The 56,118-nt window shown below is 71.6% G+C and carries 53 protein-coding genes; 8 read left to right on the forward strand and 45 right to left on the reverse strand.

Annotation, left to right across the window (positions count from 1 at the left end):
* Positions 1-397: 397 nt before the first annotated feature.
* Positions 398-1,225, reverse strand: coding sequence for a DUF4184 family protein (locus V6R91_RS34025; protein WP_336398991.1), 828 nt, complete (start codon positions 1,223-1,225; stop codon positions 398-400).
* Positions 1,226-1,271: 46 nt separating this feature from the next.
* A complete protein-coding gene (tyrS, locus tag V6R91_RS34030; protein WP_336398992.1) occupies positions 1,272-2,573 on the reverse strand; it encodes a tyrosine--tRNA ligase in 1,302 nt (433 codons plus the stop codon).
* A gap of 239 nt (positions 2,574-2,812) precedes the next feature.
* Between tyrS and V6R91_RS34035 the strand changes: the two genes are divergently transcribed.
* Both V6R91_RS34035 and V6R91_RS34040 read left to right on the forward strand, forming a co-directional pair.
* A complete protein-coding gene (locus V6R91_RS34035) occupies positions 2,813-3,430 on the forward strand; it encodes a DNA-binding protein (RefSeq protein WP_336398993.1) in 618 nt (205 codons plus the stop codon).
* Between the two features lie 80 nt (positions 3,431-3,510).
* Positions 3,511-4,107, forward strand: coding sequence for a hypothetical protein (locus tag V6R91_RS34040; RefSeq protein ID WP_336398994.1), 597 nt, complete (start codon positions 3,511-3,513; stop codon positions 4,105-4,107).
* A gap of 21 nt (positions 4,108-4,128) precedes the next feature.
* On the opposite strand, the gene argH is transcribed toward V6R91_RS34040, so the two are convergent.
* From argH to V6R91_RS34085, 9 genes are all read right to left on the reverse strand, one after another.
* Complete coding sequence (gene argH / locus V6R91_RS34045; protein WP_336398995.1) at positions 4,129-5,559, reverse strand: argininosuccinate lyase; 1,431 nt, start codon at positions 5,557-5,559, stop codon at positions 4,129-4,131.
* Positions 5,560-5,611: 52 nt separating this feature from the next.
* Positions 5,612-6,718 (reverse strand): heparan-alpha-glucosaminide N-acetyltransferase domain-containing protein, encoded by a 1,107-nt coding sequence (locus tag V6R91_RS34050; protein WP_336398996.1) that lies wholly within the window; start codon positions 6,716-6,718, stop codon positions 5,612-5,614.
* Between the two features lie 28 nt (positions 6,719-6,746).
* Positions 6,747-7,670 carry an ornithine carbamoyltransferase gene (argF, locus tag V6R91_RS34055; protein WP_336398997.1) on the reverse strand — a complete coding sequence of 308 codons (924 nt, stop codon included), beginning with the start codon at positions 7,668-7,670 and terminating at the stop codon, positions 6,747-6,749.
* Positions 7,667-8,899, reverse strand: coding sequence for an acetylornithine transaminase (locus V6R91_RS34060; protein ID WP_336398998.1), 1,233 nt, complete (start codon positions 8,897-8,899; stop codon positions 7,667-7,669). The genes argF and V6R91_RS34060 overlap by 4 nt, the downstream gene beginning before the upstream one ends.
* Entirely contained in the window at positions 8,896-9,795 is a 900-nt protein-coding gene (gene argB, locus V6R91_RS34065) for an acetylglutamate kinase (RefSeq protein ID WP_336398999.1), read from the reverse strand. Before argB ends, V6R91_RS34060 begins: the two co-directional genes overlap by 4 nt.
* The gene (gene argJ / locus V6R91_RS34070) at positions 9,792-10,949 is read right to left on the reverse strand and encodes a bifunctional glutamate N-acetyltransferase/amino-acid acetyltransferase ArgJ (protein WP_336399000.1); all 1,158 of its coding nucleotides are present in this window, start codon (positions 10,947-10,949) and stop codon (positions 9,792-9,794) included. The genes argB and argJ overlap by 4 nt, the downstream gene beginning before the upstream one ends.
* Positions 10,946-12,025 (reverse strand): N-acetyl-gamma-glutamyl-phosphate reductase, encoded by a 1,080-nt coding sequence (gene argC, locus V6R91_RS34075; RefSeq protein ID WP_336399001.1) that lies wholly within the window; start codon positions 12,023-12,025, stop codon positions 10,946-10,948. The genes argJ and argC overlap by 4 nt, the downstream gene beginning before the upstream one ends.
* A gap of 235 nt (positions 12,026-12,260) precedes the next feature.
* Positions 12,261-13,241, reverse strand: a complete 981-nt coding sequence (locus tag V6R91_RS34080) for an NAD-dependent epimerase/dehydratase family protein (RefSeq protein ID WP_336399002.1) — start codon at positions 13,239-13,241, stop codon at positions 12,261-12,263.
* A gap of 22 nt (positions 13,242-13,263) precedes the next feature.
* A complete protein-coding gene (locus tag V6R91_RS34085; protein ID WP_336399003.1) occupies positions 13,264-13,854 on the reverse strand; it encodes a dihydrofolate reductase family protein in 591 nt (196 codons plus the stop codon).
* An 82-nt stretch (positions 13,855-13,936) separates the two neighbouring features.
* On the opposite strand from V6R91_RS34085, the gene pdxR reads away from it, so the two are divergent.
* On the forward strand, positions 13,937-15,361 hold the full coding sequence (gene pdxR, locus V6R91_RS34090) for a MocR-like pyridoxine biosynthesis transcription factor PdxR (RefSeq protein WP_336399004.1): 1,425 nt from the start codon (positions 13,937-13,939) through the stop codon (positions 15,359-15,361).
* A gap of 25 nt (positions 15,362-15,386) precedes the next feature.
* Here pdxR and pheT read toward each other — a convergent pair whose 3' ends face one another.
* From pheT to infC, 10 genes are all read right to left on the reverse strand, one after another.
* Positions 15,387-17,924, reverse strand: coding sequence for a phenylalanine--tRNA ligase subunit beta (gene pheT, locus V6R91_RS34095; RefSeq protein ID WP_336399005.1), 2,538 nt, complete (start codon positions 17,922-17,924; stop codon positions 15,387-15,389).
* Positions 17,924-18,964 carry a phenylalanine--tRNA ligase subunit alpha gene (pheS, locus tag V6R91_RS34100; RefSeq protein ID WP_336399006.1) on the reverse strand — a complete coding sequence of 347 codons (1,041 nt, stop codon included), beginning with the start codon at positions 18,962-18,964 and terminating at the stop codon, positions 17,924-17,926. The genes pheT and pheS overlap by 1 nt, the downstream gene beginning before the upstream one ends.
* A gap of 95 nt (positions 18,965-19,059) precedes the next feature.
* Complete coding sequence (locus V6R91_RS34105) at positions 19,060-20,010, reverse strand: amino acid ABC transporter permease (protein WP_336399007.1); 951 nt, start codon at positions 20,008-20,010, stop codon at positions 19,060-19,062.
* Positions 20,007-20,654: an amino acid ABC transporter permease gene (locus V6R91_RS34110; protein WP_336399008.1), complete on the reverse strand. Its 648-nt coding sequence runs from the start codon at positions 20,652-20,654 to the stop codon at positions 20,007-20,009. The genes V6R91_RS34105 and V6R91_RS34110 overlap by 4 nt, the downstream gene beginning before the upstream one ends.
* An 81-nt stretch (positions 20,655-20,735) precedes the next feature.
* On the reverse strand, positions 20,736-21,608 hold the full coding sequence (locus V6R91_RS34115) for a glutamate ABC transporter substrate-binding protein (RefSeq protein WP_336399009.1): 873 nt from the start codon (positions 21,606-21,608) through the stop codon (positions 20,736-20,738).
* A 76-nt stretch (positions 21,609-21,684) separates the two neighbouring features.
* Positions 21,685-22,482 carry an amino acid ABC transporter ATP-binding protein gene (locus tag V6R91_RS34120; protein WP_336399010.1) on the reverse strand — a complete coding sequence of 266 codons (798 nt, stop codon included), beginning with the start codon at positions 22,480-22,482 and terminating at the stop codon, positions 21,685-21,687.
* Positions 22,483-22,572: 90 nt separating this feature from the next.
* Positions 22,573-23,373 (reverse strand): TrmH family RNA methyltransferase, encoded by an 801-nt coding sequence (locus V6R91_RS34125; protein ID WP_336399011.1) that lies wholly within the window; start codon positions 23,371-23,373, stop codon positions 22,573-22,575.
* A gap of 115 nt (positions 23,374-23,488) precedes the next feature.
* Positions 23,489-23,872 (reverse strand): 50S ribosomal protein L20, encoded by a 384-nt coding sequence (gene rplT, locus V6R91_RS34130; RefSeq protein ID WP_192636104.1) that lies wholly within the window; start codon positions 23,870-23,872, stop codon positions 23,489-23,491.
* A gap of 32 nt (positions 23,873-23,904) precedes the next feature.
* Positions 23,905-24,099, reverse strand: coding sequence for a 50S ribosomal protein L35 (gene rpmI, locus V6R91_RS34135; RefSeq protein ID WP_159844935.1), 195 nt, complete (start codon positions 24,097-24,099; stop codon positions 23,905-23,907).
* A gap of 70 nt (positions 24,100-24,169) precedes the next feature.
* Entirely contained in the window at positions 24,170-24,790 is a 621-nt protein-coding gene (gene infC / locus V6R91_RS34140; RefSeq protein WP_378884867.1) for a translation initiation factor IF-3, read from the reverse strand.
* Positions 24,791-25,111: 321 nt separating this feature from the next.
* On the opposite strand from infC, the gene V6R91_RS34145 reads away from it, so the two are divergent.
* The gene (locus V6R91_RS34145) at positions 25,112-25,528 is read left to right on the forward strand and encodes a DUF1844 domain-containing protein (protein ID WP_194398005.1); all 417 of its coding nucleotides are present in this window, start codon (positions 25,112-25,114) and stop codon (positions 25,526-25,528) included.
* Positions 25,529-25,555: 27 nt separating this feature from the next.
* Here V6R91_RS34145 and V6R91_RS34150 read toward each other — a convergent pair whose 3' ends face one another.
* The 7 genes from V6R91_RS34150 to V6R91_RS34180 form a co-directional block, all read right to left on the reverse strand.
* Complete coding sequence (locus tag V6R91_RS34150) at positions 25,556-26,950, reverse strand: pyridoxal phosphate-dependent decarboxylase family protein (RefSeq protein WP_336399012.1); 1,395 nt, start codon at positions 26,948-26,950, stop codon at positions 25,556-25,558.
* Positions 26,951-27,050: 100 nt separating this feature from the next.
* On the reverse strand, positions 27,051-27,863 hold the full coding sequence (locus V6R91_RS34155; RefSeq protein WP_336399013.1) for an SseB family protein: 813 nt from the start codon (positions 27,861-27,863) through the stop codon (positions 27,051-27,053).
* A complete protein-coding gene (gene priA / locus V6R91_RS34160) occupies positions 27,847-28,593 on the reverse strand; it encodes a bifunctional 1-(5-phosphoribosyl)-5-((5-phosphoribosylamino)methylideneamino)imidazole-4-carboxamide isomerase/phosphoribosylanthranilate isomerase PriA (RefSeq protein WP_336399014.1) in 747 nt (248 codons plus the stop codon). Before priA ends, V6R91_RS34155 begins: the two co-directional genes overlap by 17 nt.
* A gap of 52 nt (positions 28,594-28,645) precedes the next feature.
* Positions 28,646-29,317 carry an imidazole glycerol phosphate synthase subunit HisH gene (gene hisH, locus V6R91_RS34165; protein WP_336399015.1) on the reverse strand — a complete coding sequence of 224 codons (672 nt, stop codon included), beginning with the start codon at positions 29,315-29,317 and terminating at the stop codon, positions 28,646-28,648.
* Positions 29,314-29,922 carry an imidazoleglycerol-phosphate dehydratase HisB gene (gene hisB / locus V6R91_RS34170; RefSeq protein WP_336399016.1) on the reverse strand — a complete coding sequence of 203 codons (609 nt, stop codon included), beginning with the start codon at positions 29,920-29,922 and terminating at the stop codon, positions 29,314-29,316. Before hisB ends, hisH begins: the two co-directional genes overlap by 4 nt.
* Positions 29,919-31,013, reverse strand: coding sequence for a histidinol-phosphate transaminase (locus tag V6R91_RS34175; RefSeq protein WP_336399017.1), 1,095 nt, complete (start codon positions 31,011-31,013; stop codon positions 29,919-29,921). Before V6R91_RS34175 ends, hisB begins: the two co-directional genes overlap by 4 nt.
* 62 nt (positions 31,014-31,075) lie before the next feature.
* Complete coding sequence (locus V6R91_RS34180; protein ID WP_336399018.1) at positions 31,076-31,444, reverse strand: LysM peptidoglycan-binding domain-containing protein; 369 nt, start codon at positions 31,442-31,444, stop codon at positions 31,076-31,078.
* Positions 31,445-31,703: 259 nt separating this feature from the next.
* On the opposite strand from V6R91_RS34180, the gene lexA reads away from it, so the two are divergent.
* Positions 31,704-32,384 (forward strand): transcriptional repressor LexA, encoded by a 681-nt coding sequence (lexA, locus tag V6R91_RS34185; protein ID WP_336399019.1) that lies wholly within the window; start codon positions 31,704-31,706, stop codon positions 32,382-32,384.
* A 69-nt stretch (positions 32,385-32,453) separates the two neighbouring features.
* A complete protein-coding gene (locus tag V6R91_RS34190; RefSeq protein WP_336399020.1) occupies positions 32,454-33,986 on the forward strand; it encodes a hypothetical protein in 1,533 nt (510 codons plus the stop codon).
* On the opposite strand, the gene metE is transcribed toward V6R91_RS34190, so the two are convergent.
* Entirely contained in the window at positions 33,983-36,313 is a 2,331-nt protein-coding gene (gene metE / locus V6R91_RS34195) for a 5-methyltetrahydropteroyltriglutamate--homocysteine S-methyltransferase (protein ID WP_336399021.1), read from the reverse strand. The two genes, V6R91_RS34190 and metE, sit on opposite strands and share 4 nt — an antisense overlap.
* A 94-nt stretch (positions 36,314-36,407) precedes the next feature.
* Entirely contained in the window at positions 36,408-37,370 is a 963-nt protein-coding gene (locus V6R91_RS34200) for a methylenetetrahydrofolate reductase (RefSeq protein ID WP_336399022.1), read from the reverse strand.
* 269 nt (positions 37,371-37,639) lie between these two features.
* Here V6R91_RS34200 and V6R91_RS34205 point away from each other — a divergent pair, with 269 nt between their 5' ends.
* Positions 37,640-39,580, forward strand: a complete 1,941-nt coding sequence (locus tag V6R91_RS34205) for a S9 family peptidase (RefSeq protein WP_336399023.1) — start codon at positions 37,640-37,642, stop codon at positions 39,578-39,580.
* 68 nt (positions 39,581-39,648) lie between these two features.
* Here the strand turns inward: V6R91_RS34205 and hflX are convergent, their stop codons facing one another.
* Positions 39,649-41,166, reverse strand: a complete 1,518-nt coding sequence (hflX, locus tag V6R91_RS34210) for a GTPase HflX (protein WP_336399024.1) — start codon at positions 41,164-41,166, stop codon at positions 39,649-39,651.
* 157 nt (positions 41,167-41,323) lie between these two features.
* Here hflX and V6R91_RS34215 point away from each other — a divergent pair, with 157 nt between their 5' ends.
* A complete protein-coding gene (locus V6R91_RS34215; RefSeq protein ID WP_336399025.1) occupies positions 41,324-41,971 on the forward strand; it encodes a class I SAM-dependent methyltransferase in 648 nt (215 codons plus the stop codon).
* A 58-nt stretch (positions 41,972-42,029) separates the two neighbouring features.
* On the opposite strand, the gene dapF is transcribed toward V6R91_RS34215, so the two are convergent.
* The 14 genes from dapF to dapA form a co-directional block, all read right to left on the reverse strand.
* The gene (gene dapF, locus V6R91_RS34220) at positions 42,030-42,917 is read right to left on the reverse strand and encodes a diaminopimelate epimerase (protein ID WP_336399026.1); all 888 of its coding nucleotides are present in this window, start codon (positions 42,915-42,917) and stop codon (positions 42,030-42,032) included.
* A 39-nt stretch (positions 42,918-42,956) separates the two neighbouring features.
* The gene (locus V6R91_RS34225; RefSeq protein WP_336399027.1) at positions 42,957-43,379 is read right to left on the reverse strand and encodes a GNAT family acetyltransferase; all 423 of its coding nucleotides are present in this window, start codon (positions 43,377-43,379) and stop codon (positions 42,957-42,959) included.
* Positions 43,376-44,338, reverse strand: coding sequence for a tRNA (adenosine(37)-N6)-dimethylallyltransferase MiaA (miaA, locus tag V6R91_RS34230; protein WP_336399101.1), 963 nt, complete (start codon positions 44,336-44,338; stop codon positions 43,376-43,378). Before miaA ends, V6R91_RS34225 begins: the two co-directional genes overlap by 4 nt.
* Positions 44,339-44,347: 9 nt before the next feature.
* A complete protein-coding gene (gene miaB / locus V6R91_RS34235; protein ID WP_336399028.1) occupies positions 44,348-45,898 on the reverse strand; it encodes a tRNA (N6-isopentenyl adenosine(37)-C2)-methylthiotransferase MiaB in 1,551 nt (516 codons plus the stop codon).
* Between the two features lie 63 nt (positions 45,899-45,961).
* Positions 45,962-46,792 carry a regulatory protein RecX gene (locus tag V6R91_RS34240; protein WP_336399029.1) on the reverse strand — a complete coding sequence of 277 codons (831 nt, stop codon included), beginning with the start codon at positions 46,790-46,792 and terminating at the stop codon, positions 45,962-45,964.
* A complete protein-coding gene (recA, locus tag V6R91_RS34245; RefSeq protein ID WP_336399030.1) occupies positions 46,792-47,847 on the reverse strand; it encodes a recombinase RecA in 1,056 nt (351 codons plus the stop codon). The genes V6R91_RS34240 and recA overlap by 1 nt, the downstream gene beginning before the upstream one ends.
* 266 nt (positions 47,848-48,113) lie before the next feature.
* Complete coding sequence (locus V6R91_RS34250) at positions 48,114-48,335, reverse strand: DUF3046 domain-containing protein (protein ID WP_336399031.1); 222 nt, start codon at positions 48,333-48,335, stop codon at positions 48,114-48,116.
* Between the two features lie 41 nt (positions 48,336-48,376).
* A complete protein-coding gene (locus V6R91_RS34255; protein ID WP_191763071.1) occupies positions 48,377-48,685 on the reverse strand; it encodes a helix-turn-helix domain-containing protein in 309 nt (102 codons plus the stop codon).
* 162 nt (positions 48,686-48,847) lie between these two features.
* Positions 48,848-49,351, reverse strand: coding sequence for a CinA family protein (locus tag V6R91_RS34260; RefSeq protein WP_336399032.1), 504 nt, complete (start codon positions 49,349-49,351; stop codon positions 48,848-48,850).
* A complete protein-coding gene (pgsA, locus tag V6R91_RS34265) occupies positions 49,348-49,920 on the reverse strand; it encodes a CDP-diacylglycerol--glycerol-3-phosphate 3-phosphatidyltransferase (protein WP_336399033.1) in 573 nt (190 codons plus the stop codon). The genes V6R91_RS34260 and pgsA overlap by 4 nt, the downstream gene beginning before the upstream one ends.
* Positions 49,921-49,970: 50 nt before the next feature.
* Complete coding sequence (locus V6R91_RS34270) at positions 49,971-52,697, reverse strand: DNA translocase FtsK (RefSeq protein WP_336399034.1); 2,727 nt, start codon at positions 52,695-52,697, stop codon at positions 49,971-49,973.
* A gap of 81 nt (positions 52,698-52,778) precedes the next feature.
* Positions 52,779-53,273, reverse strand: coding sequence for a GNAT family N-acetyltransferase (locus V6R91_RS34275; RefSeq protein WP_336399035.1), 495 nt, complete (start codon positions 53,271-53,273; stop codon positions 52,779-52,781).
* Between the two features lie 70 nt (positions 53,274-53,343).
* Positions 53,344-55,020 carry a ribonuclease J gene (locus V6R91_RS34280; protein WP_336399036.1) on the reverse strand — a complete coding sequence of 559 codons (1,677 nt, stop codon included), beginning with the start codon at positions 55,018-55,020 and terminating at the stop codon, positions 53,344-53,346.
* Between the two features lie 72 nt (positions 55,021-55,092).
* A complete protein-coding gene (gene dapA, locus V6R91_RS34285) occupies positions 55,093-56,070 on the reverse strand; it encodes a 4-hydroxy-tetrahydrodipicolinate synthase (protein WP_336399037.1) in 978 nt (325 codons plus the stop codon).
* Positions 56,071-56,118 lie beyond the last annotated feature (48 nt).

The raw sequence follows: 56,118 nt of genomic DNA on the forward strand, positions 1-56,118 counted from the left end.
AGAAAACTGGTCGACAGAGAAATAAATTTGGCATTTGACAAGTGCACGCTGTTGAGTTCTCAAAGATCGGACGCACCAGCCAGCAGAGAGTCACAGACCCGCTGCCCCGGCTGGGCAACTTCACTATCTTACCTCGCCGTAGCGACTCCGTCAAACCGACCGGCGTCCTTCCAGCGAGTCCCCCACGAGTCCGACGAGCGGAAGACCCGCGAACGGATCTTGGTTTGTGGGAGGTGGTTCGCTGCTTGAGGGGAGCCAGGCCTTCCGGCCTTCCGCTCTACCCTTTGGGGCGAACAAGGAATACTTTACGTGCGATCCCCGATCACGTCGAATCCACCCCGCATCCCGGGCGTGTCGTGCCGGTTCTTCCGCAGAATCACGCGGTTCTCGCGGCTCGTCACCGGACGGCCGAGCGTCTCGGTGCGGAGGCGAGGCGCCGGCGCACCTGGACGGCGACGCAGAGCATGACGGTGGCGGCGCCCCACACCGCGCACGCGGGCGGAAGCACGCGGTAGGCCAGGTGGGCCGCCGTGAACTCGGCGTCGAGGCCGCCATGAACGGAAAGCCCCCACACCCACGCGACAGCAAGGACCACCGGCAACGACATCCACCATCCCCATCGCACCCATCGCGGCAGCACCTGCGAAGGCGCGCCGCCCGGTTCCCGCCGGGCAAGCCACAGGATCATCCAGACGCCGAGGATGGCGAGCCCGATCGCACTGGAGCCGTGCTGCAGCCACTTGTAGCCCGGAAGCGGACCCCAGTCCTCCGCCAGAGCAGGGACCGAGGTGGTGCCCCACCGGCCCTCGTGCGTGAAGAGGTCCCACACGATGTGGCTGACGACGCCGATCGCGAGCGAGACCGCGAGGAGCAGCATCCGCGTGGACCTCGCACCGGCCTCACCCGGAGCGATCGCCAAGGTCTCGCGCAGGGCGGCGCCTGCTCGCGCGTCCCACGACTCCGGCAGACGGGCCGCGAGCCACCGTGGCGCGAGCTCCCGTGCGGCAGGGCGCAGCACGCAGCGCCACACCAGCAGGAGCAGCAGGCCCATCAGGATCGTCGCCGGGAGCCAGCCGAGCGAGTGCGTGACACCGTAGTCCAGCGGCAGCGCCCGCACGAACAGCGGCAGGTCCGGCGTCATCGCGCCGATCGCGATCGCGGCGGGCACGAGCGGTGTGCGCACGAAAGGCAGCGCGACGACGGCATGACTCGGCGTGAACGGCATCCGTCACCCCTCCGTCGTCGCGGCGAACCCGCTCACGATCGTCGTCTCAGCCGACGAACACGCCCGCCAGCGTCTTCTTGCCGCGTCGCAGCACCGACACCCCGCCGGGCAGACCGCCCGACACGACGGCCGCGTCGTCCTCGACCTTCGCGCCGTCGAGGGACACCCCGCCCTGTGCGATCGCGCGGCGGCCCTCCGAGAGGCTCGAGACCAGCCCGGTGTCGACGAGCGCCTGCACCACGTTCGTCCCCGCCGCGACGGAGGCGTTCGGGAGCTCCTCGAGGGCGTGCCGCAGCGTCGTCGCGTCGAGCGCCGCGAGGTCGCCCTGCCCGAAGAGCGCTTCCGAGGCCGCGACGACGGCGGCCGTGGCATCCGTCCCGTGCACGAAGGTCGTCACCTCGAGGGCGAGGCGCTTCTGCGCGGCGCGACGGAACGGCTCGTCGGCGACGAGACGCTCGTACTCCTCGATCTGCGCCCGCGTGAGGAACGTGAAGATCTTCAGGCGCTGGATCACGTCGGCGTCGTCGGTGTTGAGCCAGAACTGGTACATCCGGTACGGGCTGCACATCGCGGCGTCGAGCCAGATCGCATTGCCCTCGCTCTTGCCGAACTTCGTGCCGTCGCTGTTGGTGATGAGCGGGGTGCCGATCGCGTGGACGTGCACGCCCTCCACCCGGTGGATGAGGTCCGTGCCGCTGGTGAGGTTGCCCCACTGGTCGCTGCCGCCGGTCTGCAGGACGCAGCCGTACTGGCGGTACAGCTCGAGGTAGTCCATGCCCTGGAGGATCTGGTAGCTGAACTCTGTGTAGCTGATGCCCGCATCGGAGCTGAGGCGCGCCGCGACGGCGTCCTTCTTCAGCATCGTGCCCACGCGGTAGTGCTTGCCGATCTCGCGCAGGAAGTCGATCGCGCTCATCGGCGCGGTCCAATCGAGGTTGTTGACGATGCGCGCGGCGTTGTCGCCCTCGAAGCTCAGGAAGCGCTCGACCTGCTCCCGCAGGTAGCCGACCCACTCGCCGACGGTCTCCTTGGTGTTGAGCGTGCGCTCGGCGGAAGGGCGCGGGTCGCCGATGAGCCCGGTGGACCCGCCCACGAGGCCGAGCGGCCGGTGGCCGGCGAGCTGGAGGCGGCGCATCGTGAGCAGCTGCACGAGGTTGCCGAGGTGCAGGCTCGGCGCGGTCGGGTCGAAGCCGCAGTAGTACGTGATCGGGTCCCCGCCGAGAAGGGCGCGCAGCGCCTCCTGATCGGTGGACACATGCACGAGCCCACGCCACACGATCTCGTCCCAGACGTTCTCGAACGCCGGGTCGTTGGCGGGCGCGGTCGCGCTCACGACGGTTTCAGACACGCGTTTCAGGCTATCAGCGACGGATGCCTCGCCCCGTGCGTCGCCGAGGGCCGATGCCTCGGCCCGGCTCGAGAAGCTGGAGTGGTACCGGGGTCGAGTCGACCTGCGGCGATCGCCTCATCGTCGTTGCTATAGTTGCGAAGCTTAAGTACTGTCTACTTTAGTCTACAGACTATGTTTGATTCAGCCTGGGGGCTAAACTAACGGGGACTTGATCTCCAGGACTGAAGGAAAACCCGATGTACGTCCTCACCGCCGATCAGCGCGCGAGCCGCGCGAACGCCGACGCTGTTCCGTCCGCTCTCGCCGTCGTCGCGCGCCACGGCGCCGGTGGGCTTGCGCTGCCTCCCGAGCGCACCGCCGGTGACGAGCTCCAGGTCGCGGTCGCCGACGCGTCGGCGGCGCTGTCGATCGTGCTCGAACTGACGAGGACAGGCGAATGGAGCGTCGGGCTGGGGGTGGGCACCGTCGAGTCGCCGCTTCCCCAGAGCGTCCGCGCCGCACGCGGGCAGGCCTTCATCAACGCGAGGGACGCTGTCGATCGCGCCAAGAAGTCATCCACCCGGATGGCCGTCACCGCACCCGTGGGCGGAGCGGATGCCGAGGCGCTCGTCGCCCTTCTCATCGAGCTGCGCGACCGGCGCACACCGGAGGGCTGGGAGGTCTACGACCTGCTCGCCGACGGGCTCACCCAGCGCGACGCCGCCGCACGCCTGGGCGTCTCGGAGGGCGCGATCAGCCTGCGCGCCAAGGCAGCGGCCCTGCGTGTCGAGGAGGCCGCCGTGCCCGCACTGGAGCGCGCGCTCGCACGCCTGGATGAGGAGACGCGCACCGTCTCGCCGCCCGAACGCAGCTGAGCACGACGACGCCGACCGGCTTCACGGCACACGGGATGCCGCACCCGGGCGCCGTCCGGGCCCCATGCCAGACTGACGCCATGGTCCTCCCCGACGTCGTGCTGACCGCCGCGCTCTCGATCTTCCTGTTCGTCGTGCTGTGCGCAGCGCTCGTGCTGGTGGTCGTCAGTCTCCGCAAGCCGACGGATGTCCCGCTCGTCGTCGCAGGCGTCCTCGTCGTGCTGTGCCTGCTCGCGGTGACGGTGTCGCCCGTCAACGTGCCGCTGCTCCTCGGCTTGGGCATCGCACTGCTCGGAACCACCCTGGCGGTCCTGGGCGGCAACCCCATCACGCGGCGCATCCTCGACGTCGCCAGCCACGGCCGCGTGGAAGAAGGCGACAACGGCGGCATCCTCCTGCGTGCCCCGTCCCTGCCGGGAGCGGTCGCCGGCGAGGGCGCCGTCCGCGAGGTGATGCGAGGGGGAACCACCATCGGGTACCTCGAACGCGTCGCAGTGGTGCTCGGCATCATCGCGGGGTTCCCCGAGGCGATCGCCGTCGTGGTGGCCCTCAAGGGCATCGGCCGGTTCACCGAGCTCGCCAGCGCCGAGGCCCGCGAACGGTTCATCATCGGCACCCTCGCGAGCCTGGTGTGGGCGTGCGTCGTCGGCGCGCTCGTGCGGCTCGCGATCTGGTGATCGCGGCGGGTGTCTCGAGCGCTACAGCCCGAGCGCGTGCGCTGCCGCCTGCACCCGCTGGATCAGCTCGGCGCGCTGCTCCTCGACGCGCACCGGAGCGGTCCCGCCGACGCCCGTGCGGCTCGCCACCGAGCCCTCGATGCTGAGCACGTCGCGCACGTCGGGGGCGAGGTGAGGAGAGACCGCGGCCAGCTGCTCGTCCGACACCTCGTGCAGCTCGAGCCCGTTCTCTTCGCAGACCCGCACGAGGTGGCCCGAGATCTCGTGCGCGTCACGGAACGGAACCCCGCGCTTGACGAGCCACTCGGCGACGTCGGTCGCCAGCGAGAAGCCCTGCGGGGCGAGCGACGCCATGCGGTCGGTGTGGAAGCGCATCGTCGCGACCATGCCGGCGAACGCCGGAAGCACGGTCTCAAGGGTGCGCACCGAGTCGAACACCGGCTCCTTGTCTTCCTGCAGGTCGCGGTTGTACGCCAGCGGCAGCGCCTTCAGCGTCGCCAACAGGCCGGTGAGGTTGCCGATCAGACGACCGGCCTTGCCGCGCGCGAGCTCGGCGATGTCGGGGTTCTTCTTCTGCGGCATGATGCTCGACCCGGTCGAGTACCCGTCGTCGAGGGTCACGAAGCCGAACTCGCGGGTGTTCCAGAGGATGATCTCCTCGGCGAAGCGCGACACGTCGATGCCGACCATCGCCGCGATGAACGCGAACTCCGCCACGACGTCGCGCGCCGCCGTCCCGTCGAGCGAGTTCTCGGCCGGCCGGGCGAGGCCGAGCTCGCGCGCGACCAGCTGCGGATCCAGACCCAGCGTCGATCCGGCCAGCGCCCCGCCGCCGTAGGGCGAGACCGAGGCGCGGACCGACCAGTCGCGCAATCGCTCGAGATCGCGCACGAGCGGCCAGGCGTGGGCCTGCAGGTGGTGCGCGAGCAGCACGGGCTGCGCGTGCTGCAGGTGCGTGCGCCCGGGCATGATCGCCTCGGCGTTGGCTTCGGCCTGCGCGACGAGGGCGTCCACCAGCCGCAGGATCTCCCGCGCGATCGTGCGCGAGTGGTCGAGCAGGTACATGCGCACGAGGGTCGCGATCTGGTCGTTGCGGCTGCGTCCGGCGCGCAGCTTGCCGCCGAGCTCGGCGCCCACGACGCCGATCAGCGCCTGTTCGAGTGCACCGTGGACGTCTTCATCGGATGCCGACGGCCGAAGCGTCCCCTCCGTGATGCCCTGCGCCAGCGTGTCGAGGCCGTCGTGCATGGCCTCCTCCTCGTCGGCGGTGAGGTAGCCCGCTGCGGCGAGCGCCTTCGCGTGCGCGTGGGAGCCGGCGATGTCATACAGCGCGAGATCCCAGTCGAAGTGCGTGGACCGGCTGAGCTCGGCCAGTTCGGGGGACGGCCCCGTCGCGAAGCGGGCTCCCCACAGTGCGCCTTCGTTGGTGCCGTCGGCCTTCGATTCACTCACCGTCCCAGCCTACCGACGGCGGCCGGGCGCTCGAGCCCGCCGCGGCCCGGGGTCAGCGGGAGCGGCGGCCCGGCACGACGAAGCGCGAGCCGCGGTCGAGCAGCGTCTCGAGCGGGCCGCGCCCGACCAGCAGCGCCCACGCCGTGCAGAAGAGCACCGTGCCGAGCGTCAGCGGCCAGAACGGCTCCAGCGCGCGGAACCCGGCGAGGTCGCTCACGCGGTCCAGCGTCAGCGCGGCGACGACCGCCCACACCACCAGCTGCAGCGTGTAGGCGGTGAGCGGCATCGCCCCGACCGCGCGCAGCGGCAGGACGACCCACACCAGCACCGTCCGGCACGCGAGGAGGCAGACTCCGAGCGTGAACAGTGCGAAGCCGCCCGACCCGATCACCTCGAGCAGGCCGGTGGAGTGCGGCCGCGCCGTCCACAGCGCGCCGAGGTACGACGTCGCCTCCTCCGCCGACGACGACCCGGTCGTGGCATCCAGCCCGTAGCCGAGCGCCGCGAGCACCATGCCCACGGCCACCAGCAGACCCTGGACCCGCAGTCGCGTGACACCGGCGCGCGCCACGCCGAGCCCCGCGACGACGAAGACGATCCACGTCGTGAACGGATAGTGCCAGCCCAGGGCGACGGACGCCTCGGCGCCGAGGGCGGTGTCCCACACCGGCAGCGCATCGAGGATCACCTGCACGAGCGGCATCGTCACCGCGAGCACCGCGGCCAGCGCGAGCAGCGGGCGCGCCCCGAGGCCGGTGAGCGGGAGCGCGAGGAGGAAGAGCACCGCGTAGGCGGGCAGGATGACGAAGACCGGGACGGTCGTCGCGATCAGCAGCGCGCCGATCACCCAGAGCAGGCACGCGCGCACGGCGATGCGGTATCTCGCCGTGGTCATGGCGGCGGCGGGAAGCGGCATCCGTCCCCCGGTCATCAGGCCGATCGACACGCCCGCGAGCGTCGCGAACAGGATGGAGGATCGGCCTTCCGCCACGGCCACCCACGTGCCGGCGTCCGAGAGGTCGAACTCCTCCGTGATCGACAGGAGATGGGCGGCGAGCATCCCGAGCACGGCGAGTCCCCGGGCGAGGTCCACCCCGGTGATGCGGGGTGCGCGATTGAGACGCGCCCACCGCGAGGCGACCCAGCCGGGGGCGCTCACCGATCGGGGTCCCATCGCGCCGACGGGCTCAGCCCTGCCGCAGGAGCCAGACCAGCAGGGCCTTCTGCGCGTGCAGCCGGTTCTCGGCTTCGTCCCACACGACGCTCTGGGGGCCGTCGATCACCTCGGCGTCGACCTCGTAGCCGCGGTCGGCGGGCAGGCAGTGGATGAAGATCGCATCGTCCTGCGCCAGCGACATCAGGTCCTGCGTCACCTTGTACGCGCCGAGGTCGCGCAGGCGCGCGAGCTTCTCCTCCTCCTTGCCCATCGACACCCAGGTGTCGGTGACCACGACGTCGGCGCCTGCGGCCGCCTCGTTCGGATCAGTGTAGAGGGTGACCGAGCCGCCGGTCTCGGCGGCACGGCGGTCGGCATCGGCGATGACGTCGTCGCGCGGCGCGTACGCCTCGGGTGAGGCGACCCTGACGTGCATGCCCGCCGTGACGCCGGCGAGCACGTACGAGTGCGCCATGTTCGACATGCCGTCGCCGAAGAACGCGAGCGTGAGCCCCTCGAGGTCGCCCTTGTGCTCCTTGATCGTCAGCAGGTCGGCGAGCAGCTGGCAGGGGTGGAAGTCGTCGCTGAGGGCGTTGACCACCGGCACACGCGTGCCGCGCGCCATCTCCTCGAGCCCCGCCTGCGCGTAGGTGCGCCAGACGATCGCGGCGACCTGGCGCTCCAGCACCCGCGCCGTGTCGGAGGGGGTCTCCTTGCCGCCGAGCTGGCTGTTGGCCGTCGAGATGATCAGCGGCGAGCCGCCGAGGTCGGCGATGCCGACGGCGAACGACACGCGGGTGCGCGTGGAGGACTTGTCGAAGATGACCGCGACCGTCTGCGGACCCTCGAGCGGCTTGAGCTTCCAGCGGTCCTTCTTCAGCGCGACCGCGAGCTCGAGGATCTCGTTCTGCTCGGTCTGCGTCAGATCGTCGTCGCGCAGCAGGTGGCGGGTCATGCGGGCACCTCCGTGCTCGTGGCGGCATGGGTCGAGCCTTCGAGCACCAGGGCGTCCTCGACCGTGCGCAGCGACGCCGTGAAGAGCTCGACGAACTCGTCGATCTCGACGTCGCCGATCGTGAGGGCGGGCACGAGGCGGATCGTCTCGTCGTTGGGGGCGTTGATGACGAGACCGTGCTCCTGCGCGGCCGCGACGAGCGCCTTGGCGACGGGATGCCGCAGGCCCACCCCGATGAGGAGGCCGAGGCCGCGGCATCCGTCGATCAGCTCCGAGTCGATGCCCTCGATCGCCTCGCGCAGCTGCGCGCCGCGCTCGGCGGCGTTGCGCACGAGCTCCGCCCGCTCGATCTCGCCGAGGACCGCGCCGGCGACGGCCGTCCCGAGGGCGTTGCCGCCGAACGTCGAGCCGTGCGTTCCGGGGTAGAAGAGCTCGCTCGCCTCACCGAACGTGATGAGCGCGCCGATCGGGAAGCCGCCGCCGATGCCCTTGGCGACCGTGATCGCGTCGGGGATGACGTCCTCGTGCTGGAAGGCGAACCACTCCCCCGTCCGTCCCGCGCCGGTCTGGATCTCGTCCACGATCAGCAGGGCCCCGTGGCGCGCGGTGATCTCCCGCGCGGCCGCGAGGTATCCCTCGGGCAGCGGCAGCACGCCCGCCTCGCCCTTGACGGGCTCGACGAAGAGCGCGGCGACCCGGTCGTCGATCGCGGCCTCGAGCGCCTCCGCGGTCGAGTCGATGAACTCGACCCCGGGCGTCATCGGGAGGAACGGCTCCTGCATGTACGGCTTGCCGGTGAGGGCGAGGGTGCCCATGGTGCGACCGTGGAAGGCGTCGTTCAGCGCGAGGATGCGGGGCCGCTCGGTGCCGCCGTGCAGGCGGGCGAGCTTGAAGGCCGCCTCGTTCGCCTCCGCGCCGGAGTTGCCGAAGTAGACGCGGCCGGCGTCGCCGGTGCCGGCGAGGCGCTTGAGCGTCGCGGCGAGCGCGAGCTGCGGCGGCGTCGCGAAGTAGTTCGACACGTGCGCGAGCGTGGCCGCCTGCGTCGCGATGGCATCCACGAACACCGGGTGGGCGTGGCCCAGCGAGTCCACCGCGATCCCCGCCAGGAAATCCAGGTAGCGCTTGCCGTCGGCGTCCCACAGATAGGAGCCCTCACCGCGCACGAACATCTGCATGCGGGCCCCGAAGCTCTTCACGAGGTCGCGCCCCGCGTCATCCTGCCACGTCATCCGAGCACCACCTCTGTTCCGATTCCCTTGCTGGTGAAGATCTCCACGAGCACCGAGTGCGGCACCCGCCCGTCGATGATCGCGGCGGTCTCGACGCCGCCCTCGACGGCCTCCAGGCACGCCGTCATCTTCGGGATCATGCCCGACTCGAGCTTCGGCAGCATCGCACGCAGCTCCGTCGAGTTCAGGTGCGACACGAGCGAGTCGCGGTTCGGCCAGTCGGCGTAGAGCCCGGCGACGTCGGTGAGCACCACGAGCTTCGCCGCCCCCAGCGCGACGGCGAGAGCGGATGCCGCGGCATCCGCGTTGACGTTCAGCGAGTGTCCCGGGTGGTCGAGGTCGGGGGCGATGCTCGACACGACCGGGATGCGGCCGGCGTCGATCTGGTCGAGCACCGGCTGCGGGTCGACCTGCACGACGTCGCCGACGCGGCCGAGGTCGTGCTCGACGCCCTCGATCACCACGCCACGGCGGCGACCGCCGAACAGGCCGGCGTCCTCACCGCTGAGGCCGGTCGCGACCGGCCCGTGGGCGTTGATCTTCGACACGAGCTGCGGGTTGATCTGCCCGGTCAGCACCATGCGCACCACCGAGATCGCCTCGGTCGAGGTGACGCGGTAGCCGCCCTTGAACTCGCTCGGAATGGCGAGGCGGTCGAGCATCGACGAGATCTGCGGGCCGCCGCCGTGGACGACGACGGGCTTGACGCCGACGTACCGGAGATAGGCGATGTCGGCGGCGAAGGCATCCTGCAGCTCCTCGCTCACCATCGCGTTGCCGCCGTACTTGACCACGACGATCTGGTCGCGGAAGCGCTTGAGCCACGGCAGGGACTCGATGAGGGTGACCGCCCGGGCGCTGGCCTCGGACGGATCGGTGTCTTGCAGATCGGTCATGAGGAGTATGCGCTGTTCTCGTGGACGTAGTCGTGGGTGAGGTCGTTGGTGAGGATCGTCGCCGATGCCGCGCCGACCTTGAGGTCGATGACGAGGTCGGTGGCACGCGGGGTGAGATCGACGGCCTCGCGCGGCGCGTCGGGCCCGCCCTGCGAGCACACGCGCACGCCGTTCATCCAGACGTCGACGTCGTACGGGTCGAAGGCGGCCGTCGTGGTGCCGATGGCGGCGAGCACGCGGCCCCAGTTCGGGTCGTTGCCGAAGATCGCGGCCTTGAAGAGGTTGTTGCGGGCGACCGAGCGCCCGACCTCGACGGCGTCCGCTTCGGACGCGGCGTTGATCACGTCGATCGTGATGTCGTGGCTGGCGCCCTCCGCGTCGCCCTGCAGCTGCCGCGCCAGGTCCTGGCACACGCCGGCGAGGGCGGCCGCGAACGCCTCCCCGTCGGGTGTGACGCCCGAGGCGCCGCTGACCATGAGCGTCACCTGGTCGTTGGTCGACATGCAGCCGTCGGAATCGAGCCGGTCGAAGGTGCGGCTCGTCGCCGCGCGCAGCGCCTCGTCGGCCTGCGCCGCGTCGAGCACCGCGTCGGTCGTGATCACCACGAGCATCGTGGCAAGGCCCGGCGCCAGCATCCCGGCACCCTTGGCCATGCCTCCGATCGTCCAGCCGTCGCCCGTCGCGACGGCCCGCTTGGGCGTGGAGTCGGTGGTCATGATGGCCAGGGATGCCGCTTCCCCGCCGTCGGCGGACAGCTCGGCGATGCCCTGCGCGGTGCCGGCGAGCACCCTCGCGCGGAACGCCTCGTCACCGGTGCCGATGAGCCCCGTCGAGCACACGAGGACGTCGCCGGCGCTCACGCCGAGCAGTGCCGCGGCCCTCTCGGCCGTCTGGTGGGTGGTCTGGAAGCCGAACGGGCCGGTGAAGCAGTTCGCGCCGCCGGAGTTGAGGACGATCGCCTCGACGACCCCGTCGCGGATGACCTCCTCCGACCACAGGATCGGGTTCGCCTTGGCGCGGTTGCTCGTGAAGACCGCCGCCCCCACTTTGAGCGGGCCGCGGTTGACCACGACGGCCACGTCCGGCCGGCCGGTCGACTTGAGGCCGACGGCGACGCCTGCCGCCTCGAATCCCTGGGGGGCGGTGACGCTCACGGGGCGACTCCGTTCACGGTCAGCGCGGTGCCCTCGGAGAGGCCCAGTGCGATGTTCATGGACTGCACGGCGGCTCCGGCCGTGCCCTTGACGAGGTTGTCGACCGCCGTGACGACGACGACGCGGTTCGCGGCCCGGTCGATGGCCAGGCCGATGAGCGCCGTGTTCGCGCCCAGCACGTCGGCCGTGCGCGGGAACTCCCCCGCCGGCAGCAGCTGCACGAAGGTCTCGTCGCCGTACGCCGCCTCCCAGGCGGCGCGGATCTCGTCGTCGGTCGCCCCCGCGGCGATCGGGGCGGTCGACGTCGCGAGGATGCCCCGCGCCATCGGCACCAGCACCGGCGTGAACGAGATGCGGATGCCCTGGTCCGCGGCATCCGCCGCCGTCGCCGTGTGCGCCGACGTGCGCGCGGCGGCGAGCGCCTGGCGGATCTCGGGGATGTGGCGGTGGGTGCCGCCCACGGCGTACGGGTTGGCGGTGCCGAGGATCTCGCCCGCGAGGAGATTGGTCTTGAGGCTCTTGCCCGCGCCCGACGGCCCGACCGCGAGCACCGTCACGATGTCGGACGGATCGATCACACCGGCGGCCACGCCCGGGGCGAGCGACAGTGACACGGTCGAGGCGTTGCATCCGGGGGCGGCGATGCGGGTCGCCCCCACGAGACGCTCGCGCTGCTTGGTGCCGGCGACGGGCAGCTCCGGCACGCCGTACACCCACGGCTCGTGGAAGTCGCCGCCGTAGAAGGCATCCCAGTCCGCGACCGCCTCCAGACGGTGGTCGGCACCGGCGTCGATGACCAGCGCGGTGTCGCCGAGGGCGTCGGTGTACTGACCCGACTGGCCGTGAGGCAGCGCGAGGAAGACGATGTCGTGCCCGGCGAGGGTCTCGGGCGTCGTGTCCTGAAGGGTCAGGTGCGCGAGGGAGCGGAGGTGCGGCTGATGCTGGATGAGCGGCTGTCCCGCGTTGGAGTGCGCGGTCACGGTGCGGATCTCGACGTCGGGATGCGCGGCGAGGATCCGCAGGATCTCGCCGCCCGCATAGCCGGATGCGCCGGAGACGGCGACCGAATATGTCATGGATTCCACCTTAGAGTCTGGGTGCGGGGCCGGGAGACGGCGACGCCCGCTCGCGACGGTCCATGACGGGACGGCGTGCGGGGTCGCCTAGAGTCGGCGCTCGCCCAGACGGCGTCGGCGCGCAGGGACGACGCTCGAAAGCGGCGTCGAGAGTCCCTGGGCGGCCGAAGGCATGGGGCGACGATAGCCGCTGCCGCGAGCTCGTGCCAAATCGGCGATCCGCGGCATCCGCCGATCAGGTCTGCAGATCGTGCAGCAGCGCGATCTCGTCGTCGCGCGAGAGGCCGGCCCGCCGCTCGCGCTCGAGACCGCGTTCCCGCTCGTCCGCGAGGGCGCGCTCCAGCGTCTCGCGCAGCGGGCGCAGGCGTCCGCCCAGCAGCCGGTAGGCGCTGTTGGAGCGGGTCCAGAAGCCCGCCATCCCCGCCGGCAGCCACAGCGGCAGCGACCGCGGCCCCATCCAGTACGCCACGCCGTGCTCCTCGAGCCATGGATCGCCCGCGGGGACGAGGGTCCCGGTGTGCCCGGCGACCTCGCGCGCCTCCGACAGCAGCCGGTCGAGGTCGACGGGGTCGCCGACGGCGTTGGCGACGCCCGTCCATCGCTCCCGCCCGATCGCCTGCACGAAGCCGGCGAGGTCGTCGACGTCGATCACCTGCGCGCCCCGGCCCTCGGTGTCGGGAACCAGCACCTCGCCGTCGCCGGCGAGCGCCAGCCGGCCCACCCAGTACCCGAAGCGATCGGTCGGATCGCCGGGCCCCACGATCAGCCCGGGCCGGACCACCGCCGCGCGGAAGCCGAGCGCGGAGCGGACGGATGCCTCGGCCTCGGCCTTCGCGCGCCCGTAGTCCGGCTCCTCCCCCGCACCGGCGGGTGTCAGCAGCTCAGCGCTCTCGTCCTGGCCGGGGTCGTCGCTCGAGGCGTAGACGGACACGGTCGAGATGTACGTCCAGTGCCCGGCGTGCGCGCCGAGCGCCTCCAGCGCCGCCGAGACGTGCACGGGGTTCGACGAGACGTCGACGATCTCGTCCCACTCCCAGCGCGCGAGCTCGGCGTACGCGCCGGCTTCACCCCGGTCACCGACGGCGAGCGTCGTGCCGTAGGGAGCAGGTCGTCCGCCGCGGGCCAGGCACGTCACCGACGCCCCGGCATCGGCCCATCGCTCGGCGATGCGCCCGCTCAGCCAACCCGTCCCACCCAGCACCAGCACGTCGGTCATGGGTACACCCAACCAGACGCGCTCACGAGGTGGCCAGGGCCCGTCGCTCACCGGCGGGGAGTACCGCATACTCCACGGCGAACACGTCGCGCGCGCGACGCCAGGAGAGAAGCTCCAGCTCACGGGATGCCGGCAGGTCGGCGAACAGGGGGATCCCGCCACCCACCAGCACCGGCACGATGTGCAGGAGCAGCGCGTCCACGAGGCCTGCGCGGAGGAACTGCTGCGCCGTGTGCGGGCTTCCCATGATCACCACCTCGGCGTCGCCGGCGACGGCGGTCGCCTGCTCGAGGATGCTCGACGGCTCTCCCGAGACGTAGGTGAAGAGCGTGCCATTCCTGCCTTCGGGTGCTCGAGCTTCGTGAGTCACCACGAAGACCGGGCTCGAGAAGACGTCATCGTCGCCCCATGGTTCCTGGCCGGCGTCCCAGGTGCGTCGGCCGAAGATGATGGCGCCCGCCCGGCGGAATCGTTCGACCAGCTCCCGCGCGATGTCATCCCCGCCCTGGGGTCCGGCGTCGTCGAGCCAGCGATGCAACCGTGAGAGGTCGTCGCGTGGTGCGGCCGCGTACCCGTCGACGGAGACCGTGACGTAGAGGACAGTCGAACCCATCAGCCGCTCCTTCCGGACGTCGCCGGATTCCCCGGCGTTCTGAGCGTAGGACGCGAGTGGCCCACTGGTATGGTCCAGTCGCATGGCACAGGATTGGACCACTTCGGACCTCGCGCTGGTCCTGGCTCTCCCGGCCGGCCCCCGGCCCGGCGAGCGGCTGCAGGCGGCACTGCGCGACGCGATCCGGCAAGACGTGCTCGGCGACGGTGATGCGCTGCCCGCCACGCGTGAGCTGGCGGCAGAGCTGGGCGTCGCCCGGGGCACCGTCGTGCACGTCTACGAACAGCTCGGCGCCGAGGGCTATCTCGTCGCGCGTGCGGGCGGTCGCACCCGTGTCTCCTCGCGTGCCGTACCACCGCGCGGCAGGGCGCAGCCGCGGCCCGCGGCGGCTCCGCGCGGTGCGGATCTGCGGCCAGGGGTCCCCGATCTCCGCCGGTTCCCGGCCGGCGACTGGGCGTGGGCGTACGCGCGCGCGGTGCGCAGCGCGGGGTCGCACGACCTCGACTACGGCGACGGCCGCGGCCACCCGACGGCGCGCGAGGCGGTGGCCGGCCACCTGCGACGCGTCCGCGCGGCGGCGACCGACGCCGACCATGTCGTCCTCTGCCAGGGGTTCGCGCAGGGTCTCGCCCTCCTGCTGCCGGTGCTCGCCGCGCGCGGGGTCCGGGTGCTGGCGGTGGAGGATCCGGGCGATCGGGCCGTCGACGACGCGGTCCGCGCCGCCGGGATCGAGCTCGCGCCGCTCCCGTTGGACGCGCACGGCCTCCGCACCGAACTGCTCCACGAGTCGGGCGCTCACGCGGTGCTCGTCACACCGGCGCACCAGTCCCCCACCGGCGTCGTGCTGTCGGCGTCGCGGCGCCTGGAGCTCGTGGAGTGGGCCACGCGCAGCGCCGCCTGGATCATCGAGGACGACTACGACTCGGAATTCCGCTACGACCGACAGCCTCTCGGCGCTCTCCAAGGCCTCGCGCCCGACCGCATCGTCCTCGTCGGGTCGGCGAGCAAGGCCCATGCGCCCGGCGTGAGGATCGCGTGGATGGCGGTGCCCGGCGAGCTGGTCGACGATCTCGCCGCGCGAAGGATCGCGGCAGACCGCGGCGGCCCGGTGATCGACCAGCTCGCGTTCGCGGCACTGCTGGAGTCGGGCCGCCATGACAAGCACGTGCGAACCATGCGTGGCGTGTACGCTGCGCGCCGCGCCATCGTCCTCCAGACGCTCGCCCGGGTCTCTCCCGGGCTGACGATGACGGGTCTGGTGGCCGGATTCCACGGTGTGCTGCGGCTTCCGCCTGGCGTCCGGGAAGACGAGGTCGTCGCCGCTGCCGCGGACGCCTCCCTCCGCGTCACCGGCCTCGCGGCATTCACCCGTCACCGACGCGACCTCCCGCCGGCCCTCGTCCTGGGTTTCGGCGACATCGACGACGAGGCCGTCGTCGAGGCGATTCAGCGCCTCGCGTCCGTGATCGCCGCGGCGGGCGGAGGTGTCCTCAGCCGGGAACGGTGAGAGCCATCAGCGACGGCCGCAGTGGCTATTCCCGCAGGGTCGCGCCGAACCGCTCGGTCGCCAGCGCGACGCCGGCGAGCTTCGCCTCCGTCGCCTCGGCGGCTGTCAGCGTTCGATCGGGGGCACGGAAGCGCAGCGAGAACGTGAGGCTCTTCTCACCCTCGGGCACACCCTGGCCCCGGTAGTCGTCGATGAGGCGCAGCGACTCCAGCAGCTCCCCCGCGCCCTCGGTGAGCGCCGAGCGTACGTCGGCGGCCGGCACGTCGGCGCCGACGAGGAGCGAGACGTCCTGCGTCGCCGCGGGGAAGCCCGACAGCGACGCCGCGACGACCTTCTCCCCCGCCAGCGACAGCACGAGGTCGAGGTCGAGCTCGGCGACGATCACACGACCGGAGAGATCGGATGCCTCCGCCACCGCCGGCAGCAGCTCGCCGACGTAGCCCACCTCGGTGCCGGCGACCGAAAGGACGCCGGTGCGCCCGGGGTGCAGCGCTGCGCGCTCCGCCTGCGCGACGTCGATGGCGACGCCCGCCGCGGCGGCGATCGTGCGGACGGCGTCCAGCGCGTCCGCGAGCTCGGCCGCGACCGCGGCGATCCCGGGCTGCTTGGGCACGACGCTGCCCGTCAGCAGCACGGCGACATGGCGGTGCTGCGGCGGGATCGACGCGTCGAGCTCGGCCAGGGTCGCGGCATCCGGTCGCACCGCGAGCGGGGGGACGTGCGTCGTGCCGTACTGCACCCCCGGCTGCGGGAGGAAGACGGCGCCCGTCTCGAAGAGCGCGAGGTCGGTGAGACCGCGCGAGACGTTGCGGTGCGCGACCTGCAGCAGGCCCGGGATCAGCGAACGCCGCAGGAACGGCGCCTGGCCGTCGAGCGGGTTGGCGAGCTTGACGCTCGGGAGGTGCGCCCCCGACGGCGAGCCGTGGAGGTCGTTCTGCTCCTCGGTGGTGAAGCCGAACGACGGCGTCTCGGTGAAGCCGGCGGCGGCCAGCGCGTTGGCGACGCGGCGACGGCCCTGCTGGGCGCTGGTGAGACCGCGGCCCGAGGGCGGCAGCGGCAGCACCGAGGGGATGCGGTCGTACCCCTCGATGCGGGCGACCTCCTCCGCGAGCGTCCACTTGTCGCTGAGATCGGGGCGCCACGACGGCGGGATGACCTGCCACCCGGCGGCGTCGTCCTCGTTGGGCACGACCTCGCAGCCGATGAGCCGCAGCGCGGCCTCGATCTGGCCGTCGGTGTAGTCGACGCCGATGAGGTGCTGGACGAACAGCGGCGGAAGCTCGATGGCGGGCACGGACACCTCGGCGAACAGGGCTCCGCCGTGCTCCTCGTCGCTCGTGCCGCCGGCGTACTCCACCATCAGCTCGGCCACGCGGCGGGCGGCGACGAACGGCACGAGCGGGTCGACGCCGCGCTCGAAGCGGCGCGAGGCCTCGCTGGGCAGCTTGTGGCGGCGCGCCGTGCGCGCGATCGACACGGTGTCGAAGATCGCGGCCTCGATGAGCACGTTGCGCGTCGTGTCGCTCATCTCCGTCGCCCCGCCGCCCATGACGCCGGCGAGGCCGATCGGCCCGGACTCGTCGGTGATGAGGAGGTCCTCGGGATCGAGCGTGCGCACCTTGCCGTCGAGCGTCTCGAGCTTCTCCCCCGGCTGCGCCCGGCGCACGGTGATGCCGCCCTGCAGCTTGTCGAGGTCGTAGCCGTGGATCGGCTGCCCGAGCTCGAGCATGACGTAGTTGGTGATGTCGATGAGGATGCCGAGCGAGCGGATCCCGGCCAGCGACAGGCGTGCGATCATCCACGCGGGCGTCGGCTTGGTGGGATCGACGTCGCGGACCACGCGGGCGACGAACTCGGAGGCCCCGGCGCGTCCACGGATCGGTGCGGTGTCGTCGACGGCGATCGGGAAGCCGGACCCGGGGGCCAGCTCGTCCCACGGACGCTCGGCCGGGTCGCGGAACGCCGCGCCGGTCGAGTGCGAGTACTCGCGCGCCACGCCGCGAATCGACAGCGCGTAGCCGCGGTCGGGCGTCACGTTGATGTCGACGGCGACGTCGTCCAGTCCGAGCAGCGAGATCGCGTCGGTGCCGACCGGCGCGTCGATCCCGAGCTCGACCAGACGGAGGATGCCGCTGTGCTCCTCGCCGAGGCCGAGCTCACGCGCGGAGGCGATCATGCCGTCCGAGACATGGCCGTACGTCTTGCGCGCGGCGATCGGGAACGGGCCTGGCAGCACGGCTCCGGGGAGCGTCACCACGACCTTGTCGCCGGCGAAGAAGTTGCGGGCACCGCACACGACGCCGTGGACGGCGTCGCCGCCGTCGGCCGCGGTCTCGCCGTCGGGCGCGACGCGGACCTGGCACCAGCGGATGGTCTTGCCGTTGGACTGCGGCTCCTCGACGAAGTCGAGCACCTCGCCGACGACGATCGGCCCCTGCAGCTCGAAGCGGTGGATGTCCTCCTCTTCGAACCCGACGCGCACGAGCGCCGCGAGGACGTCCTCGGGCGAGGCATCCGCCGGGACGTCGACGAACTCACGCAGCCACGAAAGCGGGACGCGCATCAGACCACCATTCCGAACTGCTCGCTGAAGCGGACATCGCCCTCGGCCATGTCGCGCATGTCCTGGACGTCGCTGCGGAACATGAGCGTCCGCTCGATCCCCATGCCGAACGCGAAGCCCGAGTACTCCTCGGGGTCGATCCCCGCCGCGCGCAGCACGTTCGGGTTGATCATCCCGCAGCCGCCCCACTCGATCCATCGGGCGCCGCCCTTGAAGGTCGGGTGCCACAGGTCGAGCTCGGCAGACGGCTCAGTGAACGGGAAGTAGTTGGCGCGGAAGCGCGTCTTCGCCTCGGGCCCGAACAGCACGCGGGCGGCATGGTCGAGGGTGCCCTTGAGGTGCGCCATGGTGATGCCCTTGTCGACGACGATGCCCTCGAACTGGGTGAAGACGGGCAGGTGCGTCGCGTCGAACTCGTCGGTGCGGTACACGCGGCCGGGGCACAGCGCGTACAGCGGCAGATCGCGCTCGAGCATGGAGCGCACCTGGACGGGGCTGGTGTGCGTGCGCATCACGAGGTGGCGCTCGACGGGGTCGACGAAGAACGTGTCCTGCATCTGGCGCGCGGGGTGGTCGACGTCGAAGTTGAGCGCGTCGAAGTTGAACCACTCGTGCTCGAGCTCGGGCCCCTCCGCGATCTCCCAGCCCATGCCCACGAAGATGTCGGCGATCTCCTCCTGCAGCAGCGAGATCGGATGCCGCGCCCCGACGCGCGCCCGCGACGGCAGCGCCGTGATGTCGACGCGCTCGGCCTCGAGTCGCGCGGCGGTCTCGGCGGCGGCGAGCTCCTGCTCGCGCGCGGCGAGCGCCTGGTTCACCCGGCCGCGGGCCTGACCGACGAGCTTGCCGAACTCGGCCTTCTTGTCGTTCGGCACGTCCCGCAGCCGCGCGTTGAGCTTCGCCAGCGGCGAGCCCTCTGCGGAGTGCGCGGATCGTGCGGCCTTCAGCGCGGCGGTGTCGGCCGCGGCGGAGATGGCGGCGAGAGCCTCATCGACGGCGGCGTTCACCGCCTCAGGCGAAATCTCGGGAACGTCAGACACGAGAGACGAGTCTACCGACGGTGGATCGTCACCCTGCGCGCGTCAGCGCTGCCGGTTCGCAACCGCAGTCCCTGCCGGCGCCTGTCCGCTCGCCCTCAGACGGCAGTGCCGTCGTTCCGGCCCAGCCCCTTGCCTGCGGCCGTCCGCTCCGCCTCATCGGCGCGCGCCTCAGCCTCGAGCACGGCCGCCGGGTTCAGCGGATCGACCGCCTTGCCACGACGGGTCCCACCGCTCGCGGTGCGGCGGGCGAGCCATCGGGCGAACCACGACAGCGCGAGGTTGATCACGAGGTAGATCGCCAGGGTCACGACGAACAGCGAGAAGAGGTACCGGTTGCCGTAGAAGCTGCCCAGGTTGTTGATGTTGTTCCGGATGATCTCGTTGTAGCCGACGATGTAGCCGAGCGAGGTGTCCTTCAGCAGGACGACCAGCTGGGCGACGATAATCGGCAGCATCTGCCGGAACGCCTGCGGGAACTCCACCAGCATCTTGGACTGGAACTCGCGCATGCCCACGCTCAGCGCGGCCTCGCGCTGCCCCTTGGGCAGGGCGGCGAGGCCCGCGCGGAGGATCTCGCCGATCAGCGTGCCGTTGTAGAGGATCAGCGCGATCACGACGGCCCAGAAGGCGCCGGTCGACGCCACCAGCAAGATGAACAGCATCATCAGCAGGACGGGCATCCCGCGGAAGAACTCGATCACCCACGCCGTCGGGATGCGCACCCACGGGATCAGCGAGCTGCGCAGCAGCGACAGCACGATGCCGAGCGCGATCGCCCCGACCGCCGCGACGGCGGCCGCCTGGAGGGTCGCCACCACGCCGCGGCCGATCGATGCCCACACCTCGGGGTCGAGGAAGATGTCCCAGCGGCTGGGGTCGAACATGCCGGGCAGCGTGATGCCGCCTGAGGTCCGCGGCGCGGCCAGCGTCATGATGACCCACGTCGCGCCGGCGACGATCAGCACCGCCGCGACGATGGACAGGATCAGCGACAGCCTGCGCGCCCGCGGTCCGGGCGCATCGAAGAGGACGCTCGAGCCGCTCATCGCCGCACCACCCACCGCTTCTCGAGCTGCCCGGCGGCGAAGCCGAGCGGGACCGTCACCACGAGGTACAGCACCGCCGCCGTCAGGAGAATCTGGATCACGATGTTCCCGTTGTCGTTGGCCAGCTGTCGCGTCGTCGCGAACAGCTCCACCACGAAGAACCCGCCGGCGACCGACGTGTTCTTGGTGAGGGCGATGAAGACGTTGATGAGGGGCGGGATCGTCATGCGGAACGCCTGCGGCAGCACGACCAGCGACACCGTCTGGCCGAACCCGAGGCCGATGCTGCGGGCGGCCTCGGCCTGCCCCACCGGGACGCCGTTGATCCCGGACCGCAGCGCCTCGGCGACGAACGGCGAGGTGTAGTACGTGAGGGCGATGAAGGCAAGGATCAGGTAGGGCATGCGCGCGCCCAGCATGGGCAGCACGAACGCCGTGAAGATGAAGACGAGCGTCAGCGGGGTGTTGCGCGCGATCTCGGTCCAGAACGCCGCGAAGACGCGCAGCGCGGCAACCGGCGAGATCCGCATCGCGGCGATGAGCGTGCCGAGCACGAGCGCGAACACGCCCGACACCGCGAGCAGGATCAGCGTCACGCGGAAGCCTTCGAGGAAGGTCGGCATCAGCGACCAGAGCTGCTCCATGCGCCTCTTTTCGGGAACGGGATGTCGGAGGCGGATGCCCCGAGCCGACGCGTGCGGCCGGCCCGAGGCATCCGTCGTCGATCAGTAGCGGTCGGGGGTCGGCGGCTCGACGAACGGCAGGACCGTCCCAGCGGTCGAGTTCCACGCCTCCTCGTAGCGGCCGTCCTCGTACGCCTCCTCCAGCACGTCGTTGATCCACATGCGGAACTCGGTGTCCTCCAGCTCGAGGCCGATGCCGTACGGCTCCTCGGTGAAGGGCTCTCCGACGACCTTGAACTCGCCCTCGTTCTGGGCGGCGAGACCGGCGAGGATCACGTTGTCGGTCGACACCGCGACGACCTGCCCGTTGCGCAGCGGCTCGAGGCAGTTCGAGTAGGTGTCGGTAAGCACCGGCTCGGCGCCGATCTCGGCGAGCTTGGCCGCCGGGGTGGAGCCGGTCACCGAGCACACCGGCTGGCCGACGAGGTCGTCTTCGCTCTCGATGTCCTCGTTGTCGGCGAGCACCAGGATCGACTGACCCGCCATGTAGTACGGGCCGGCGAAGGAGACGACCTCCTTGCGCTTGTCGTTGATCGTGTAGGTGGCGATGACGATGTCGACCTCGCCGTTCTGGATGAACGGCTCACGGTTGGCCGACACGGCCTCCTTCCACTCGATGTCCTCCTCGGCGATGCCGAGCTCGGAGGCGATGATCTTCCCGATCTCTACGTCGAAGCCCTCCGGCACGCCCGAGGGTCCCATGAGACCGAACAGCGGCTGGTCGAACTTGGTGCCGATCGTGATCGAGCCCGCCTCGTTGAGCTCGGCCATCGTGGTGCCCTCTTCGAAGGTGACCTCTTCGGGCTCGGGGGCCGCGGTGTCTTCGCCGGCCGGCGTTCCGCCGGAGGCGCACGCCGACAGTGCGAGCGCGCCGGCGGCTGCCAGCGCGATCAGCGGAAGTCGCATTCGCTTCATGTCTTCGTCCTTTGCTGTGCGGGACCGTTCGTGACGGTCCTCTGGGTTCCCGACCGCGGCAGGCGGCCGAGCGGAATCAGTGCTCGAGGATCTTGGACAGGAAGTCCTTGGCCCTCTCGCTCTGCGGGTTGGTGAAGAACTGGTCGGGCGTTGCCTCCTCGACGATCACGCCGCCGTCCATGAAGAGCACGCGGTCGGCGGCCTTGCGGGCGAAGCCCATCTCGTGGGTGACCACGATCATCGTCATCCCCTCCTGCGCGAGACCCACCATGACATCGAGGACCTCGTTGATCATCTCGGGGTCGAGCGCGCTCGTCGGCTCGTCCATGAGGATCAGCTTGGGATTCATCGCGAGGGAGCGCGCGATGGCCACGCGCTGCTGCTGACCGCCCGAGAGCTGGTTGGGCATCTTCTTGGCCTGGTTGGCCACGCCCACGCGGTCGAGAAGCTGCATGGCCTTCTCGTCGGCGTCCTTCTTCTTCATGCCGCGGACGCGGATCGGACCGAGCGTCACGTTCTCGAGGACCGTCTTGTGCGCGAAGAGGTTGAAGGACTGGAAGACCATGCCCACGTCGGCGCGCAGCTTCGCCAGCCCCTTGCCCTCTTCGGGGAGGGGCACGCCGTCGATGGTGATCCTGCCCGAGTCGATCGTCTCGAGGCGGTTGATCGCGCGGCACAGCGTCGACTTGCCCGACCCCGAAGGACCGATCACGACCACGACCTCACCGCGGTTGACCACCGTGTTGATGTCTTTCAGGACGTGCAGCTCGCCGAAGTGCTTGTCGACGTGGTCGATGACCACGAGCGGCTCGCCGCGACGGACGTTGATGTTCGAAGTGCGCGGCGCCGCTGCCGGTGCGTCAGGTGTCGCCATGCCCTTCACCCTAGGGGTGCGCGACGACACTCGGCCAGAGGTACGCCGTGCCTTTACCGTTCCGTAACAGCACCGGAATCCGGCGGGGCGTCAGCGTCCCGCGCGCTGCGCGAAAGCGGTCTCGTAGAGGCACACGCTCGCGGCGGTGGCGAGGTTCAGCGATTCCGCCGCACCGAAGATCGGCAGGCGCAGCGAGAGGTCGGCGAGGGCGAGCGCCTCCTCGTCCAGTCCCCTGGCCTCGTTGCCGAAGAGCCACGCGGTGGGCTCGGCGAGCAGGTCGCGGGAGGCGAGGAAGTCTCCGCCGCCGACGTCCGCGGCGATCACGCGCACGCCCGCGGCGCGGGCCTTCTCGACGGCGGATGCCAGATCGACCCCCACCGCGACGGGGACGTGGAAGAGGGAGCCGGTCGTCGCGCGCACCACCTTGGGGTTGTACGGGTCGACGGTGCGCCCGGTCAGCACGACCGCGTCCGCGCCGGCGGCGTCGGCCGCGCGGATGATGGTGCCGAGGTTGCCCGGGTCGCGCACCTCCTCGCAGATGGCGACGAGGCGGGGCGAGGCCGCGAAGACCTCCCTGACCGACGTCGGCGACTGCCGTGCGACCGCGACGATCCCCTGCGGCGTCACGGTGTCGGCCATCGCGTCGAGCACCGCCTCGGTGGTGTACACGACCTCGAGCCCGGCCGCTTCGGCAGCGTCGCGCACATCGGCGTGCTTCTCGAAGGCGGTGGGCGTGGCGAAGATCTCGACGAGGGTGTCCGGTCGATACGCCAGCGCCTCCCGCGCGGCCTGCGGTCCTTCGAGCAGGAACAGCCCGGTCTCCTGGCGGGCGCTCCTCTTGGTCAGCTTCGCGACGGCGCGGACGCGCGGAGAGCGGGGGTTCTCGAGCACGGCATCAGTCTAGGGTCGCGGTCTGCGCTCCCCGGTACGCACGGAGCCGTCCGGGCACGCGAAAGGAGCGCCCTCCGTGAGGAGGACGCTCCTTTCGTCAGACGGATGCCGTCGGTCAGGCGCTCTTGGGCGCGTTGACGTTCTCGGGCAGCGCGCCCTTGGCAGTCTGGACGAGCGACGCGAAGGTCTTGGGCTCGTTCACCGCGAGCTCGGCGAGCATGCGACGGTCGACCTGCACACCCGCGAGGCCGAGGCCCTGGATGAAGCGGTTGTACGTGATGCCGTTCTGGCGGGCAGCGGCGTTGATGCGCTGGATCCACAGACGGCGGAAGTCGCCCTTGCGCTTGCGACGGTCGCGGTACGCGTAGACGAGCGAGTGGGTGACCTGCTCCTTCGCCTTGCGGTACAGGCGCGACCGCTGGCCCCGGTAACCGGAGGCGCGCTCGAGGATGACGCGACGCTTCTTGTGGGCGTTGACGGCCCGCTTGACTCTAGCCATTTCTTGATGTTCCTAACTTGCGTCGGCGCGCGTCAGCGGCCGAGGAGCTTCTTCGCGACCTTGGCGTCGCCCGGGGCGAGCACCTGCTCCTGCGACAGGCGGCGGGTGCGGCGCGTGGGCTTGCCCTCGAAGTTGTGGCGAAGGTTCGCCTGCTGCTTCATGAGCTTCCCGCTGCCCGTGACCTTGAAGCGCTTCTTGGCGCCCGAGTGGGTCTTCTGCTTCGGCATCTCTTCTTCCTTCGTTTCACTTCCCGCCCAGGCGGGAGTCGGTATCCCGCGGTGCGGGAGTTCGTGGGGCCTATTCGGCGGCGGTCGCCTCGGCCTGCGGGGCCGGCGACTCCGCGTCCGCGGCGTCGGAGTCCGGTGCACCGCCGTTGCGGGCGGACCGGGCGGCCTCCTTGTTGGCAGCACGCTGGGCGTTCTGCTCGGTCTTCACCTCGGACTTGTTCTTGTGCGGCGCGATGACCATCACCATGTTGCGGCCGTCGATCGTGGGGTTCGATTCGACAGTGCCGAACTCCGCGACATCCTCCGCGAACTTGCGGAGCAGACGCACACCCTGCTCGGGACGCGACTGCTCGCGACCACGGAACAGGATCATCGCCTTGACCTTGTCGCCGGACTGGAGGAAGCCCTCGGCGCGCTTGAGCTTGGTGATGTAGTCGTGAGCCTCGATCTTCAGACGGAACCGGACCTCCTTGAGGACGGTGTTCGCCTGATTGCGACGCGCTTCCTTGGCCTTCTGCGCGGCCTCGTACTTGAACTTGCCGTAGTCCATGATCTTGACCACGGGCGGCTTCGAGTTGGGGGCCACCTCGACGAGATCGAGGTCGGCCTCCTGAGCCAGGCGCAGCGCCACCTCGATGCGGACGACGCCGACCTGCTCTCCGTTCGGGCCGACGAGGCGTACCTCGGGCACCCGGATGCGGTCGTTGGTGCGGGGATCGCTGATGCGGAACTCCTTGGGTAAGAGGGTTGGACCTCCGCGACACACTGCCGTGCCGCGGGCGGAACGAGAGCCACTCCACCCGTCAGGACGCTTCAGCGCCGACTTCTGCACCCTGCCCCAGTGACGGAGCCTTCCGCGCCGTATCCGCCGCGGCTACCCCGGCCGCAGGACGGTCGGGGCGGAGTGCGTGACCCGGTAGCCTGGAACGGCAAGCGCGGGTGGGATGTGATCCACTTTCCGATCCGATGCAGAACGCACCGGAGACCGCAGCAGTCTATCAGAGAGAACGGCGTGGACACGATTCGAGACCAGGACGACCCATCGGCGAACGCGGCGGCGGTGGACGCCGAGCGCCAGGCGCGGTGGGAGGAGCAGGAGCGGGCGGCCTCCGCGGCCACCCGCGACATCGCCGACGTGCCGGCCGTCGAGGTCATCACCACCGCTGCCGTGCACCTGATGAGCGCCGCCGCCGTCAAGGTCGGGCTCGCCGACGACCCCGCCACCCAGACCGACCTCGACGAAGCCCGCAAGCTCATCAACGCACTCGCCGGGCTCATCACCGCGGGCGCCCCCGAGATCAGCGACATGCACGCCCGGTCGCTCCGCGACGGCCTGCGCTCGGTGCAGCTGGCCTTCCGCGAGGCATCCGTGATCCCGGACCCGATCGGAAAGGGTCCCGGCGAGAAGTGGACCGGCCCGGTCACCTGACCCGGCCCGGAGCGGCCCCACCCGGGGTCACCCCCCGATGGCGAGAGCCGCGGCGCCCCTGCGCACGGCGTCGACGGTGCGGCGCACGGCGTCCGCGTCGGTGCCGTGGTTGCTGACCGCGAAGCGCAGGACGGTGCGCCCTCGCCACGTGGACGACGAGGCCCAGGCGGTCCCCTCCGCGCGCAGCCACTCTCCCAGCGCTGCCGTCTGCGCGTCGTCGCCCGCCGCGAGGCAGACCTGCGTGAAGACGACGTCGTTGAGCACCTCGAGACCTGCGACGGTGCGGAACCCATCGGCCAGGGCGGCCGCGGCATCCGCCAGTCCGTCCACCAGCCCCACCACTCCCCGTCGGCCGAGGGCGCGCAGCGCCGCCCACACCGAGACTCCGCGGGCGCGGCGGGAGAACTCGGGCACGCGGTCGTACGGGTCGGAGACGCCCGTCACGGCCGGCAGGTACGGCGCGTGCGCGCCGAGGGCAGCCGTCATGGCCGCCTCGTCGGCGACGATCGCGACGCCGCAGTCATAGGGCACGTTGAGAGTCTTGTGGGCGTCGGTCGCCCAGGAGTCCGCATCGGCCATCCCGCGAACGAGGTGCTGCAGTCGGGGGCTCACCGCCGCCCAGAGCCCGAACGCCCCGTCCACGTGCACCCAGGCCCCGGCACGATGGGCGACCTCGACAGCCCCCACGAAGTCGTCGAAGTCGCCGGAATGCACGTCTCCCGCCTGGAGTGCGACCACGGCGGGGCCGGTCGCCTCGGCGAGAGCACGCTCCAGGCCGGCGACGTCGATGCGTCCCTGGTCGTCCGCGCCGACCGTCCGTGGCGCGCCCAGGCCTGCGAGGCGCCCGGCCAGCACCATCGATGTGTGGACGGCGCCGCCGGCGAGGAACCGGACCTCGGGAGCGCGCTGGAGGCCCGCGGCGGGATCGCCGCCGGCCCGGCGCACCACCTCGTCGCGTGCCGCGACGAGGCACGCGAAGTTCGCCATGGTGCCACCGGTGACGAATCCGACGCCGCTGCCGGCCGGAAGACCGAGGAGCTCGAGCAGCCAGGCCGCGGCGACCTCCTCGACGGCGGCGGTCGCGGGCGTCAGCTGACGCGCGCCGTTGTTCTGGTCCCACGCCGAGGCGAGCCAATCCGCAGCCAGTGCGGCCGGGTACGTCCCCCCGATCACCAGCCCGAAGAATCGCGGGGACCCGAGTGCGATCAGACCGGGTTCGGCGGCCTCCGCCAGCTCCTGGACGACCGCCGTCGGCGACGCTCCCGTCTCAGGCAGCGTCCGCTCCAGGCGGGCGAGGATGGCGTCCGCGTCGGCCTCGGGACGGATGGGCCGATCCGGCAGCGAATCCAGCCAGCGCAGCGCTTCGCGGTGCGCGGCCTCGAGCGCCCGCCGGTACTGCTCCGTCGTCGACGCGTCGTCCATGCGACCCCCTTGCCGTGCCGATCCTCCACCGAGCACTCCGGGCTCGCAAGGGCACCGCGCACTCCGCGCCCGGCGGGGCGCCGGCGCGACGGGCCGGCGCTCAGGAGCGGACGAGCTTGACCGTCAGCGAGTCGACGAGCACCGCGATCCGGTCGTCGGCCGCCCAGCGCTTGGCCAGGCGCGCGAGCACGGCGTCGAGCTCGGGCTTCTCGAGGCCGTCCATGAGCTGGAGCTTGACGATGAGCTCGGGGCCCCGCAGCCGGGCGTCCGGGTCGCCCGCGTCGACGACGAGGTCGATGACCGAGAGCTCGCCGCCGATGCTGGCGTGCAGTCCCGCGACGACCTCGGGCGACAGGAAGCTGGGCTCCCACGGCTGTCCCTGGCCGACAGCCCAGACCGCGGGGCGCCGGATGACGAACTCGGTCTCCGACGCCGGGTCGATCACGATGAGGTCGGTGTCGTCGGCGGCGGCGGCCAGAGCCGTGCGCACGCCCGCGACGGGGACCGGCCGGGCGGAGGCATCCCACCGCCTCATGGTGTCCACCGACGTGAACACCGGGAGCACCCGGCGACCGTCCGGCGCCGCGACCGTGACGATCGACAGCTCCTGGGTCTTGTCGACCTCGAGGCCGTGCGCGCCGACGCCGTGGTCGCCCTTCGCCGCGATGAGCGGGATGAGCAGCCGCGCGCGACGGTACGCGTCGACGACCTGCGCCTGCGTGCCGGTGCCGGCGCGGAACGCCGTCAGCGCGGCCAGGAGCGCCGGATCGGCGGATCCGTCGTCGGAGGCGTGCAGGTTGGAGTGGAAGGCGCGTCCCTCCCACGGGACGCCCGCCGAGTCGGCGGCGGGGTCGCCGTGGTGGCTGTGGCCGTGGGGCGCACCGCCGGACGGCGGGTCAGTGTCCGGCGACATCCAGCGCCTCGGCGAGCGTGAAGGCACCGGCGTACAGCGCCTTGCCCACGATCGCGCCCTCGACGCCCAGCGGCACGAGCTCGCGGAGGGCAACGATGTCGTCGAGGCTCGACACGCCACCCGAGGCGACGATCGGCTTCGGCGTGCGCGAGGTGAGCTCGCGCAGCAGGTCGAGGTTCGGGCCCTTGAGCGTGCCGTCCTTCGTGACGTCGGTGACGACGTAGCGGCTGCAGCCGGCCGCCTCGAGGCGATCGAGGACCGTCCACAGGTCACCGCCGTCGCGCGTCCAGCCGCGCGCCGCCAGCGTCGTCCCGCGCACGTCGAGTCCGACGGCGATGACGTCGCCGTACCGGCCGATGACGTCCGCCGCCCACTCGGGATTCTCCAGTGCGGCGGTTCCGAGGTTGATGCGGGCGGCGCCGCTCTCGAGGGCGGCCTCGAGCGTGCGGTCGTCGCGGATCCCGCCCGACAGCTCGACCTGCACGCCGCGGGCCTGCTTGATGACCTTGCGCAGCACGCCGGCGTTGCTTCCGCGGCCGAATGCGGCGTCGAGGTCGACCAGGTGGATCCATTGGGCGCCCTGGCGGGCGAAGTCGAGCGCGGCGTCGACCGGATCGCCGTAGCTCGTCTCGGTGCCTGCCTCGCCCTGGGTCAGACGGACGGCCTTGCCGTCGGCGACGTCGACGGCGGGCAGAAGGACGAGCTCGGGTGTGGACGCGAAATCGTTCATGGCTCCTCGTGCGGGAAGGTCGGGAGCAGACGCTCCCGGAGTTGGCACGGTCTCAGAGGTTATCCCCGCCGAGCCCCTCGATCCAATTCGAGAGCAGGCGGATGCCGGCCTCCCCCGACTTCTCGGGGTGGAACTGCGTCGCCGAGAGGGGTCCGTTCTCGACGGCGGCGAGGAACGGCGTGCCGTACTCGCACCAGGTCAGCACCGGCTCGGGGAACGGCGGCTGCACATCGAGCAGCCACTTCTGCGCACCGAACGAGTGGACGAAGTAGAACCGCTCCTGCTCGATCCCTCGGAACAGCCGGGAGCCCTCGCCGGGCTGCACGGTGTTCCAGCCCATGTGCGGAAGCACCGGCGCGTCGAGCTCGGTCACGACGCCCGGCCACTGCCCCATGCCCTCGGTGTCGATGCCGCGCTCCACACCGCGCTCGAAGAAGATCTGCATGCCGACGCAGACGCCGATGACCGGACGCCCGCCCGCGAGGCGGCGCTCGATGAGCTCGTCGCCGCGGCTGGCGCGCAGCGCATCCACGACGGCGCGGAAGGCCCCGACGCCCGGGACGAAGAGCCCGTCGGCGTCCATCACGAGGCCGCGGTCGGAGGTGAGCCGGGCGTCGGCGCCGGCCGCGACGAGCGCCTTGACCGCCGAGTGCACGTTGCCCGACCCGTAGTCCAGGACGGCGACGAGCGGCCTCTCGCGGTCGGCGGACGCCGCTGCGCTCACAGCGCGCCCTTCGTGCTCGGGACGCCCTCGATGAGGGGGTCCAGCGCCTTGGCCTGCCGGAACGCCCGCGCGAACGCCTTGTACTCGGCCTCCGCGATGTGGTGCGGGTCACGCCCGGACAGCACGCGCACGTGCACGGTCAGGGCGGCGTTGTACGAGATCGCCTCGAACGTGTGGCGCACGAGCGAGCCGGTGAAGTGGCCGCCGATGAGGTGGTGCTCGAAACCGGCCGGCTCACCGGTGTGCACGAGGTAGGGGCGGCCGCTGATGTCGACGACCGCCTGCGCGAGCGCCTCGTCGAGCGGGACCAGCGCGTCGCCGTAGCGCGAGATGCCGGACTTGTCGCCGAGCGCCTCGCGGATCGCCTGTCCGAGCACGATCGAGATGTCCTCCACCGTGTGGTGCGCGTCGATGTCGGTGTCGCCGGAGGCGCGGACGGTGAGATCGGTGAGCGAGTGCTTCGCGAACGCGGTCAGCATGTGGTCGAAGAAGGGCACCGTGGTGTCGATGCGGCTGCGGCCGGTGCCGTCGAGATCGAGCTCGAGCTCGACCGTGGACTCGCTCGTGGCCCGCCGCAGCGAGGCGGTGCGGGATGCGGCGCTCATGACGTCGATCCTACCGAGGCCAGTGCGTCCAGGAACGCGGTCGTCTCCTCCTCGGTCCCGGCGGTGACGCGGAGGTGATTCGGGATGCCGACATCGCGGATGAGCACGCCCTCGTCGTACAGCGCGCTCCAGGTCGCGCCCGGATCGGGCACCCCGCCGAACAGCACGAAGTTCGTCCACGACTCGTGCGGCGTGTAGCCGAGGGCCTCGACGGTCGCCGAGATGCGGTCGCGCTGCCCCACGATCTCATCCACCATGCGCAGCATCGTCGGGGCGTGACGCAGGGCCGCCGTGGCCGCCGCCTGCGTCAAGGCGCTGAGGTGGTACGGGAGCCGCACCAGCCGGAGCGCGTCGATCAGCGCCGGGTCGGCCGCGAGATACCCCACGCGGGCACCCGCGAAGGCGAACGCCTTGCTCATCGTGCGCGACACCACGAGCCGCTCGCGACCGGGCAGCAGCGTCAGCGCCGAGCGCTCGTCGTGGGGCGCGAACTCGAAGTACGCCTCGTCCACGATGACGATGCCGTCGGTCGCGTCGTAGACCGCCTCGACGACGTCGAGGCCCAGGGGCGTGCCCGTGGGGTTGTTCGGCGAGCACAGGAAGACGACAGCCGGCGACACGTGGGCGACCTGCGCGGCCGCGTCCGCAGCCTCGATCGAGTAGTCGGAGGACCGCGTCCCGGCGATCCAATCCGCCCCGGTCCCCCGCGTCAGGAGCGGGTACATGGAGTAGGTGGGCCCGAAGCCGAACGCCGTACGGCCGGGTCCGGCGAAGGCCTGGAGGATGTGCTGGAGCACTTCGTTGGACCCGTTCGCGGCCCAGATCTGCTCGCGGGTGAGCCCGTGTCCGAGGTAGTCGGCGAAGCCCTCGCGCAGGGCGGTGAACTCGCGGTCGGGATACCGGTTCACATCGCGCAGGGCGAGGGCGATGGAGTCGAGGATGTCGTCCGCGACCTCCTGCGGAACCGGATGCGTGTTCTCGTTGACGTTCAGGGCGACGGGAAGCGGTGCCTGCGGAGCGCCGTAGGGCGTCTGCCCGCGGAGATCGGCGCGTAAAGGAAGGTCTTCGAGACGTGCACTCACCCCTCCCATGGTAGAGCCGCGCGACACGCTCCCGCCTCGGATGACGTCGGCGGCGCGGGTTCGGCCGGGCCCTACTCCGCCGAGCCGTACTCCGCCGGAATCGCCAGGCTCTGCCCGGCCTGGACGGTGACGCCGTCGAGTGCGTTCAGGCGGACGATGGCGTCGACCACGTCGCGGGGGTCCTGCCCGGGCGCGACGTCCTCCGCGATCGTCCACAGCGAGTCGCCGTGCGACACGGTGACGGTGCTGAACGACCCCGCCGGCGCACCGGCGTCGCGGGTGGCGAGAGCCGCCCCGCCGCCGATGACCGCGGCGCTGAGCGCGATCACCGCGGGCATCGCCGCCAGCGTGGCCAGGACGCGGCGGCCCCGCACCGTGAGTCGCAGACGCGTCGCGCGCGCCGGCGAGGGAACGGACGTCGTGTAAGCGATCGCGGTCATGGTGTCTCCTCGTGATGGGGAGAGATTCGCATTCCCCGCTCGGCCGGGAGCGGGGAGTGCGAACCTCTCTTCCGAAGCTATCTTCGACTCTCGACGGTGTCAAGACTCGGCCCGAGTGCCGAATGATCGAACGCGACACGCGGACGGGTTGTTCCCCGTACCCCCGGTATGCGGATACGGTTTCGATACGAGAACCCCACCACGGGCCTCCGACATTCGAAGAAGCAGCGCTCGCGGGCGCAGGGACGGGAGCCGGAAGATGAGCGACGCGGCCGGGCGCGACAAGCCCCAGACTCGTCGGCGCAAGAGCCTCAGCGACAAGCAGCTCGCGATCCTCGAGGTGATCCAGCGCTCCATCGCGCGCCACGGGTACCCGCCGAGCATGCGCGAGATCGGCGACGCCGTCGGCCTGAAGTCGCTGTCGAGCGTGACCCACCAGCTCAACCAGCTCGAGCTCAGCGGCTACCTCCGCCGCGACGCCGGCAAGACGCGGGCGATGGAGGTGCTCATCGACCTCCCCGGGTCGGCGACCGAGAGCCCGGCCGACGCCGCGCCCTCGCTGGGCGACGCCGCCCTGGTGCCCCTCGTCGGGCGGATCGCCGCCGGCGTGCCCATCACCGCCGAGCAGCAGGTGGAGGAGATCTTCCCGCTGCCCCGCCAGCTCGTCGGCAAGGGGGACCTCTTCATGCTCAAGGTCTCGGGCGAGTCGATGATCGACGCCGCGATCTGTGACGGGGACTGGGTCGTCGTGCGCGCGCAGGCCACCGCCGACAACGGCGAGATCGTCGCGGCGATGCTCGACGGCGAGGCCACGGTCAAGACCTTCCGGCAGCGCGACGGCCACACGTGGCTGCTCCCCCGCAACTCCGCGTTCGAGCCGATCCTGGGCGACGAGGCGACGGTGCTGGGCAAGGTCGTGGCGGTGCTGCGCGCGGTCTGAGCGCCTTTCACCCGAAACGCGTGACGAAGGTCCTGGCGGGGCAGCGGCGCGGCGCGCTATAAGGGGGGGATGACCGACACGACCGGCATCGCCGACGCCGCCGACCTCCGCGCGCGCCTCGAGGCGCTCGAGGCGGAGAACGCCCGACTCCGCGGTGATTCCGCGCAGGGCGCCAGGACGTCGACCGAACCGCCCGGCAGCCGCTGGCGCGCCTTCTTCTCGGCGCTGTGCATCGTCATCGCCACGATCCTGGTGCCGGTGTCGATCGTCGCCGCGTGGGCACGCGTCGAGCTGGTCGACGAGACGCGCTTCGTCGAGACGTTCGCACCGCTGGCCGACGACCCGCAGGTTCAGGCGCTGGTCGTGCAGGAGGTCACCGCGGCGATCGACGAGTCGCTGAACCTCGAGACGGTCGTGAACGATCTCTTCGACGGCATCCAGCAGCTCGATCTGCCGCCGCGCGCCCTCGCCGCCCTCGATCTGCTGCGCTCCCCCGCCGCGCAGGGGGTGCAGAACCTCGTCGACACGACCGTCACCCGCCTCGTGCAGTCGGAGGCCTTCGCCGACGTGTGGGAGACGGCTCTGCGAGCCAGTCACCGCTCGCTGCAGGCCGTCGCGGCGGGAGGTACGGCCGGCGGCGCCGTGGTGATCACCGGCGAGGGGGAGATCGGCATCCAGCTGGGCCCGATCATCGCGGAGGTCAAGGACCGCCTCGTCGACCGCGGCATCGGGATCGCCGAGCAGATCCCCGAGATCGACAGGACGATCGTGGTGGCCCAGAGCGACGCCCTCACGGTCGTCGGCACGGTCTACAACCTCGCGGTGGCCGCGGGGTGGTGGACGCCGCTGCTGGCCCTCGTCCTCTTCGTCGCGGGGATCGCCATCGCCCGGCGGCGCTCCACGGCGGTCCTGGGAACAGGCGTCGGCATCGCGGTCGGCGCGGCCGCGCTCGCGATCGCCCTGGGCGCCGGCGGCGCCGTGCTCGCGCTGAGCGGACCGAACCTCGGCGTGCCGGCCGGCGCGCTCGCCTCGATGTACGAGCAGATCACCGGCGCCATGCGCGACACCGCGGTGGTGCTGACGCTCCTCGGCGTGGTGATCGCGGTGATCGCGTGGATGTCGGGGCGCTGGCGCGGCGCTCAGGCGGCACGCCACGGGGTCGCGTCGATGAACGCCGGGATCCGGACCGCCGCCCTCCGGCGGGGCGTGGACACCGGCCGAGTCGGCTCGTGGCTCTTCGCACAGCGCGTGCTCGTCCGGGTGGTCCTCGGCGTCCTCGCGGTGCTGTGGCTGATGCTCCTGCGGCCGTTGTCGGTCGGAGAGGTCTTCCTGGTCCTGATCGTCTGGCTCCTGGTGTGGTGGGTCACCGAACTGCTGCAGCGCCGGCCGGAGGACGCCGAGGCGGCGGCCGCGGCCGACGTGGTCGCGGTGCCCCCCGCCGACGGCGCGGGGCCGGCGGGCGTCACCGACGGCGACACCCTCGTCCTCGACTCCGAGGCGGACACCCTCGTGATCGACGCGGATGCCGACACCGTGGTGGTGGAGACGCCGGATGCCGCGACCGGAGGGGCCGCGGCATCCGGGACCAAGAAGCGCCGCTAGGCCGGAACGCGCGTCCGCGCCGCCCGCGTCGCCTCGACGAGGTTCCGCAGCGACGTCACCGTCTCGCCGTACCCCCGCGTCTTGAGGCCGCAGTCCGGGTTCACCCACACGCGGCGCAGCGGGAGCTCGGCGACCGCGCGGTCGAGGAGCTCCGAGATCTCGTCGACGGACGGCACGCGCGGCGAGTGGATGTCGTACACGCCCGGCCCGACGCCGGCCGCGAAGCCCGACGACGCGATGTCGCCGATCACCTCGCCGCGGCTGCGGGCGGCCTCGATGGAGGTGACGTCGGCGTCCAGTGCCGCGATCGCATCGATCACGACGTCGAACTCCGAGTAGCACAGGTGCGTGTGCACCTGCGTCGCGGGTGCCGCGCCGGCTGTGGCGAGGCGGAAGGACGCCACGGACCACGCGAGGTACGCCGGCTGGTCGGCCACCGCCAGCGGGAGCAGCTCCCGCAGCGCCGGCTCGTCGACCTGGATCACCCGGATGCCCGCGTCCTCGAGGTCCGCGATCTCGTCGCGCAGCGCGAGGGCGACCTGGTTCGCGGTCTCGGAGAGCGGCTGGTCGTCGCGGACGAACGACCAGGCGAGGATCGTCACCGGCCCGGTCAGCATGCCCTTCATCGGCTTGTCGGTGAGCGACTGGGCGAACGTCGACCACGCCACCGTGATCGGCGCCGGACGCGACACGTCACCCCACAGGATCGACGGCCGGGTCGCGCGCGAGCCGTAGGACTGCACCCAGCCGTTCTCGGTGACGGCGAATCCGTCGAGGTGCTCGGCGAAGTACTGCACCATGTCGTTGCGCTCGGCTTCGCCGTGGACGAGGACGTCCAGCCCGAGATCCTCCTGCAGGGTCACGACGCGCGCGATCTCGTCGCGGAGGAACCGCTCGTACTCCGCGGCGTCCAGCTCGCCGCGGCCGTGCCGCGCACGCGCACGCCGGATCTCGTCCGTCTGCGGGAACGAGCCGATCGTCGTCGTGGGCAGCAGCGGCAGGGCCAGCTGCGCGTCCTGGGCCTCGACGCGCGTGCCGTACGCGCCGCGGTCGAAGTCGGCATCGACCAGGCCGGCCGTGCGCGCCCGCACGGCACCGTCGCGCACGCCGGGCGATGATCGCCGGGCGGCGAGGGCGACGGATGCCTCCGTCAGCGCGTCCTCGATCGCCGCGCGTCCCTCCGCCAGACCGGTCGCGAGCGTCACGACCTGCCCCACCTTCTGGTCGGCGAACGCGAGCCACGACGCCAGACGCGGATCGAGCGCGGACTCGTCGTCGACGTCGTGCGGCACGTGCTGCAGAGAGGTCGACGTGGCGGCGGCGACAGCGCCGGCGCCGAGCGCCGCGAGGTCCGACAGACGGCCCCACGCCGCCTCCAGGTCGCCGCGCCACACGTTGCGGCCGTCGATCACGCCGCCCACCAGCGTCTTGCCGGCGAGGCCGTCCACTGCGGCCGGGACGCCGCCGCGCGTGAGGTCGACCGCGATCGCCTCGATCGGCGCCGCGCCCAGCGCCGCCCACGCCGCATCGGACAACTGCGCGTATGGGGCGGCGACGAGGAGCGACGGGCGGCCCGTGGCGGCGCCGAGCACCTCGTACGCCCTGGCGGCGGCATCCGCCAGCTGCGCCGTGGTCGCCGGAAGGCTCTCGCTCACGAGGGCGGGCTCGTCCAGCTGGACCCACTCCGCGCCCGCGGCCCGCAGTCCCTCGAGCAGCTCGACGTATACCGGCAGCAGGTCGTCCAGGCGGCTGAGCGGGTCGAAGCCGGCGGGCGCGGCATCCGTCGCCTTCGAAAGGGCGAGCAGCGTGACGGGACCGACCAGCACCGGCCGGACGGTGAAGCCGTCGGCCCTGGCCTCCGCCACCTGGCGGGCGAAGCGGTCGCACGACATCGCGAACGCGGTCTCGGGGCCGATCTCGGGGACGAGGTAGTGGTAGTTGGTGTCGAACCACTTCGTCATCTCGAGCGGCGCATCGTCGCCCGCGCCGCGGGCGGCCGCGAAATAGGCGTCGAGGCCGATCCGGCCGTCGTCACCGCGCCGCGCGCCGAAGCGCTCGGGCAGCGCGCCGACCGCGACGGCGGCGTCGTGCACCTGGTCGTAGAACGAGAACGACTCCGGGATCGACGAGTCGTCGCGGCCGAGGCCGAGGGCGGCCAGACGCTCGCGCGTCGCGTGGCGCAGCTCGGCCGCGGCGCGCTCGAGCGTCTGGACGTCCGTGGCTCCGGACCAGTGCGCCTCCACGGCGCGCTTCAGCTCGCGGCGGCGGCCGATGCGCGGGTAGCCGAGGATGGTGCCTCTCGGAAACTGCGGGCGAGGGTCGGACATGTGCGTCTCTCTTTCCTTCTGGGTGTGCGGCAGGGGGTTTCCGGGGTCGCCGAAGACACCGTCGGGCTCTCCGACGGAGGGCGGCGCCCGCGTGTCAGTGGACGGGATCGGGCAGCCGTGACGCCGACGGGAGCGCCCCGGCCTCGCCCAGGACCTCGAGGACCGTGTCGTGGTTGTTGAACGCGTAGAGGTGGATGCCGGGGGCCCCGCCCTCGACGACCTCGCGGGCCAGCTGCGCGGCGTGGGCGACGCCCACCGCACGCTGCCCCTCGGCGGTCGGCTCGACGTCGAGCGCGACGGCCAGCTCGGCGGGCAGCTGCTCCCCCGTGAGCTCGAGCACGCGCCGCAGCCGCGCGGGCGAGGTGATGGGCATGATCCCCGGCAGGATCGGGATCGTGACGCCGGCGCCGCGCGCGCGCTGCACGAACCCGAGATAGTCCTCGGCGTGGAAGAAGAGCTGCGTGATGGCCAGGGTGGCACCGGCCGCCTGCTTGGCGAGGAGCGCGTCGATGTCGCTCGATGCGTGGCGGGCCCGCGGGTGCCCGTTCGGGAAGGCGGCGACCGCGATGTCGACCCGCGGTCTCTCCGCGACGCGGACGGCGCCCGGCACGCCGGGGACGGGCGCCTCGGTGTACGGGGCCCGCTCGGCCTGCACGCAGTCGATCAGCTGCACGAGCTGTGCGGCGGATTCCAGGTCGCCGAGGAACGCGTCGTCCTCGGACGATCCGGCGGGCGGGTCGCCCCGGAGGGCGAGGAAGCTCGTGATGCCGGCATCGAGGAACTCGCGGATGAGCGAGGTCGCGCCGGCGTAGCCGTTGCCGACGCAGGTCAGGTGCGCGAGCGGCTCGACGTGCGTCTCGCGGAGGATGTGGGTCAGCAGCTCGAGGGAGCGGCCGCCGGTGGAGCCGCCGGCGCCGTACGTCACCGAGATGAACCGGGGGTCGACGGCGGCGAGGTGGCGGATCGTCTCGTGCAGTGCGGCGAAGCCCGCGTCGGAGCGCGGCGGATACACCTCGAACGAGATCGGCACGCCAGGTGTGCTCAGATCGATCGGCATGGGTCTGCTTCTCAGGTCGGGGACAGGGCTGGGCCGAACGGAAAGCCCGGGCGGCCGCGGCACCACGCTCACCGCCGCAGCGGAAGGGGTGTCATCGCGGGCGGGTGCCGGGCTCGGCTGTCGCTCCTGCCCGGTACCCCGTGGTTCGGGGCGTCCGTGAGGACGACCGGGCGACGATGCGTCCACGGTAGCGGAGGCGGGCGGCGTGCACCGTCCTGTGACCTACTGTTTCGGTCGAGCGGTGGCGGCCTTCGTCGTACCGTGGTGTCGTGACAACCACCCGCGCACTCCCCTACGGCAGCTGGCCCTCTCCGATCTCCGCCGCGGCGGTGTCCGCCGCATCGCCGCGCATCGAGGGGGCGCGGTTCGTCGGCGGCGGCAGTGCGCCCCAGGTGTGGTGGGGCGAGTCGGTCCCGGAGGAAGCCGGCCGGTCGGCGGTGCGGCGGCGCACCTCGTCCGGGTCGGTCGAGGACGTCCTCCCCGCGCCGTGGAGCGCCCGGTCGCGCGTGCACGAGTACGGCGGCGGCTCGTGGACCGCCGACGACCAGGGCGTGCTCTACTTCGTCGAGAAGGCCGACCAGCGCGTCCGCCGTCTGCGGCCGGGGTCCGAGCCGCAGCCGCTCACCCCCGACGCGGGCGACGTGCGCTACGGCGGCCTGAGCCTGCAGCGCGGACGCCTGCTCGCGGTGCGCGAGGCGCACCGCGAAGGCCGCCCGCCGCTGCGCGACATCGTCGAGATCCCGCTGGACGGATCGGGTGCGAGGGATGCCGCCCGCATCGTGTCGCTCGCGAGCGACAGCGACTTCGTGGCCCACCCCGCCCTCTCGCCCGATGGGCGGCACCTGGCGTGGATCGCGTGGGACCATCCGCACATGGCGTGGGACCGCGCCGAGCTGCGCATCGGCCGGATCGAGGACGGCGCCGTGGCGGAGTGGACGACCGTCGCCGGCGGCGACTCCTCGCCGCTGCAGCCGGTGTGGACCGCCGACGACGCCCTCCTGTTCGCCGACGACCCGTCGGGCCGCTGGAACGTGTGGCGGATGCGCCTGACCGCTGACCTCCCGCACGAGCCGGTCGCCGAGGCCGACGCCGATACCGGCGGCCCGCTGTGGGTGCTCGGCACCCGCTGGTTCGCGGCGCTGGAGGACGGCCGCATCGTCGCCGTCCGCACGAACGGGGCGGATGCACTCGTGCTGATCGGCACGGACGGCGCTGCGCACGACCTTCCCGCCGACGCCGTCACCCGCCTGTCGATCGAGGACGTCCGTGGCACACGCCTCCTGCTGTCGGGCGCCGGCTCGCGCGGAGCGGGACTGTGGGAGCTCGACGTCGACAGCCCCGACGCCCGGCGGCTGATCGTCGGAGGGGAATCACCCTGGGGTGACGAGTGGATGCCGCGCTCCCGCGCCGTCACCTTCCCCGGGCCGCACGGCCCGGTGCACGCGTTCGACTACCCGCCCCGCAATCCCGAGGCCCGCGGTCCGCAGGACGAGCGGCCGCCCTACGTCGTCTTCGTGCACGGCGGGCCGACCGACCACGTCGGCGGCGCGGCATCCGGGAAGATCGCGTACCTCACCAGCCGCGGAATCGGCGTGCTGGACGTGAACTACGGCGGCTCCACCGGCTATGGCCGCGCGTACCGCGAGCGCCTGCTCGGGCAGTGGGGCGTCGTGGACGTCGACGATGTGGTCGCCGCCGCGCGAGGTCACGCCGCGGCCGGCGCGGCCGACCCGGAGCGGCTGGCGATCGCCGGCGGCTCGGCCGGCGGGTGGACGGTGCTCTGCGCGCTGACGGGCTCCGACGTCTTCGGCGCCGGCATCAGCCGCTACGGGGTGGCCGACCTCCGGCGCCTCGCGGAGGACACGCACGACTTCGAGGCGAGCTACCTCGACGGCATGGTGGGGCCGCTCCCCGGCGCGGAGCACCTGTACGTCCAGCGATCGCCGCTGTCGCACCTCGACCGGCTGCGGACGCCGCTGCTCATCGAGCAGGGCCTGGAGGACCGCGTGGTCCCTCCGTCGCAGTCGGAGGCGGTGCGCGACGCGCTCGCCGCCAACGGCGTCGCGCACGCGTACCTCGCGTTCGAGGGCGAGGGTCACGGGTTCCGCGGCGCCGAGACGCTGGTGCGCACCCTCGAGGCCGAGGTGGCGTTCCTCGGGCAGGTGTTCGCGTTCGAGACTCCCGGCATCCCGCCCCTCCCCCTCGACTGAGACGCGCGACGGCCCCGCACCGGACAGCGTGCGGGGCCGTGGGAGGCGTCTCGGGCGGAGGTTGCGTCTCAGACCGAGAACGGGGCGAGGCGGGCGGCGAGATGCTCGCCGACGCGGGCGTGCACGGCCGTGCCGCCCTCCTCGTGCGCCTGGGACAGGATCATCCCCTGCTCGTGGATCGCCGACACCAGGTCGCCCCGGTCGTACGGCACGAGCGCGTGCACCTCGACGGCCGGGAGCGGGAGCGCCGCTTCGATCGCGGCGCGCAGCTCGTCGACGCCCTCCCCCGTGCGGGAGGAGGCGAAGAGCGCCTGGGGCTCGAGTCCGCGCAGCACGAGGCGCGTGTCGGCGTCCACGAGATCGGCCTTATTGAACACGACGATCTCGGGGATGTCGCGCGCACCGACGTCGCCGATCACATCGCGCACCGTCGCCAGCTGAGCGGCGGGGTCGGGGTGCGACCCGTCGACAACGTGCAGGATGACATCGGCCTGGCCGACCTCTTCCAGCGTCGAGCGGAACGCCTCGACGAGCTGGTGCGGGAGGTTCCGGACGAACCCGACCGTGTCGGTGAGCGTGTAGACCCGGCCGTCGGCCGCCTCGGCCCGGCGCACGGTGGCGTCCAGGGTCGCGAACAGGGCGTTCTCGACGAGGACGCCGGCGCTGGTCAGCCGGTTCAGCAGGCTCGACTTGCCGGCGTTGGTGTATCCGGCGATGGCGACCGACGGCACGGTGTGCCGCTTGCGCTCGGCGCGCTTGGCGTCGCGTGCGGGCGCGAAGTCGCGGATCTGCCGGCGAAGCTGCGCCATGCGGGTGCGGATGCGCCGGCGATCGAGCTCGATCTTCGTCTCACCGGGGCCGCGCGAGCCCATGCCCGCCCCGCCCGCGCCGACCTGCCCACCGGCCTGACGGCTCATCGAATCACCCCAGCCGCGCAGTCGCGGCAGGAGGTACTCGAGCTGGGCGAGCTCGACCTGGGCCTTGCCCTCGCGGCTCTTCGCGTGCTGGCTGAAGATGTCGAGGATCACGGTCGTGCGGTCGATGACCTTGACCTTGACGACGTCCTCGAGCGCACGCCGCTGGCTGGGTGCGAGCTCGGTGTCGGCGATCACCGTGTCGGCGCCGACGGCCGCCACGATGTCGCGCAGCTCCTCGGCCTTGCCCCGGCCGACGTACGTCGCGGGGTCGGGGTGGGGGCGTCGCTGGAGCACGCCGTCGAGGACGACGGCGCCCGCGGTCTCGGCGAGGGCTGCCAGCTCGCGCAGCGAGTTCTCCGCGTCCTCCGTCTCACCCTGCGGGTGGACGCCCACCAGCACGACGTTCTCGAGCCGCAGCTGCCGGTACTCGACCTCGGTGACGTCCTCGAGCTCGGTCGACAGGCCGGGGACGCGCCGCAGCGCCGCGCGCTCCTCACGGTCCCACTGCTCGCCGTCGCTGTCGCCCAGCCCGATGGTGGCCTCGTCCTGGAGCGCCTGCGCGGCTCCGAAGACGTGCACCCCCGAGCGCGCCTCGGCGCGCGCCAGCACGCGATCCACCGGGTCGACCGGCGTCTCGTCGGTGCTCTGGGGGGTTGTCGTATCCGTCATGTGTTCCTTCGTTGTGGATGGGATGCCGTTTTCCGACGCTCATCGGCCGGTTCGCGGCATCCGTGAATTCTAGTCCTCCGAGGTGGGCCTGGACAGGGAATGGCGGTCGTCCGATGCGCTCCCAGCTCGGGCAGCACCTCCGCTAGGCTCGTCACCCATGGGGAGCGACCACTACTTCAGTGCGACGCCCGCCAGCCCCGAGAATCTGCGCCGTGTCCGCGTCCGGCTCGCCGGACGCGACCTGGAGGTCACGACGGCCGGAGGCGTCTTCAGCCCCGACCACGTGGACTCCGGCACCGCGGTGCTGCTGTCGAACACGCCCCCGCCGCCCGCGGGCGGGCACTTCCTCGACCTCGGCTGCGGGTGGGGCCCGATCGCGCTCAGCCTCGCCATGGACTCCCCTCGTGCGACGGTGTGGGCCGTCGACGTGAACGAGCGGGCACTGGATCTGGTGCGCCGCAACGCGGCCGATCTCGGCCTCGAGAACGTCAACGCCGTCCTGCCCGACGATGTTCCCGATGACGTGATGTTCCGCACGATCCGGTCGAACCCGCCGATCCGCGTCGGCAAGCACGAGCTGCACGGTCTGCTCGAGCGATGGATCCCGCGGCTGGACGAGAGAGCGGATGCCTGGCTCGTCGTGCAGCGCAACCTCGGCTCGGACTCGCTCCAGCGGTGGCTCGCCGCGACGCTCGACCGGAGGTTCAGCGTGCATCGCGCGGCGACGGCGCGCGGGTTCCGCGTCCTGAAGATCCGCCGGCACGGGTCTCCCCCGAGCGAGCCCATCCGGATCCCGGAGCTCTGACAACGCGCCAGGGCCGTCCCCCCGCGTCCCGCCGCGTCCCGCCGTCGGCGGAGGCAGTTCAGGCGAGCGTGACCTCGCCGGAGTAGACGAGGGTCGCCGGCCCGGACAGCAGCACATGGCGCTCGCCGTCGACCTCCGGCATCCGCACCCCCAGCGTCCCGCCGGGGACGTCGACGATCCAGCGATCGGGCGCAGCCGGCCCCGCCCAGTGACGCACCGCGAGCGCCGCGGCCGCGACGCCGGTGCCGCAGCTGAGGGTCTCGCCGACGCCGCGCTCGAAGACCCGCATCCGGATGGAGCCGACGCCCTCCCGCACGAGCGGATCGCTCGGCACGACGAACTCGACGTTGGCCCCGTGCGGCGGCTCGGGCTGCAGGAGGGGCTGTGCGGCCAGGTCGAGGCCTTCCAGCTCCGTCTCGTCGGGCAGCGCGACGACCACGTGGGGGTTGCCGACGTCGATCCCGATGCCCGGGCGCGGCGCGCCGCCCCCGCGCGTGCGGACGAGCACCTCGGCGTCTTCCACGCGCCACGGGCCCAGATCCACCTCGTAGCCGCGTTCGCCGAGCGTGCCGTCGCTGCGAGTGACCGTCTTGACACCCGCCCGCGTGCCCACCGCGAGCGGTGCGTCCTCCACGTCGGCCCAGCCCACGTCCACGAGGTAGCGCACGAACACGCGCACCCCGTTGCCGCACATCTCCGCTTTGGAGCCGTCCGCGTTGCGGTAGTCCATGAACCACTCGGCGCCGGAGGCGGCTGCCTGGGCGCCCTCGGCGATCGCGTTCGCGCGCACGACCCGAAGGATGCCGTCGCCGCCGATGCCGAACCGGCGGTCGCACAGCACGGCGACCTGGTCGTCGGTGAGATCGAGCGCGCCGTCGGGGTCGGGGACGATCACGAAGTCGTTGCCGGTGCCGTGGCCCTTGGTGAACGCGATCGTCTGCGGCATCGTCCCAGTCTAGGGTCGCGACGATGCGCGACCGCCGCCTCAGTCGGCGATGAGGCGCTTGCCCGTCGCCCAGATCTCGAACGGCTCGTAGTCGAGGGAGTCGTAGAACCCGCGCGCCACGCCGTTCTCGGGCCGCACCATGAGCTGCACCTTCGGGCACCCCATCGCCAGCAGCCGATCCTCGGCCTCGCCGACCAGTCGCCTGCCGATCCCCTCGCCGCGACGCTCGGGCGCGCTCGCGAGGTAGTACAGCCACCCCCGGTGCCCGTCGTAGCCGGCCATCACCGACCCCACCACAGCGCGCTCGTCGACAGCGACCAGGAACAGCTCCGGCTGCACCGAGAGCTTGCGGCTGATGTCCTGGTACGGGTTGTTCCAGGGCCTCGTCAGCCCGGTGGCCTGCCAGAGCGACACGACGTCCTCCGTGTCGGCGACGTCGAAGGGGCGGATGGCGATCGTCATGGCATCGAGTCTGCCAGGGACGAGGCATCCGTCGACGGTTCGGCCCAGAGGACGCCCTCGTAGCGCTTGAACCACGACACCTGCCGGCGGGCGTACCGCCGGGTGAGCGCCTGCGTCTCGGCGATCGCCTCCGCCTGGGTCATCTCGCCCGCCAGCTGGGCGAGGGCCTGCACGTAGCCGATGGCGCGCCGGGCGGTGACTCCTCGATCGAGTCCCTGCGTGCGCAGCCGCGCCACCTCGTCGACGATGCCGTCGCGCCACATCGCCTCGACGCGCAGGTCCAGTCGCCGCACGAGCTCGTCGCGGGGCACCGCGACGCCGACGATCCGCGTTCGGTCGGGCCACAGCGTGGGCGCCTCGGGAAGCGCGGCCCCGTGGGTGCGCTCGCCGAGCTCGAGCACTTCGAGCGCGCGCACGATGCGGCGTCCGTTGCGGGGGTCGATCCGCTCGGCGGTCGCCGGGTCGAGCGTGCGCAGGCGGGCGAACAGGGCGCCCGGTCCGTGGGCGTCGAGCTCCGACTCCAGTCGTGCGCGGACGTCGGTGTCGCGCGGCGGGAACCGGAAGTCGAACAGCACGCTCGACACGTACAGCCCCGATCCGCCGACGAGCACGGCGTCCGCGCCCCGCCGGTGGATGTCGGCGATCACCTCGCGCGCCGCCTCCTGGTACCACGCCACCGCCGCTTCCTGGGTGACCTCCAGCACGTCGAAGAGATGATGACGGATGCCGCGCCGCTGCGTCTCAGGCAGCTTGGCGGTCCCGATGTCCATGCCCCGGTACAGCTGCATCGCGTCGGCGTTGACGATCTCGGCGGGGCGGCCACGCTCCGCGAGCGCGTCGGCCAGGTCGAGCGAGAGCGCGGTCTTACCGGTCCCGGTCGCGCCGACGACGGCCCACAGGCGCGGCGCCGCGGCCGGGCGCGGCGTCGCAGTCGGGCGCTCCCCCGCCTCGGAGGTCACCACGTCGTGTCAGACGCCGATGCGCAGCGTCGGCAGGCCGAGGGACACCGCCCGCGGTGCTCCGGCGTCGCCCGCCGGTGCCGGGATGCCGCACGACTCGGCCTGCGCCCGGTCCCACGCATCGCCGGACCGCGTGCGGCGGATGCGCAGCGGCGCGCCGCCCGGCGCGTCGGCGAGGAGGTGGAACGGCGCGGCGTGCGTCACGACGACGGACACGACGTCGCCGGGGCGGGGCGTCTCGGACCCCGCGGGCACCTCGAAGTGCACGAGCCGGTTGTCTTCGGCGCGTCCGGTCAGGCGGTGGGTCTCGGCGTCCTTCTTGCCCTCGCCGGTCGAGACGAGCACCTGGACCTCGCGGCCGACCTGCTTCTGGTTCTCTTCGAGCGAGATCCGCTCCTGAAGCGCGATGAGGCGCTCGTAGCGCTGCTGCACGACCTCCTTGGGCACCTGGTCGGGCATGGTCGCCGCCGGCGTGCCCTCGCGGATGGAGTACTGGAAGGTGAACGCGCTGGCGAACCGGGCCTGCTCGACGACGCGCATCGTGTCTTCGAAGTCTTCGTCGGTCTCGCCGGGGAAGCCGACGATGATGTCGGTGGAGATCGCGGCGTCGGGCATCTTGGCACGGACGCGGTCGAGGATGCCGAGGAACCGGTCGCTGCGGTAGGACCTGCGCATCGCCTTGAGGATGCGGTCGCTGCCGGACTGCAGCGGCATGTGCAGCTGCGGCATCACGGCAGCGGTCTCTGCCATCGCGTCGATGACGTCGTCGGTGAAGGCCGCCGGGTGCGGGCTCGTGAAGCGGATCCGCTCGAGGCCCGGGATCTCGCCGGCGGCGCGCAGGAGCTTGCCGAATGCCTGGCGGTCACCGAACTCGACGCCGTACGAGTTGACGTTCTGCCCCAGGAGGGTGACCTCCATGGCGCCGTCGTCGACGAGCAGGCGGATCTCGCTCAGGATGTCGCCGGGCCGGCGGTCCTTCTCCTTGCCGCGCAGGCTGGGCACGATGCAGAACGTGCAGGTGTTGTTGCAGCCGACCGAGATCGACACCCAGCCGCTGTAGACGCTGTCGCGCTTGGTCGGGAGGGTCGACGGGAAGATCTCGAGCGCCTCGAGGATCTCGAGCTCGGCCTCGCCGTTGTGGCGGGCGCGCTCGAGCAGGCTGGGGAGCGAGCCCATGTTGTGCGTGCCGAACACGACGTCGACCCACGGCGCCTTCTGCTGGACGACGTCCTTGTCCATCTGCGCGAGGCAGCCGCCGACGGCGATCTGCATGCCCTCGTGCTTGTCCTTGCGGGACTTGAGGTGGCCGAGCGTGCCGTACAGCTTGCCGGCGGCGTTGTCGCGCACCGCGCACGTGTTGATCACGACGACGTCGGCGTCCTCGCCCGCCTCGGCGCGGACGTAGCCCGCGCTCTCGAGGGAGCCGGAGAGGCGCTCGGAGTCGTGCACGTTCATCTGGCAGCCGAAGGTGCGCACCTCGTAGGTGCGGGCGCGGCCGTCGACGTCGTGCGCAGCCGCGGACGGCGCGATGAGAGTCGGGGTTGCGGAGGGCGAAGACATGATCACGCCATTCTACGAGCCGTGCCGGTGAGCGGACGGCGGGGCGCGGACGGTTCGGCGTCGTCAGCGCTCCTCGAACCGGACCCGCCCGGAGGACTGCGTCGTCTCGTCGAGCGCCGTCCGCGCGGCGCCCAGCGCGACCGAGCCGCCGTAGCCGCGGCGAGCCAGCTGTCCGGCCAGACGGCGGAGTGCGACGTCGCGATCCAGACCGCGCATCGACCCCGCCTTGCTTCGCGCGAACACCAGGGCCCGCTCCGCGTCGTCGTCGGGGAGCTCGGCGAGGGCGGCGTCCACCACGTCGCGTGGCACGCCGCGCTTGACGAGGCTCTGCGCGATGACCTGCCGGCCCTGGCCTTTGCGGTCGACGCCGGCGTGCACGATCTGCTCCGCGAGCCTCGCGTCGTCGAGGTAGCCGCGCGCGATGAAGGCGTCGATGATGCCATCGGCGGCGTCGGCGTCGACATCGAGCCGGACGAGGTGGGTCCTCGCCTCCGAGACGGAAAGCTGCCGCGACCGGAGCTTCTTCACCAGGCCCTGCTCGGCGGCCTCGGCGGCGGCAGCAGCGTCGGCGGCACCGGCGGAGTCAGCAGTCCGCGCACCGGCGGGGTCAGCAGTCCGCGCACCGGCGGGGTCAGCGGTCGACGCACCGGCGGGGTCAGCGGTCGGCGCACCGGCATCGGCGGGGGCGCCGCCACGATCGCCCACGGTCGCGCCCTCCTCGGCGGGGCGTGACGGCGTGCGCGCCCCGGGCAGGCGGTCCAGCGTCTGCTGCACCTGCGCCGCGGTCTTGGGATAGGAGCCGGGAGCCCGGTCGCCGAAGAGCGGGATCACGGGGGCGAGTCCGTCGTCGGTCCCGACGTCGGACTCGTCCCCGCTGTCGACGAAGCGGACCATCACGCCGGGCGGCGCGCCGCCAGCTCGTCGCCGACCGAGCCCTCAGCGCCACCCTTGGGCACGCCGATGCCGAGCTTCGTCTTGATCTTCGACTCGATCTCGGCGGCGACGTCCTCGTTCTTGATGAGGAAGTTGCGGGCGTTCTCCTTGCCCTGCCCCAGCTGCTCGCCGTCGTAGGTGTACCAGGCACCCGACTTCTTGACGATGCCGTGCTCCACCCCGAAATCGATGAGGCTGCCCTCGCGGGAGATGCCGACGCCGTAGAGGATGTCGAACTCGGCCTGCTTGAACGGCGGCGCCATCTTGTTCTTGACGACCTTGACGCGCGTGCGGTTGCCCACCGCCTCGGTGCCGTCCTTGAGCGTCTCGATGCGACGGATGTCGAGGCGCACCGATGCGTAGAACTTCAGCGCCTTGCCACCGGCGGTCGTTTCGGGCGAGCCGAAGAACACGCCGATCTTCTCGCGCAGCTGGTTGATGAAGATCATCGTGGTGTTGGTCTGGTTGAGCCCGCCGGTGAGCTTGCGGAGCGCCTGCGACATGAGTCGCGCCTGCAGGCCGACGTGCGAGTCGCCCATCTCGCCCTCGATCTCGGCCTTGGGCACGAGGGCTGCGACCGAGTCGATGACGACGAGGTCGATGGCCCCCGAGCGCACCAGCATGTCGGCGATCTCGAGCGCCTGCTCGCCGGTGTCGGGCTGCGACACGAGCAGCTGGTCGATGTCGACGCCCAGCTTCTGCGCGTAGTCGGGGTCGAGCGCGTGCTCCGCATCGACGAACGCGGCGATTCCGCCGGCGCGCTGCACGTTGGCGATGGCATGCAGGGTCAGCGTCGTCTTACCCGACGACTCCGGTCCGTAGATCTCGATGATGCGGCCGCGCGGAAGCCCGCCGATGCCGAGGGCGACGTCCAGGGCGATCGAGCCGGTGGGCACGACCTCGACGGGCGCGCGCTCGTCGCTGCCGAGGCGCATCACCGAGCCCTTCCCGAACTGCCGGTCGATCTGGGCGAGGGCCGATTCCAGGGCCTTCTCGCGGTCAACGGGTGATGGCATGACGTGCTCCTCTATGCTCGCGTTCCGTCGCCTGTAGGCTGTCGCGCTCCGACCCGGCGGGACGGATGCTGCGACAAGGCGTGAGGTGTCGTTCGACGGTGTTCACGTTAGGGAGGGGCTCCGACATCGGCCCTCGCTCCTCCCGGATCCGTGCAAAACACGTTCTCGACACCCGCTGTGCAGGAGCCTACGCCGGTATCGAACGAAGATTCGAGCAGACACGCCGCGGCGGACGGCGATGGACGATGCCGCGCGGTCGCGGCAGGTCAGCGGCGCGGCTCGAGGCGTCCGACGCCGTACCGCCTCTCGGCGGGCACGTCCAGCTCCTCGCACAGCGCGAGCCAGACCTCGCGGGGATCGACACCGGCGGCGATGGCATCCGTGGCCGTGCGGCCGCCGACGCCCGACAGGACCAGGTCGGTCACCACCGCGTTCGCCCGGGCGCCGAACTCGTCCGAGACGGCGCGATGGAACTCACTCCGGCGCATGCGTGCTCGCTGGTTTCGACACTTCGTACGGGAGGCGCGGATCAGCGCAGCGACAGCTCCGCGTCGACCGCCGCGACCAGGTCGTCGGGCACGACATCGGGGAAGGTCTGCAGTCCCTCGAGCACCGAGATGCGGTCGCCGACCTCGCGCATGATCGTCGAGATGGGGACGTCGAGCGCCTCGGCCACCGACGCGAGGATCTCGCTCGAGGCCTCCTTCTGGCCGCGCTCCACCTCGCTGAGGTAGCCCAGCGCGACGCTCGCGCGACTCGCGACCTGACGGAGGGTGCGCCCCTTCTGCTGGCGGAAATCACGAAGCACTTCGCCGATCTCTTGACGTACCAGGATCATTTTGGCCCCCTCCTCACTTCGGATTCCGCGTTGTCCGGGTGGACAACAGTACAGCACCAGCTGATGCCAATTTAGACCCGTGCGCTGAGCATCGGGTGGGAATCACCGAATGTAACCGAGACGAAACACGGTCTGTTCCCGAGTCGACGATCGCGGGGCGCGTCACAGCAGCGTGAGCGCCAGCTGGAGCGCCCCGATCACCGCGCGGGAGCGGATCTCGTCCCGCGTGCCCGACAGCGTCAGCGACGTGACGACGGTCGTCTCGGGCGTGGACACCGCGACGAAGACGGTGCCGACAGGCTGACCGTCCTGCGGATCCGGCCCGGCGACCCCCGTGGTGGCCAGGCCGACGTCCGCGCGGAGCACATGCCGCACGCCTTGCGCCATCTGCTCCGCGACCGCGGGGTCGACGGCGCCACGGGCGGCCAGCAGGTCCGCCTCGACGCCGAGCGCGCTCGTCTTCAGATCCGTGGAGTACGCCACGATGCCCCCACGCAGATGCGCGGAGGCGCCGGGGACGTCCACGAGGGCCGCGGTCAGACGCCCGCCGGTGAGCGACTCCGCCGCGGCGACAGACCACCCGCGCGCATCCAGCGCGCGCAGCACGGCGACAGCCGGGTCGGGCGCAGACGGCGCCGTTTCGCCGTCGGGCGTCGAGCCGCTCACTTCCTCCCCCGCTTCGCGCGGGCGGCGCGCGCCTCGCTGACGACGTAGTCGATGCCGCTGGCGATCGTGAGGATCACCGCGATCGCCATCGTGACGCCGTTGACCCAGTAGATCCACTCGCCGACGAGCGTCCACAGGGGCAGGAGCGCCAGCGACAGCGCGACGCCCTGCGCCAGCGTCTTGAGCTTGCCCATCCACGCCGCCGCCAGGACGTGGTCGCTGACCACCGCGAAGCGGTACACGGTGATCCCGACCTCGCGGACGAGGACGACGATCGTGATCCACCAAGGAAGCTCCCCGAGGATCGACAGCCCGATGAAGGCGAAGCCCGTCAGCACCTTGTCCGCGATCGGATCCAGCAGCTTGCCGAGGTCGGTGACGATGTCGTTCGCCCGCGCGAGATAGCCGTCGATCCCGTCGGTCGCGATTGCCACGATGAACAGCACCGCCGCCCACCAGCGCAGCGCACCGTCGGCGCCGCCGTCGGCGAGCAGCATCCACAGGAACACCGGCGCACAGAGGATGCGCACGATCGTGATCGCGTTGGGGAGCTGCCGCGGGATCGCCATGGCCCGAGCCTATCGGCGCACGCGCCCGCCCCGTGACGGGGCTGAAGGCTTCAGTCGCGTCCGGTGAGGCCCCAGGCGTCCTCGGAGCCCTCGTCGCCGTCGACGACCGGGTAGCCGTCGTACTGCGCGCCGACGGCATCCGAGCCGTAGGGGTCCTCGGCGACCGGGGGTGCCGCGGCGGCCTCGTCGGGCACGTCCTGGCCGCGCAGACGGGCCAGAACGGTCGGCAGCTGCTCGACGGTCACCAGCACGTCACGGGCCTTGGAGCCCTCGGAGGGGCCGACGATCTCGCGGGACTCGAGGAGGTCCATGAGACGGCCGGCCTTCGCGAAGCCGACCCGCAGCTTGCGCTGCAGCATCGACGTCGACCCGAACTGGCTCGAGACCACGAGTTCGGCGGCGGCGAGGAGCAGCTCGAGGTCGTCGCCGATGTCGGCGTCGATCTCCTTCTTCTCGGCGGCGGCCTGCACATCGGAGCGGTACTCGGGGCGCGCCTGCGCCGTAACGTGCTTGACGACGGCCTCGATCTCGCTCTCGCTGACCCACGCGCCCTGCACCCGCAGGGCCTTGGAGGCCCCCATCGGCAGGAACAGCCCGTCGCCCTGGCCGATCAGGCGGTCGGCGCCGGGCTGGTCGAGGATGACGCGCGAATCGGTGACGCTCGTGACCGCGAACGCCAGGCGCGACGGCACGTTGGCCTTGATGAGTCCGGTCACGACGTCGACCGAGGGCCGCTGCGTCGCCAGGACGAGGTGGATGCCGCTCGCCCGGGCGAGCTGCGTGATGCGCACGATCGAGTCCTCGACGTCGCGCGGGGCGACCATCATGAGGTCGGCGAGCTCGTCGACCACCACGAGGAGGTACGGGTAGGGCTTCAGGACGCGCTCGCTGCCGGGCGGGAGCGTGATCTCGCCCGCGACGACGGCCTTGTTGAAGTCGTCGATGTGCCGGAAGCCGAAGGACGCGAGGTCGTCGTACCTCATGTCCATCTCCTTCACGACCCACTGCAGCGCCTCGGCCGCCTTCTTCGGGTTCGTGATGATCGGCGTGATGAGGTGCGGCACGCCGGCGTAGGAGGTGAGCTCCACGCGCTTGGGGTCGATGAGCACCATCCGCACGTCGGCGGGCTTGGCGCGCATGAGCAGGCTCGTGATCATCGAGTTCACGAAGCTCGACTTGCCCGAGCCGGTGGAGCCGGCCACCAGCAGGTGCGGCATCTTGGCCAGGTTCGCCACGACGTAGCCGCCGCCGACGTCCTTGCCGACGCCGATCGTCATCGGATGCGTCTGATTCGTCGCCGCCGTCGAGCGGAGCACGTCGCCGAGGGTCACGATCTCGCGGTCGGTGTTGGGGATCTCGACCCCGATGGCGCTCTTGCCGGGGATGGGCGCGAGGATGCGCACCTCGTTCGAGGCCACGGCGTAGGCGATGTTGTTCGTCAGGGCGGTGATGCGCTCGACCTTGACGCCCGGGCCGAGCTCGATCTCGTACTGGGTGACGGTCGGGCCGCGCGAGAATCCCGTCACGCGCGCATCCAGCCCGAACTGGTCGAGCACGCTCGTGATGGCGCGCACCGTGTCGTCGTTCGCCTGCGACCGGGCGACGTGCGGCGATCCGGCCGCGAGCGAGTTGACCGACGGCAGGCGGTACGGCGCCGAGGGCGAGTCGACCGCGGTGGACGACCCGATGCCGTCCAGGCCGGGCAGCGTGCCGTCGTCCTCGATCATCTCGGCGTCGTCGCGCAGCGACGTGCGCGATGAGGTGGCAGCCTTGGCCGCCGACAGCACCGCCGGGTCGATGACCTCCGTGAGGTCGTCGGTGACGGCCGCCGGGGGCGGGGTCACCGTCGGTGCGATCGCCTGCTCGAAGCCGCCCTGCGAGGACCCCGGCGGCAGGAGCTCGGTGAGGGCGTCCGAGCCGAGCCCGTCCTCGGGGTCGGTCTCGCGACCCGTCTTGTTGCGGCGCCACCACGGGAGGGAGGGGTCGCCGTCGTCGTCGGAGTCGTCGCCGGCGGCATCCGTCGTCTTGTCCTCTCGGGGCTCGGCGCCGAACATCCACAGGTACAGCTCGCCGAGCCGCCGACCGATGCGGTTGGGCGGCGTCTTGGTGATGATCAGCACGCTCAGCACCGCCAGGAGGGACAGCACGATGTAGGCGCCGACGTCGGTGAGCACCAGCGCGAGCGGCTCGCCCACCATCCAGCCGAAGAGCCCGCCCGCCTCGCTCAGCGCGGGAAGCCCCTCGTTCGGCTGCGGGCGGCCGCCGGCGACGTGGCAGAAGCCGGCGATCGTGAGGATCAGCAGGCCGAAGCCGATGCCGACGCGCCCGTTGTCGTGCACGGATGACGGATGCCGGAACATCCAGCCCGCGAGCAGCAGCAGGAGCACCGGCAGCACGAAGGCCTCACGGCCGATGAGGCCGCCGACGGTGTAGGCGCTGATGGTCTTCGCGACCTCGCTGCCGATGAAGCACCACTCGTTCACGGCGCCGGCGATCGCCAGCAGCACGAGCAGGAACGGGAAGCCGTCGCGGCGCTGCTCCTTCTCGAGCGACTCCGGGCCGAACGCCCGGAACAGTCCGCCGGTCCCGTGCGCGAGCCCCATCCAGGCGCGCACGATCACCGGCGGCCGGTCCGCGTCCCCGACGTAGCGCTTGGGCGCCGGCGCGGGCTTGGCCGCGGCGGGCTTGCGCGGCGTCGACGGCGCACCGGATCGCGCGTTCGCGGACGCGCTCGAAGACGCACGCGACCCCTTGGTCGGGCTTGTGCTCCTGGCCATCTCTCCACGGTAGGCGGGGACTCCGACAAATCGGGGCAACCACGCCGCCCGGGGCCACGAGTCGCGACGACGGCGGACGTCTCAGCGCAGGCGCTTCACCATGGTGTCGCGGCCCGTCCCCCGCTGTGTCACCGCGAACCCCTCGCTGCGGTACAGCGTCGAGGCGAAGTTGTCGCGCTCGACGCTGAGGCTGATGCGCGCGAACCCCTCGGAGCGGGCGTGCTCGCACAGCCGCTGCAGCAGGGCCCGGCCGACGCCGTGGGCGCGCCAGATCGGCTTCACGCCGATGATCAGCTCGGGGACGCCCGTGCCGACGTAGGCGAACCCGGGATCGCTGCGCGGAAGCATCCGGTACCAGGCGGCGCCGATCGGCTCTCCCGTCGCGGCCTCGGCGACGAAGCCCGCGTCGCCAGGCCGCATCCAGCCGGCGACGTACCGCCCGTGCTCCTCCCCGCCGATCACCTCGTGCCGCGGCCGTGCGCCGCCCTGCCGCCAGTTCGCCGCCTCGACGACCATGTCGCCGAGGAACGAGCCGTCCGCCGGCACAGCGGGACGGATCCGGAACGAGGTACCCACGAGGCCGATGGTACGGCCATCCGTGTTACGTGCGGGCTACGCTTCGATTCTCCGCCCGGCGGTGATCCCGCTATGCCTCTATCACGAGCGGGACGATCATGGGCCGGCGTCGCAGCGACTGGTTCACCCAGCGCCCGATCGTGCGGCGCACCACCTGCGACAGCGCGTGCGGGTCGCGCACGCCCGACTTGGCGGCCTCGGTGAGCGCCGCGGCGATCTTCGGCTTGACGTCCTCGAAGACGCGGTCGTCCTCCGCGAAGCCGCGCGCGTGGATCTCGGGACCCGAGATCACCTTGCCCGTCGCGGCGTCGACCACGACGATCACCGAGATGAAGCCCTCCTCGCCGAGGATCCGGCGGTCCTTGAGGTCGGCATCCGTGATCTCGCCGACGGTCGAGCCGTCCACGTACACGAACCCGAGGTCGAGCTGGCCGACCATGTGCGCGTCGCCGTCCTTGAGGTCGATGACGGTGCCGTTCTCCGCGAGGAGCGTGCGCTCGGGCGCGATCCCGGTGTCCTGGGCGAGGCGGGCGTTCGCCATGAGGTGGCGGTACTCGCCGTGCACCGGCAGGACGTTGCGGGGCTTGAGGATGTTGTAGCAGTACAGCAGCTCGCCGGCGGCGGCATGTCCGGAGACGTGGACCTTGGCGTTGCCCTTGTGCACGACGTTGGCGCCGAGCTTGGTGAGCCCGTCGATGACGCGGTACACGGCGTTCTCGTTGCCGGGGATGAGGCTCGACGCCAGGATCACCGTGTCGCCGGCGCCGGGCTCGATCGCGTGGTCGAGGTTCGCCATGCGGCTCAGGACGGCCATGGGCTCGCCCTGCGAGCCGGTGGACATGTAGACGATCTTGTCGTCGGGGAGGTCGCGCGCCTTCTTGTAGTCGATCAGCACGCCCTCGGGCACGTGGAGGTAGCCCAGGTCCTCCGCGATGGTCATGTTGCGCAGCATGCTGCGGCCGAGGAGAGCCACCCTGCGACCGTGGGCGGCCGCGGCGTCGAGCACCTGCTGCACGCGGTGGACGTGGCTGGAGAAGCTGGCGACGATCACCCGCCGCGGCGCCTTGCCGATGACCTGGTCGAGCACCGGGCCGATCGAGCGCTCCAGCGGCGTGAAGCCGGGGACGTCCGCGTTCGTGGAGTCGACGAGGAAGAGGTCCACGCCCTCCTCCCCCAGCCGCGCGAAAGCGCGCAGATCGGTGAGGCGCCCGTCGAGCGGGAGCTGGTCCATCTTGAAGTCGCCGGTCGCGAGCACCGTGCCGGCCGGCGTGCGGATGGCGACGGCCAGCGCGTCGGGGATCGAGTGGTTCACGGCGATGAACTCAAGCTCGAAGGGCCCGAGGTTCTCTCGCTGCCCCTCGGTCACCGTGAGGCTGTGCGGCCGGATGCGGTGCTCCTTGAGCTTGGCCTCGGTGAGCGCGAGCGTCAGGCCGGAGCCGACGATCGGGATGTCGCTCTTGAGCTTGAGCAGGTACGGCACCGCGCCGATGTGGTCTTCGTGGCCGTGGGTGAGCACGACGCCGACGATGTCGTCGAGGCGTCCCTTGATCGGTTCGAAGTCCGGCAGGATCAGGTCGACGCCGGGCTGGTGCTCCTCGGGGAAGAGCACGCCGCAGTCGACGACGAGGAGCTTGCCGCCGTACTCGAAGACGGTCATGTTGCGGCCGACCTCGCCGAGGCCGCCGAGCGGCACGACGCGGAGCGTGCCCGCTTCCAGCTCGGGGGGATCGTACGGGGTGGTGGGCATTGTGAAGCCTCCTCCGGATGCCGTGGCATCCGTTCATCATCGTGCCGTCGCCCGATCGGCGACGCCACTTCGTCATCTGGTCGTGCCCGAGACCTTCGGCAGCGCACCGCCGGCGGCCGCGTTGCGGTCGGGACGGAAGTTCGAGAAGTCGGCACCCGGGACGTCGGTCACCAGGGCGAGCTCGTCCTCGATCTTGGCGGCCTCCCACTCCTCGGGGCCCACCAGCGGCAGGCGCACGCGCGGGCTGCCGATTCGGCCCAGGCCGTGCAGGATGTACTTCGCCGACACCGTGCCGGGCACGTGGGTCATCACGGCGCGCACGAGCGGCTCCAGCTGCTTGTGGGCCGCGGTCGCCGCCTTCAGGTCGCCCCGGTTGACGGCGTCGACGATCACGCGGTACGGCTGGGCCGCGATGTTCGCGGTGACGCCGATGAGGCCCGTCGCGCCGATCGCCAGGTGCGGCAGCACATTGGCGTCGTCGCCGGAGAAGTACATCAGGTCGGTCTGGTTGAGCACGCGGCTCACCTCGCTGAAGTCGCCCTTGGCGTCCTTGATGGCGAGGATGTTCGGATGCTTGGCGAGGCGCAGGATCGTCTCGTAGCGGATCGGCACGCCGGTGCGCCCGGGGATGTCGTAGAGGATCACCGGCAGATCGGTGGCGTCGGCGACGAGGCGGAAGTGCGTCAGGATGCCCGCCTGCGTGGGCTTGTTGTAGTACGGCGTGACGATCATGATGCCGTCGGCGCCGACCTTCTCGCTGGCCTTGTACAGCTCGATAGCGTGCGCGGTCTCGTTGGATCCGCCGCCGGTGATGATCTTCGCCCGCCCGGCCGCGACATCCTTGCCGACCTCGACCAGGCGGATCTTCTCCGCATCGGTGAGGGTCGACGTCTCACCCGTGGTGCCGGTCACGACGATGCCGTCGGCGCCCGCGGTGATGACGTCGTCGATGTGCTTCTCGACAGCGGGCCAGTCGACCTCGCCGTCGGCCGTCATGGGGGTGACGAGGGCGACGAGCACCTGTCCGAAGGGATTGCCCGGATGCGTCATGTTCTCAGGTTATCCGGATGCCGCGACTCCGCGTGCCGCCGGAGCAGG

This window comes from Microbacterium sp. CCNWLW41, from assembly GCF_037083505.1.

What these genes read in the sequence shown, in the direction of transcription:
- V6R91_RS34025 (WP_336398991.1), bottom strand. Translation starts at nt 1,225, where the DNA reads ATGCCGTTCACGCCGAGTCATGCCGTCGTCGCGCTGCCTTTCGTGCGC.
- V6R91_RS34035 (WP_336398993.1), top strand. Translation starts at nt 2,813, where the DNA reads ATGTACGTCCTCACCGCCGATCAGCGCGCGAGCCGCGCGAACGCCGAC.
- V6R91_RS34040 (WP_336398994.1), top strand. Translation starts at nt 3,511, where the DNA reads ATGGTCCTCCCCGACGTCGTGCTGACCGCCGCGCTCTCGATCTTCCTG.
- argF (WP_336398997.1), bottom strand. Translation starts at nt 7,670, where the DNA reads ATGACCCGCCACCTGCTGCGCGACGACGATCTGACGCAGACCGAGCAG.
- V6R91_RS34060 (WP_336398998.1), bottom strand. Translation starts at nt 8,899, where the DNA reads ATGACGTGGCAGGATGACGCGGGGCGCGACCTCGTGAAGAGCTTCGGG.
- argB (WP_336398999.1), bottom strand. Translation starts at nt 9,795, where the DNA reads ATGACCGATCTGCAAGACACCGATCCGTCCGAGGCCAGCGCCCGGGCG.
- argC (WP_336399001.1), bottom strand. Translation starts at nt 12,025, where the DNA reads ATGACATATTCGGTCGCCGTCTCCGGCGCATCCGGCTATGCGGGCGGC.
- V6R91_RS34080 (WP_336399002.1), bottom strand. Translation starts at nt 13,241, where the DNA reads ATGACCGACGTGCTGGTGCTGGGTGGGACGGGTTGGCTGAGCGGGCGC.
- V6R91_RS34085 (WP_336399003.1), bottom strand. Translation starts at nt 13,854, where the DNA reads ATGGGTTCGACTGTCCTCTACGTCACGGTCTCCGTCGACGGGTACGCG.
- pdxR (WP_336399004.1), top strand. Translation starts at nt 13,937, where the DNA reads ATGGCACAGGATTGGACCACTTCGGACCTCGCGCTGGTCCTGGCTCTC.
- pheT (WP_336399005.1), bottom strand. Translation starts at nt 17,924, where the DNA reads ATGCGCGTCCCGCTTTCGTGGCTGCGTGAGTTCGTCGACGTCCCGGCG.
- V6R91_RS34105 (WP_336399007.1), bottom strand. Translation starts at nt 20,010, where the DNA reads ATGAGCGGCTCGAGCGTCCTCTTCGATGCGCCCGGACCGCGGGCGCGC.
- V6R91_RS34110 (WP_336399008.1), bottom strand. Translation starts at nt 20,654, where the DNA reads ATGGAGCAGCTCTGGTCGCTGATGCCGACCTTCCTCGAAGGCTTCCGC.
- V6R91_RS34115 (WP_336399009.1), bottom strand. Translation starts at nt 21,608, where the DNA reads ATGAAGCGAATGCGACTTCCGCTGATCGCGCTGGCAGCCGCCGGCGCG.
- V6R91_RS34120 (WP_336399010.1), bottom strand. Translation starts at nt 22,482, where the DNA reads ATGGCGACACCTGACGCACCGGCAGCGGCGCCGCGCACTTCGAACATC.
- rplT (WP_192636104.1), bottom strand. Translation starts at nt 23,872, where the DNA reads ATGGCTAGAGTCAAGCGGGCCGTCAACGCCCACAAGAAGCGTCGCGTC.
- rpmI (WP_159844935.1), bottom strand. Translation starts at nt 24,099, where the DNA reads ATGCCGAAGCAGAAGACCCACTCGGGCGCCAAGAAGCGCTTCAAGGTC.
- V6R91_RS34150 (WP_336399012.1), bottom strand. Translation starts at nt 26,950, where the DNA reads ATGGACGACGCGTCGACGACGGAGCAGTACCGGCGGGCGCTCGAGGCC.
- V6R91_RS34155 (WP_336399013.1), bottom strand. Translation starts at nt 27,863, where the DNA reads ATGTCGCCGGACACTGACCCGCCGTCCGGCGGTGCGCCCCACGGCCAC.
- priA (WP_336399014.1), bottom strand. Translation starts at nt 28,593, where the DNA reads ATGAACGATTTCGCGTCCACACCCGAGCTCGTCCTTCTGCCCGCCGTC.
- hisB (WP_336399016.1), bottom strand. Translation starts at nt 29,922, where the DNA reads ATGAGCGCCGCATCCCGCACCGCCTCGCTGCGGCGGGCCACGAGCGAG.
- V6R91_RS34175 (WP_336399017.1), bottom strand. Translation starts at nt 31,013, where the DNA reads ATGGGAGGGGTGAGTGCACGTCTCGAAGACCTTCCTTTACGCGCCGAT.
- V6R91_RS34180 (WP_336399018.1), bottom strand. Translation starts at nt 31,444, where the DNA reads ATGACCGCGATCGCTTACACGACGTCCGTTCCCTCGCCGGCGCGCGCG.
- lexA (WP_336399019.1), top strand. Translation starts at nt 31,704, where the DNA reads ATGAGCGACGCGGCCGGGCGCGACAAGCCCCAGACTCGTCGGCGCAAG.
- V6R91_RS34190 (WP_336399020.1), top strand. Translation starts at nt 32,454, where the DNA reads ATGACCGACACGACCGGCATCGCCGACGCCGCCGACCTCCGCGCGCGC.
- metE (WP_336399021.1), bottom strand. Translation starts at nt 36,313, where the DNA reads ATGTCCGACCCTCGCCCGCAGTTTCCGAGAGGCACCATCCTCGGCTAC.
- V6R91_RS34200 (WP_336399022.1), bottom strand. Translation starts at nt 37,370, where the DNA reads ATGCCGATCGATCTGAGCACACCTGGCGTGCCGATCTCGTTCGAGGTG.
- hflX (WP_336399024.1), bottom strand. Translation starts at nt 41,166, where the DNA reads ATGACGGATACGACAACCCCCCAGAGCACCGACGAGACGCCGGTCGAC.
- V6R91_RS34215 (WP_336399025.1), top strand. Translation starts at nt 41,324, where the DNA reads ATGGGGAGCGACCACTACTTCAGTGCGACGCCCGCCAGCCCCGAGAAT.
- dapF (WP_336399026.1), bottom strand. Translation starts at nt 42,917, where the DNA reads ATGCCGCAGACGATCGCGTTCACCAAGGGCCACGGCACCGGCAACGAC.
- V6R91_RS34225 (WP_336399027.1), bottom strand. Translation starts at nt 43,379, where the DNA reads ATGACGATCGCCATCCGCCCCTTCGACGTCGCCGACACGGAGGACGTC.
- miaB (WP_336399028.1), bottom strand. Translation starts at nt 45,898, where the DNA reads ATGTCTTCGCCCTCCGCAACCCCGACTCTCATCGCGCCGTCCGCGGCT.
- V6R91_RS34240 (WP_336399029.1), bottom strand. Translation starts at nt 46,792, where the DNA reads ATGGTCCGCTTCGTCGACAGCGGGGACGAGTCCGACGTCGGGACCGAC.
- recA (WP_336399030.1), bottom strand. Translation starts at nt 47,847, where the DNA reads ATGCCATCACCCGTTGACCGCGAGAAGGCCCTGGAATCGGCCCTCGCC.
- V6R91_RS34250 (WP_336399031.1), bottom strand. Translation starts at nt 48,335, where the DNA reads ATGCGCCGGAGTGAGTTCCATCGCGCCGTCTCGGACGAGTTCGGCGCC.
- V6R91_RS34255 (WP_191763071.1), bottom strand. Translation starts at nt 48,685, where the DNA reads ATGATCCTGGTACGTCAAGAGATCGGCGAAGTGCTTCGTGATTTCCGC.
- pgsA (WP_336399033.1), bottom strand. Translation starts at nt 49,920, where the DNA reads ATGGCGATCCCGCGGCAGCTCCCCAACGCGATCACGATCGTGCGCATC.
- V6R91_RS34270 (WP_336399034.1), bottom strand. Translation starts at nt 52,697, where the DNA reads ATGGCCAGGAGCACAAGCCCGACCAAGGGGTCGCGTGCGTCTTCGAGC.
- V6R91_RS34280 (WP_336399036.1), bottom strand. Translation starts at nt 55,020, where the DNA reads ATGCCCACCACCCCGTACGATCCCCCCGAGCTGGAAGCGGGCACGCTC.
- dapA (WP_336399037.1), bottom strand. Translation starts at nt 56,070, where the DNA reads ATGACGCATCCGGGCAATCCCTTCGGACAGGTGCTCGTCGCCCTCGTC.